The organism is Fictibacillus iocasae (genome assembly GCF_042665465.1).
Classification (GTDB): domain Bacteria; phylum Bacillota; class Bacilli; order Bacillales; family Fictibacillaceae; genus Fictibacillus; species Fictibacillus iocasae.
The window spans coordinates 1-56,395 of record NZ_JBHTCP010000011.1; the positions used below are offsets into that span (position 1 = coordinate 1).

Sequence of the window (56,395 nt, forward strand, 5' to 3'; positions counted from 1 at the left end):
CAACCTTAAATACAACAATAGAGGAAGCTATAAACGCTCCCTCTATTGAAGCTGGCCAAATTGACAGCTTCGTTCATATCAGTATAAGGGCAACTAAGGCTGACTAAAGGCGTCAGCCAAGTTTTCTTTACACTTTAAGAAAGGTAACTTTTTAACAGGGAAGGAATTCGACGCAGTCAAAAAGCTTAGGAATAAAGTATAAGGGCAACTAAGGCTGACTAAAGGCGTCAGCCAAGTTTTCTTTACGTTTTTCCGAAAATACACGCTTTTGCAGTGTGCAGCGGCTAACAGGATTGTTCAGCTTGCACCAGTCAGAGTCAGCGTTATATAGCATATATGCGATGTCTTGCTAAGAAAGCAAAGTGTATTTACAGAAGTGTTTTTTGGATATAGATGAAGTGGTACTATCATATAATAAATGAAAGCTCTTTTCGTAGAGAATGTTGCCCTAAATGAAAGAACGAGCAAAAGGAGTCCATGCACCATGGAAGGAATCAAACAAAAGAGAAGAGTCATCCTTCACGTTGATATGAATAGCTTTTATGCCTCGGTGGAAGCCGCACTGCATCCGGAGCTCAGAGGAAAGCCGCTTGCTATCGCCGGCAACGTGCAAGAGCGCAAAGGCATCATCGTGACTTGCAGCTATGAAGCAAGAGCGATGGGCATCAAAGCTACGATGCCGCTTTGGCAGGCGAAAAAGCTGTGTCCTTCTCTTATTGTGAGACCCCCATCGTTTGAACATTACCGCGACTATTCAGCACGGATGTTTGATGTGCTGCGAGAATTCAGCAGCCTCGTGGAGCCGGTTTCCATTGATGAAGGTTACGTGGATATTACCGAACATGATGATCATCCTGTCAACGTCGCGTCCAAAATACAAGAAAAGCTGATGATTGAACTGCAGCTTCCTTGCAGCATTGGCATTGCACCCAATAAATTTTTAGCAAAGACCGCTTCGGATATGAAAAAGCCGATGGGCATCACTATTTTAAGAAAGAGAGATGTACCGTCGCTTCTTTGGCCTCTTAAAACAGGCGAGATGCACGGAATCGGAAGAAAGACAGAAGAAAAGCTGAACCGGTATGGCATCGTAACAGTGGGAGACTTGGCTAAAGCCGATGTGTATGCGATGAAACAGCGGTTTGGCATTAACGGAATCAAGATGGTAGAGCGGGCAAACGGAGTGGACGGGCGTCTTGTTGATCCTGAAGCGGCAAGCGATCATCAGTCTGTCGGAAGTTCAACCACTCTTTCTCACGATTTTGAACAAGAACACGAACTGCTTCCCGTTTTGAAAACGTTATCTGAAAAATTGGCAGTCCGGCTGCACCGCAAAGAGCTTGTATGTCTTGCCATCACCATTACGATTCGATACGGAGACCGTAAAACGATTACAAGAAGCCGGAAGCTTTTAAATCCTGTTTCTTCCGCTCAGGAAATTGAGCATGAGGCTGTCCGACTTTTTAAAGAGCATTGGAATAGCGAGCCTGTCCGTCTGCTCGGGGTTTCGGCCTCACAAGTACAGACGATTTCAGATGCTGTTCATCAGCTTGATCTTTTTACACTTGAGAAGGAAGAAAGGAATATCCGCCTTCATGAAGTGATGGAAGAGATCAAGAGAAAGCACGGCGACCGCTCCATTTTCCGAAGAAAAGATCATAAGGGATGACGTTTTTACTCGCGGTCTCAATGGTAACTAACGAGCCATGTAAGCATTGTGTCTGTATTCCTTCGTTCACGAAACGGAAAGTGAGTTTGAGAGGACGTCACCTTAAGGAACAGGGGGATTTTCATGAGAAAAATGCCTAGTATTCGTTCTATGTTAGGGGCATGTGCACTCGTTTTTTTGTTTGCACTGCTCGCGTTATACTATGAGTCCGTTTTTTTACGAAAATATGACCTCCTGTTGATGAACGCTGTATCGCAATTGCAATCCCCAATGCTAGATCAAGTATTTATTCTCATATCTGACAGCGCCTCTCGTCCGGCTGAATTTTTCCTGCTGACTCTCTTTGCGATATGGTGTGCAACAGTCAAAAAAAGAGCAGCGGAACCCTTGCTTTTAACGGCTGCACTGGTTGGAGTCCGATATATGAACAGCTGGCTGAAGGATGTTTTCGAACGTGACCGGCCAGCGTTTCAGCCGATCATTGACGCGCCTGGCTATAGTTTTCCGAGCGGACATGCGATGATCTCGCTGGCTTTCTTTTTCCTTCTCATCATCGTGTTGACGAATATCATTTGTCTTACGGAATGGAAAGCAAAAACAGCGTTAGTGCTGACAGGAATTTTTGTATTCTTAGTGGGACTGAGCCGTGTTTATCTGGGTGTTCATTATCCTAGCGATGTCATCGCCGGTTTCATAGCCGGAACAGTGTGGCTGATGCTTTCATTATCTGTTTACAGGCGGCTGCCAAAACCGAATGATTAAAGCCAATGATGAAGGAAAAGTAAAGCACCGCGGATAATCAAAAAATCAGGATCCCACATCTTCACTGTGACCATTTGTTTGGTCTGCCTGGACTACTAGGCAGCCGTTCTTTTATGCAAGCTGAGGATGAAAGGGAGATTTACGGTCCAGAAGGAATCAAAGCGTATATTCATGCATAGGTGGAAAAAAGTGGATTTTATTTTCTGTATTTCTTCGTCCGTCCGTTTTCCGAATGGAAGAAAAGATCAGCTCTCCGAAACGGAAAGCATATCTTTTCAGGACGAGTGAAAAGAAGCAAGAACGCTGTTTCCGCGTAAGCCAAAAAGCTCATGTCAACTCATCTATCGGTGCGTTTTCTATTTCTCAATCCGTATCTTGCTCATCATTTTGCTGCGTATTCTGTTTTTGGCTGTGTATAAAGAAAAGACCGTCTCAGAGTCAAAAATCAAGACTGAGGCGGTCTTTTCCTGTTCACATTCAGCGGTGCTTACCACCCGCGTTCGTATTGTTTTGGAGGATCCAGTTCTGTGCGGAGCTCGATGGCTGCCTGCCGCGGCCAGTATGGGTTGCGAAGCAGCTCGCGGCCGATAAATACAAGGTCGGCTCGGCCGTTGCGCAAGATTTCTTCTGCCTGCAGTCCGCTCGTAATCAAGCCAACCGCTCCTGTTAAAATTTGTGCTTCTGTTTTGATTTTTTCTGCAAATGAAACTTGATATCCCGGAAATACCGGAATCTTGGCTGGCACGACGGCACCGGAACTGCAGTCGATCAGGTCGACGCCGTCTTCCTTCATCCATTGTGCTAAAACAGCATAATCCTCAATCGTGCTCCCATCTGGATGATAATCATGCGCTGATATGCGGACAAATAGCGGGCCGTCCCAAACGGTTCTTACCGCACCGATAATGTCCTGAAGAAAACGGTACCTTTTTTGCTGGCTGCCCCCATAGGAGTCGCTGCGCCTGTTAGTGAGCGGCGATAAAAATTCATTGATCAAATAGCCGTGCGCCGCATGAATTTCAATGACGTCAAATCCGGCCTCTTTAGCGCGCCTCGCCCCTTCTTTAAACGCTGCGACTGTCTCATTGATCTGCTGTAAGGTCATTTCTTCAGGCTGCTTCATACTTTCATCGAACGCAAGAGGAGAAGGGGCGATGATCGGACCGTCGATCATCGCTTTTCTGCCGGCGTGAGCAATCTGAATCGCTGATTTAGAGCCAGCACTGTGGATTGCATCACTAATCATCTTCAATCCTTCTATGTGGCTGTCATCCCAAATGCCAAGGTCATTGGCTGATATTCGTCCCTGCTCCGTTACAGCTGAAGCTTCGAGCATAATGAGCCCTGTTTGCCCCATTGCTCTCGATTGGTAATGGGTAACATGCCATCCTGTTGCTCGGCCGTCTTCATCGGCACAAGAATACATGCACATCGGGGACATGACGATGCGGTTTGGCAACGTGACATGTTTGATGGTAATCGGTTCAAATAATAAAGCTGACAACTGCTCCACTCCCTGTGTTTTTCTTTTACCGTATCATAAAGAGCGCCTGCTTCAAAAAAATATGCATGATTTTCACAGAACACGTGCGGCGTCTTTCATTCTTTGTCTCAACTCGATGGCCGTCTGCAGGTCGTCCGTGATCACTGCGTCTGTCTGCCATTTAAAGAAATAAGAAAGCCATTTTTTGCTATTGACGGTATAAGGGCGAACATTGATTCCTGCGATTTTATAGCCTTGCAGTATTTCAGGGAATAAGGTCTTATAATAAGGATGCGCGCTGCGAGCACCTAAAAACCGGGCATAATGCCAAGGCTCAAAAAGGCCTGACGAGTAGAGCGGTGCCAGATCGATATGCTCATCAAGAGTACGGAGTGTTTTTATGCTGTAATGGTTAAAGGAAGACAATGTGACTCGTTCAGAAAGTCCATAGTGGCGGACAAGATCAAGCACCTTCTGTTCCAATCCTTCATAAGGGATGATGTTGTTTTTCAGTTCAATGTTAATTTGCAGAGGAGTAGCCGCACACCACGATAAGAATTCTTCAAGTAGAGGAATGGTTTCACCCGCATAGTCAGGGTGAAACCAACTCCCTGCGTCTAGTTTCCTCAGCTCGTTCGCACGATAGTCACACACGGATCCTTTTGCACCAGTCGTCCGCTTTAACACTTCATCATGAATGATGACAGGAGTGCCGTCCTTTGAAAGCTGAACATCCATCTCAATTCCTTCTGCACCCCATTCCAGCGCCTTTTTAAAAGCCGACATCGTGTTTTCGGGAGCTTCCCTAGATGCTCCCCGATGGGAAAAGATGAGTGTCATCCCAATTCACTCCTGACGAGTTCATTTTTTTACAATGTACCCCAAATAGAAGAAAAAGACTCTTCATCCAGTCGGATAAAGAGTCTACGAGCGTTTTTTAAAAGTGGGCTGTTCAATAAGAGCCCCTTTTTCAGCCATCCAATGAATGAATCGAAGTTCCTTTTCCGTGAGAGACCGTTTCGTGAAACGTTCAAACTGTGTTTGCAGTTCAGAAATCCGGCTGGTCGCTGTTGTATGTGAAGACAATAGGCTAACCTCCCTGTTGGTCAACTTCTTGCTTTTAATGATAAAGCGCGTTCCAGTTAATGTCAATTCGAATCGTGGGACAAGAAGTTTGGATATCAGACAAATTGCGCACCCTATAAAAAAAGGGATGTGACAAGCAGATGAAAAAATGGATCTTATCCGCAATAGCCGCCGTCTTGTTCTTTTCTGTTCCTGTACCGCTGTCAGCCGAGGAAATTCCGGCAGCAAACCCGCCTGATTATGTGGAGCCGGCTTACGCAAAATGGGGCCGGTTAGCTGTTTTTGAAACAGGGAAACGATACCCAGCATGGAATATCGTCGATTATTTATACGTCGGTAAAACATCAGCCAACGCCGATTCCGATATTCAGACGTTTAAATTGTGGCTCAGAAAAGACGGCAGAGAAATGGGAGTCATTGTGACCATCACCATAACCAAAAGCGGTGTCCTTAAACGTATCGCGTTTCGTGAAACCTCTCAATAACAACTAAGAGAGCTCCTGTATCTGCAGGAGCTCTCTTTAACGTTTATCTGGGCTAAGAATGGTATACTTTTCTTTAGAATCATTAAAGCTTTTCAGGAATGCTGGTAAAGGAGTACATAAATCATGGATCGCATTATTAAAATAACGGTTCCCACCCCTTTTGCCGTAGGGGACGTAAACGCATATTTGATTGTGGATGGAAAAGAGCTAGTACTAGTCGATGGCGGGCCATTTACAAAAGATGCAAAAGAAGCACTCACTGCGGAAGTATGCCACGCCGGGTATCAGATGCAGGACATCAAGGCTGCCGTCATAACACATTATCACCCAGATCACGCGGGCCTCGCTCATTGGCTGCAAAGCGAATTTGGGACGAAAATTGTGGCTAGTTCGGGTAGTGTCCCTTTTTTCAGCGATGATTCCGCCTTTTACGAAAGCCGGCTATCGTTTTACAGCAAGCTGTACAAGACCCACGGAATGCCGCAAGACCTTGGGGAACATGAGCTGAAGAAGTTGAAGCATTACAGAAGCTTCTGCCCGTCATTTCTTCCTGACATGATTATTTTCGGCTCATCACTCTCGATCCTGCCAGAGTGGGAGGTTCTTTATGTTCCAGGACATTCACCTGATCATATAGCGCTTTATAACTCGGCTTCCAGCGAGCTGATCGGCGGCGATGTCCTGCTGCCGCACATATCATCCAATGCGCTCATAGAGCCTGACCTTGACGGTTCTACAAGGCTAAAGACATTGCTGCAATACAGAGAAACTCTTCAACATATTCGGACTCTCGAACCGCAGACAGTATATCCTGGACATGGCGACGTGTTCCATAATGCTGCCGCTCTTATTGAGCAAAGACTGAACGATCATGAACAAAGAGCTCAGCATATACTCAGAATCATAACAGAAGAGCCAAGTACAGCATTTTCGGCCGCGGCTCAACTGTTTGGCCGCTTGTATAAAAAAGAAGCGGGGCTTGTGCTGTCAGAGGTCCTTGGGCATCTGGACTTGCTTGAGGAAAGAAAGCTCGCAATGCATGAGCTTACGATAGAAAAAGTGAAGCACTATTCGGCAGGGGTGAAGCTATGAAAAAATCGTTAGACGGAAAACACGTTATCATTACGGGCGCTTCTGGCGGACTTGGCGCTCAGATCGCCATGGATTGTGCAAAAAGAGGGGCCATTCCTGTTCTGCTCGCGCGCAGAGCGGAACAATTAGATACAGTGGCACACCTAATACAAAATCATACCAACACCATTCCGATCACCATAAAACTGGACGTCACAGACCGCAGCGAAGTGAAACACGTGTTTCAGCAGCTTCTAAAGAATCTTCCGTCAGTAGATGTGTTGATCAACAATGCCGGCTTTGGGGTTTTTGAAGAGTTTCATGAAGCGAAATGGAACAGTGTGGAAGGGATGTTTCAGACAAATGTGCTCGGCTTGATGGCATGCACGCAAGAAGTGCTTCCGGTGATGCTCAGACAAGGCAGAGGACATATAATTAACATCGCCTCACAGGCGGGCAAAATATCGACGGCAAAATCCACCGTTTATGCCGCATCAAAGCACGCAGTGTTAGGTTTCACAAACGGATTGCGGATGGAAGTGGGTGATCGTGGCATCGCGGTTACCTCCGTCAATCCAGGACCGATCGCGACCGACTTTTTCACTATTGCAGACACATCTGGAAACTATGTTAAGAATGTGGCGAGATACATGCTCAAGCCAGAAACGGTTTCCCATGAGATCATGAAGGCAATCGAAAAGCCTGTTCGAGAGATTAACCTGCCGCGCTGGATGGGCATCGGCAGCCGCCTATATCAGCTTATGCCGTCAGTTGTCGAAAAAATAGGCGGAAAAGCATTCAAACAAAAGTGACTATAATTTTATTATGTTAACTGTAAGGGCGCATTTTTAAAGCAGCCGTGACTTATGCAATAAGTCACGGCTGCTTTTTTACACGCTAAAAAAGCATAATTTTTTACCAGAGAAGAAATTTGATGCAGTCAAAAAAATTAGGAAAGTAAAGTATACGTGTATCTTAGGCTGACGCGAAAGGCTTGGCGTCAGCCAAGTTTTCTTTAAAATTTTTTAGCGCCATTGGGATTTCCAAATAAACCTAGGTTTTCTTTGATGAGAGCAGGGTACGTACTGCTTATGGAGGTGGTCATGTGGGAGACGTGGTATGGCTTATTGCCATTTTTCTTTCTAGGGTATGCGACATGAGTCTCGCTACCTTCCGGACAATCCTGCTTGTACGAGGAAAGAAATTTCTAGCGGCGGTTATCGGCTTTTTTGAAGTGCTCATTTTTGTCGTCGTATTGAGCAAGGTGATGAACAGTTTGGATTCGCCTCTGCCTATCCTCGCTTATTGTCTAGGATTCGCGTTTGGCAATTATGTTGGAGGGTGGCTCGAAGGTAAGGCAGCACTCGGAAACGTGCTTGTTCAAGTGATCTCGAAAACAGAATCCGAAAGTTTGATTCAAATGGCACGCAATAGAGGGCTCGGAGTTACGGTCATTCCTGCGGAAGGTCTCTCAGGCCCTAAAAAAGTAATCAACGTTCACGCTAAAAGAAAATGGCTTGATGCCATGCTTAAAGAAATCGGGAAAATTGACCCTTCTGCCTATGTGTCTATTTACGATTCACGACAGACAGTCGGCGGCTTTTTTGCAGCGAGCAAAGGAAAAAAGTCCTAAACGCATAGGGCTATTATACTGTTTAACGTTTGTTATTTTGAAGAAAAGGGAATAAGTAGCTTATAACCGACAGAGAGAAAAGAGGAAAACACGATGAAAAAATATGTGCTTATGATATCCGATCACGGTGACCCTCTTGCAAAACTTGGAGGCAGCCAAGCCGGCGGGCAGAATAATTACGTTCGCCAGCTTGCTCTATCGCTTGAAAAAAGAGGCTGGACAGTTGACGTCGCGACTCATTGGTGCGACAAGAACGCACCTCAAGTGGAGGCGTTCGGTGAACGGTCCCGTGTTATCCGCATAATGGCTGGATATAAAGGCTTTGTATCCAAAAATGAACTATTTGAGATGATGCCCGCTTTTTTCAAAGAGATGGAAGAGATTCTTCCCCTCGATCAATATGACCTGATCCATTCGCATTATTGGATTTCTGGAATTCTTGCGCGGCAGCTGCGCAGAAAATACAATATACCTTTCATCCATACGTCGCATTCTCTCGGAATCGCACGCCAAAAGGCGACAGGTGAGGCAGACGAACGAAGGCTTTCCTATGAAAAAGGAATCCTTCGTTCGGCAAACCGTGTGATCGCGACAACGGATAATGAAAAAAAACTGATCTATGAATTCGTGAAACAGCCTGCTCCCGTTGATATTATCCCAATCGGGGTGTCTCCGGCATTCAAGCCCTATCCGCAAAAAAATGTCCGACAGGAGCTTGGTATCACTGGACAGAATATCGTTTACGCAGGGCGTCTAGAAGAGACGAAAGGGGTTAAGACGCTTCTTCACGCATTCCGCTATCTTGTAAAGGTCGGCGATCTGCCAGAGGGAACGAAGCTATACTTGATCGGCGGAGACCGCGATCAGATTGACTCGGACGGGATGCCGGTACATGAAGAATATCGCGCGCTCGTTAAAGGATTAGAACATAAGGTCACGTTTTTAGGACCGAAAAATCAAGAGGAGCTTGCTCTTTATTTCAGTGCGGCAACATGCAGTGTGGTTCCTTCGTATTATGAATCGTTCGGCATGGTGGCAGCTGAGGCTCAAGCATGCGGATGCCCCGTAATCGCTTCTCGTGTGGGCGGACTGCAGGATGTCGTCGCGGAAGGAGAGACCGGTCTGCTTGTCCGTCCGAATGATGTGGAAGATCTTGCTCTTACCCTCGAAATCCTACTTCAGAACGAACTGATCACGAGCCGGCTCGGCAAGCAGGCAGCAAGACGTGCTGACCATGTGTTCCGCTGGCCTGCAATCGCGCAGAAAATTGAGACAAGCTACAAGGAGGTTCTCTCCCATGCCGCAAAAAAGCGTTTCACATCTTCTAGCTACTGACCTTGACGGCACGTTTGTCGGAGAAGGAGAAGAGCTTCGCAAGCTTCTTCTTCACTTTGAAAGTCTAGAGGAGAATGTCACTCTTGTCTATGTAACGGGCCGCCATTTGCAATCTGCAAAACAGCTGATTGACGAGGAAGGACTGCCGTTTCCGGAAGTTCTTATCACAGACGTCGGGTCGGCACTTCATGATTTTTCTGATTCTGAAATCGGAAACGAGTGGAAAGCGAAGATCGAGGAAGGATGGGAGCCTGAACGGGTGCGCGCCGCTGCCCGACAGATAGAAGGACTTCGTGAACAGGAGCTTCCTGTTTCGTGCCGTGTCTCGTTTTTCGCAGAAGATCATACGTGTGCGGAGGAGTTAGAAAAAGCTCTTCGTTCTTCCCGCATCCCTCATCAGTTTGTCTACAGCTCGGGACGAGATGTCGATATTCTTCCCTTACAAGCTGGTAAAGGAAAAGCCTTGTCTTATTTGATACAAAAGAAAAAATGGCAGGACGCGAATGTCTTGATCGCTGGTGATTCTGGGAATGACCTTGATATGCTGTTGCTGCCCTATCCTGCTGTCATTGTCGGCAACTGCCAGGAGGAGCTGAAAAATGTGAGCGGCGATTTGATCTACCGTGCGAAAGGTCATTGTGCCGCTGGCATACTGGAAGGATGGAAGCATTATTTCAGCCGAACAGATACCCGGCTTGCAAAATGAAAGAAGCGTTCTTTTCTCATCAGAAAAGAACGCTTCTTTTTCTTTTGTTAGCAGCAGAATCTTCTCGGTTTCGCCGTGATTTTTTCCTCATCAAGCAGAAGAAAAAAAGGTGAAAAATTTTTCCATTGTGATAAGAACATATATTCGGTTAAAATGGGTATACATAATAATAAGAACGAGCGTTCCCCTTTCGACTGGCAACTTTGATGGCTGAAAGGGGAACAGCCATCAAAAGTCTATTAAGGCGGCAGAAAAGTGTTCTTTAGAAAGGAAGTGGCAAGGTGCTTGATTATAGTAAGCTTCCGAAGCGGTCAATTCTTTGTTTAGATATGAAAAGTTTTTATGCAAGCTGTGCGGCGGTACGCCTCGGGCTGAACCCTCTTACCTGTCATCTGGCGGTGGTCGGGGATACAGAGCGGCAGGGGAGTGTGGTGCTTGCTGCCTCTCCGATGATGAAGAAGGACTTTGGCATCCGCACGGGAAACCGGCTGTTCGAGCTGCCGAAAGACCCGCGCATCGTCGTCGTGAACGCTCAAATGGCCTTCTTTTTGGAGCGTTCCATGGAGATTACGAAGCTGTTGAACCGGTTCGTGCCAAAAGAATCCATTCATACGTATAGTGTGGACGAGAGCTTCATCCAAGCAGATGGGACAGAAAGGCTTTGGGGGAGTCCGCATATGCTCGCCGAACGCATCCGCCGGGATATTTGGCAGGAGTTTGGACTGCCGTGTGCCATTGGCATCGGACCAAATATGCTCATGTCAAAGCTCTGTCTCGATCTTGAGGCAAAAGCAGAAGGAATTGCTGAATGGACGTATGATGATGTGCCGAATAAAATTTGGAGCATCTCGCCTCTGAGCAAAATGTGGGGAATTGGCTCTCGGGTAGAGAAAACGCTGAACCGGATGGGAATCATGAACGTCAAGGATTTGGCTCATTACCCGCTGGATCTGCTCGAAAAGAAGTTCGGCATTATGGGAAGCCAGCTTTATTATCATGCATGGGGTGCTGATCTTTCTGAAATCGGAGCGCCGATTCTGCAAGGGCAGATCAGCTATGGGAAAAGCCAGATTCTGATGCGTGATTATCATGATCCACAAGAAGTAAAGCATGTCATTTTAGAGATGTGTGAAGAGGTGGCACGGCGCGCCCGCCGCGCAGGCCGTGCCGGGCGTACGGTCAGCCTCGGAATCGGATACAGCCGCGATGAAGGCGGAGGCGGTTTTTACCGGTCAAAAACGATGGAGCAGCCGACGAACATTACGATGGATCTGTACGGCGTGTGCCTCGATCTGTTCCATGCTTTTTATCGGAATGAGACGGTTCGAAAAATATCTATCTCTTTATCAAACGTTTGCCAAGACAGCGAAACACAGCTTAATCTCTTCGAACTTGATCAGCCGAAAAAGAGGAAGCTTGGATATGTGATGGATGAGATCCGGCAAAAGCATGGCTATTCGTCGCTTCTGCGAGCTGTTTCATACACGAAAGCGGGAACAGCGCGCCATAGAAGCACGCTTCTTGGCGGCCATAAGGCATGAAGGGGGCTTAAAACAGGATGATCCGCGACAGAGGGAATATAAAATGGACATCCATGATGCTTCCTGAGCATGTGAAGCTGCTGCGGACACATGAAGAGGAAGCGGACAGAATGGAACAGCCGCATATGGATGAGCAGAAGCAGGAAGAATGGGAGGAGCTGCTGTGCGAGGCGATGGCAGAAAACCGCATGCTTCGCATTGACTGTTATAAAGACGGGAGAATCGTTCAGGTAGAGGGTGCCGTCCATTTTCTGGATGAAATAAAAAAAGAGATCCGGATCATAACGGTTTCCGGGCAGCGCGCAGCGGTCAAGACCGCGTCTATAACAGAAATGAGGTTCAGCGAATAAGCGCTGAACCTCATTTTTTGAATGTAAAGCGTTGACAAGACAAACCTTTTACACTGCTTTCGCTTTTAGAATTCTAAGAAGCTGTTGATCTCCGTTACAGGTGCACGCCATCCGCTAGCCAAGCGCCTTTGGAAGGTCTCACCTGTCTCACTCCCACTAGCTGGATAAGGAAGGCGTCGCAGCAAGACATCAAACGCAAGAAAATGTGCCTTTCATTTCGAGGAGTCGGCACCTTTCACTCCGATCAACTTTTTAATGAGGTATTCAAAGCAGATAAAGTTAAGGCCATCTAAATGTCACTGTAAGATAACATTCAAACAATCCTTATAGATAAACTAGTGAAACAGGATGTACTACAAAGAGGAGATCCAGCCTAAAATTTGCACAATCGACTTTTCTGAAGCAACAATCTCTTCGAAAAGAGTCTTTCTAAAGAAAAGTAAAGCCTGCTGATCAGCCGAAGATTTCTGTTAAGTAAATCATCACAAGAAGTCCTGTGATAAAGGAAAGGGTAGCCGAGCGGGCATGGCCGTCCCCGTGGCTTTCTGGAATGAGTTCTTTGTAGACGATAAAAAGCATGGCGCCGGCAGCGAACGAAAGACCGTACGGTACAAGATTTTCCACGTAAGAAGTGAGCATATAGCCGCCGAGTGATGTGATGATTTCGACTGCCCCGGTCATCGTTGCGATAAGAAACGCTTTAACTCGGTTCATGTTTTGATTCACAAGAAACAGTGCGACGAGCAGGCCTTCCGGTGCGTTTTGAAGACCGATGGAGAAAGCGATTAATCCGCCTAGCGAGCTGTCTTCAGTCGCATAGCTGACACCGACAGCCAAGCCTTCAGGCAGGTTGTGGAGAGTGATGGCAGCGATGATCAAGATGGCCTTCGCATCGATTCCGTGAAACGTTTTTGAATGATCAAGATCCATGTGGGGCACGAAACGTTCTAATAAAAGAAGCGTCAGCGTGCCGGCTGCGATTCCGGCCGTCAAAACGAACAGATTAGACATATCAAGTGCCTGAGGAATCAGGCTAAAGGTTGAAGCGGCCACCATGATGCCGGCTGCAAAAGCAAGAAGGATATCCCGCCATTTGTGGGTAGCGTTTTTCAGCACAAGAACCGGCAAAGCTCCCGCACCGGTGGCGAGAGCAGAAAGAATGCTTCCGAGCAAAACGGATTCCAATATGTATGAACCTCCTTGAGGAGTAAAGATGCCCATTTACAGAAAAATGGGTGCTTGTCCCTTTTAGTATAGCGTGAATTGCTTTTTAATAGAAGTAAGCGTGGTAAACACGTTTGAAACATGGAAGTGAGGTGCGTGATGCACAAATGAAAAAGATAATGATTGATCCAGGCCATGGAGGAAGCGATCCGGGTGCAGTCAATAAAAGTGCGCAAGAGAAAACATTCAACTTGTCAATCGCTTTAAAAATAAGAAACTATTTAAATAATCATTTCGAAGTGGATGTGCAGATGACAAGGAGCACAGATGTTGGAATGGAGCTGAAAGAAAGAACAGATAAAGCGAATGAGGCCAATGCAGATGCGTTTCTCTCCATCCACCAGAACAGCGGCGGAGGAGAAGGATTCGAAAGCTATGTATATAATGGCGGGGTCTCTAAAGAGACATTAGCTTTCCAGCAAGCGGTGCACGCCGAGATCGCTCCCGTCCTGAAGAAGTATGGAGCGAGCGACAGAGGAAGAAAAAGTGCTAATTTCCATGTATTAAGAGAGACGCGCATGATGGCTGTGCTGCTAGAAGTCTTGTTTTTGGACAATGAAAAGAATCTGGCGCTTTTAAAAAATGAAACGTTTCAGCTAGAGGTGGCAAAAGCGGCAGCAGAAGGTACAGCGAAAGTGCTGAATTTGCCGCGCAAAGCAAATAAGGTCATCTATGCGGTCATCGCGGGCTCATTTGAAGATAAGAGCCTCGCTGAACAAAGGGTGCGTATGCTCGCGGCTAAAAAGATCAATTCTTACATCGACCAAGAGACAGCAGGCGGAAAAACGCTGTACCGTGTCCAGTCCGGTGCATTCGCTGAACGAAAATTTGCGGAGGACCACGTAAGGACGATAAAAGCCTCTGGGGTAAGCGATGCGTATATAATAAGCAAAGGAGAATCACAGCCGTCACCGCAGCCAGAGCCAAAGCCAAAGCCAGAACCGAAGCCAGAACCGAAGCCAGAACCGAAGCCAGTGAATCCTGACGGACTGACAATTGAAGGCGTAACGGCACTTTCGGCAGAGGAGATGGACGCGTTCGTCAGACGCACGAATCCAGATGCTCCAAAGCTCGCTCACCTGTATATACAGATTGGTGCAGTTTACGGCATAAAAGCAGATATCGCTTTTGCTCAAGCCATTCAAGAGACAGGCTATTTCAGGTTCGGGGGCAGTGTGAAGGCTGAGCAGCATAACTATGCAGGCCTTGGTGCGTATGAAAACGGAAAATCAGCTGTGTTCAAGAATCCTCAAGAAGGAGTTCTCGCTCATATTCAGCATTTGTTCGCTTATGCGACGGTGAAGCCGCTCCCTTCTGGTTATCCGCTCATCGATCCACGGTTTCGCTATGTGACAAGAGGAAGCGCGGTCTCATGGAAGCAGCTGAACGGGAAGTGGGCCGTTCCAGGGAACGGATATGCAGAGCAAATTCTGGCTATTCACCGCCAGATGGTTTCATCTGTTCTTCAGCCGTTGAAGAACCGTGTGCAAAATTTGGAAAAAAGACTGGACGAAACAAATTGATGAAATGTAAACTAGTCTAGCGGACACTGAAAAAGTTCAGATTCATCAACTCTTGATAAAACGAAGGATTATGCGGTTCACACATGATTTCCAGTTCACTGTCAGGATAGATGGATAGTGCGATAAGACCGAGCAAGCTCTTTCCATTGGCGGTATGTCCGCCTTTTTTTACATAGACATTTTCTTCATATTTCTCAAAGAAACGGACGACTTTCCCGGCATTGTCCGCAAAAAGCGGAGCGGTGCAGATCACTTTCATTTTAACAGCCTCCTAAGTAGCATATCTCAATGTATGGATATGTTTAAAAGAAGGGAAAATGACACGTATAACCTATTTTGCCATAAAACTTGGAGTTGAGCGGATGGAAAGAAAACATAAAAAACGAGTGCTGGCTGCCTGCCTGCTTGTCTGTGCAGGGCTGGCTCTGTATGTTGTTCATGATAAGTATTTTCACATATCGCCTAAAGATTTCAAGAATTGGATTCTTTCGTGGGGATGGGCGGCACCTGCTGTTTTTATCATTCTTTATGCCTTTCGGCCGTTCGTTTTGTTTCCTTCATCCGTTTTTGCAATGACCGCAGGACTAGCTTTCGGATTTGGCTGGGGAAGTTTGTATACATATTGCGGTTCGCTTGCAGGCGGGCTGCTTACCTATCTTGCGGTTTCTCGTTTTGGGACCTTTAAAAAAGCAGGGCAGTGGGAAGGGAAATACAGCAAGATCAGAGAAAACATTAAAAAAGAAGGCTTTATTTATGTGCTGCTCCTCCGCCTTTTGCCAGTTTTAAACTACGATCTAGTCAGTTACCTTACATCTGTTTCCAAAGTGAGGTTCAGAGATTATGCGCTGGCCACAGCGGTCGGTATCATACCGGGCACGCTCGCTTATACGTATTTTGGTACATCAGTAACAAGCGGGAATAAAGGAGCTGTTTGGGCAGGAGTCGGTGTACTGCTCGTTCTTGTCGGCATCCCTATTTTATTAAAAAAAAGAATGCAAAAGAAAATTGGTCTTTAAAACGCGCTGCTCCTTTGCGAAGCAGCGCGTTTATTTTTTATAACATTATTGCAGCTGATGCTGAAGTCTGTCCAAAAACGCATCCGCATCGCTGCCTTCTGCAATGACAAGAAAGGATTCCCCTTTTTTCAGCGTCAGAAAAAAAGAGACGAGGCTTGCGAGGTGCTGTGCGGGCAGTGTCATCCCTTCCTTTGAGATAAAGACTTTGCTTTTGTATTTATGGGCTGTTTTCATTAAGCTTACAGCTTTGGCGACAGTGATGCGGTCGTTGGCAGAGTAGGTTCGTGAAGAAATGTTTTTCATTGTGGATGTCCTCCTAAAAATATCGTCTTAATCACTTCTACCCTTCTCTAGTTCTGCATAAACCGGCAGCGGGAGTAAAATATGCTGTTAAAGGGCCTGCATAAGATTTCTGTAAAAAATTACGCCTTAAAAAACGGGGAAAGCGCCGGCTAACAGAAAAAAGGCAGCATCGCCTCGTCTTCGAACGAGTGGATACTGCCTTTTAACGGGGCCGTACGATAGTTTCCTGTAAAGTTTAAAGTGCTGTTCCTTTTTGCTTTAGTTCACGCTTTACTTGTCTGCGATAGAAGATCTCGTAAAGAACAGGAACGATGATCAATGTCAGCAATGTGGATGTTGTGAGTCCTCCAATTACGACGACGGCAAGCCCTTTAGAAATAAGGGTTCCAGAAGAAGTCGTAAACGCCAGCGGGATGAGTGCTGCGATTGTCGCGAAAGCTGTCATCAGGATCGGACGAAGGCGCGTCTTCCCAGCTTCAAGCAGTGATTCGCGTATCGGCATGCCTTTCAACTCGCGGTTTTGTCCGATACGGTCAACGAGTACGATCGCGTTAGTTGTCACAATCCCGATCAGCATCAGCACACCAATCATGGCACTGACAGAAAGCGGCTCGTTGATCAAGTACAATCCACCTATCGCGCCCACTGGCACGAAGAGAAGGGATGAAAGAATAATGAAAGGAATACGTGCTGCTCCGAATGTGATCAGCATCGTCAGATAGACGAGTCCGATCGCAACAAGCATCGCAAGACCAAGATCAAGGAACGTATCCATCGTTTCTTCACTTCCGCCACCGCCTTCGAGAGAGACAGATTCAGGAAGATCTATTTTCTTTTTTACATCATCGATGACTTCAGCCGTCACTTTTTGCACGTTATCGCCTTTTACTTGTGCAGAAACTTGGGCGTATACTTTTCCGTCGAGCTTTTGTACACTCGTCACGGCTTCTTTTTCTTCTACAGAAGCTACATCAGAGATCTTAACCGGGCCAGCACTGCCGAAGACGGTCATGTCTTTGATCTCATCGAGCGAAGTGACATCACGGTCGTAGGATAAACGCAGTTTCTTCTCCTCGCCGTTCATCTCCATTGTACCCGCGTCGACCGGCTTAGTCGCATCGCTCACGGCTCCGAGAATCGCGAACCCGGAGACGCCTTTTTCGGCAGCTTTCTCCGTGTTGATGGACACTGCCCACTGAGTTTGCTTATCTTCAAAGTTGTTGGAGACCGCTTTTAAATCTTCGTTAGATTTCATGTATTCTTCCACGTCACTAGCTGCTTTTTGCAGAGCATCCAAATCATTGGAGTACAAGTCGATCGTAACTTCATTATTGGATGGAGGACCTCCAGAAGAAAGCTCCTGAAGCGAGATGACCGCTTCTTTTTCTTCAGCTGTCACGATTGTCTTGATTTCATTTTCGAGCTCTTTCAGTTCTTTTTCTACACTTGCTTCTTTTTCTAAGTTAATGAAGTAGTTAGCCACGTTCTGGCGTTTCAATCCGGTCTGGAAGTCACGGCTTCCGATGCCGGCCGTTACGTCTTTGATCGTTTCGCGGGTAGCGAACATTTCTTCTACTTCAAGCGCAATTCTGTTTGTTTTATCGACATTCGTACTCGCTGGCAGCTCAATGTTAACGGTCAGAGTTTTCTGCTCCTCGTTCGGCAGGAACACCATGCCAAGACCGGATGCAAGGAAGAATGAACCGCCAAGCATCGCGAACGACACGATCAGCACAAGCACTTTATGATTAAGGGATGCAGAAATCGCTTTTTCATACCAGCGCTGCAACAGGCCATCGTTGTTTTCCGGCTTTACGGTCTTGAAAGCAAATTTGGCTAGGATCGGCACAATGGTTACAGCCACGAGCAGTGATGCTAGCAGCGCGAACACGATCGTCAAGGCGAACGGAAGGAAGAATTCTCCGGTGATGCCGCCAACGAGGCCGAGCGGAAGGAACACGACTACTGTTGTAAGAGTAGACGAGACAATCGCTTTTAGGATTTCTTGCGTCGAGTTAATGACAAGCTCATTTCGGTCATACACGCCGTCCGTTTTGCGGATTCGTCGGAATATGTTTTCGATGACAACGATCGAGTCATCCACGACACGGCCGACCGCTACAGCCATTCCGCCAAGCGTCATGATGTTTAGCGTAATATCAAGACGGGCAAGGAATATGGCCGCAATTAATAGAGAGAGCGGAATCGAGATGATGGCAATGATCGTCGCCCGCACGTTGCGCAAGAAGATCAGCACGGCGATAGAAGCAAAGAGTGCACCGAACAAGCCTTCTTTTACAAGAGTGTTGACGGAATCTTTGATGCCTTCTGCCTGGCCGAAGCCAATCGCATAATCCAATTTGTCATCATATTTATCTTTTTTCAGTACAGAGATAACTTTCTCAGCCACTTCAACTGTGTTGGCATCCTGTTTTTTCGTTACAGCCATAGAAAGCGACTGTTTTTCGTTGTAGCGCGTGATCTCATTGACATCATCTGCTTCTTTTACCACAGCGATGTCACTTAGTGAAATGCTCTTTGGTGCAGCATTTTGCTGCGGTGCACTTGCTGGAGGACCTCCTGGTGCTGCACCTGTCGGAGGACCGCCGGGACTTTGCCCTTGAGCAGGCGGGCCTTGCTGTGATGCTGACGAGAGAGTAATGGATTTCAGTTCTTCAATTGTTTCAACCTTTTCTTCAACCCTTACAGGCACGGTGATGGAGTCTTTCGTTACCGTGCCGGCAGGGAACGAAAGGCCGCGTCCTTCAATCGCCTCTTTAATGGCGTTTAGTGTGATGCCGTTCTGTGCCGCTTTTTCTTTATCGACCGAGACAGAAAGGAAGGTTTCTTTTATACCGCCGACAGAGACGTTGTTGATGCCTTGTATTTTCTTAAGTTCAGGAACAAGTTCATCCTCAACAAACGGCTGGATGTTTTCATCGCCGCTTGCAGGGAAAAGAGAGATATTATAGATCGGAACAGAACCGAATGAAAAACGGTTCACTTCAACTTCAGCATTCTCCGGAAGTTTCGCTTCCTTCACGAGTGCGTTTACTTCGTCTTCCACATCATCCATGTTGGCAGTGAACGGGAACTCCATTGAAATGATGGAGACGCTCTCTAGTGAGGAGCTTTTAACCGTTTTTACATCTTCTAAACTCTTAAACTGTTTTTCAAGCTCTTCTGTTACTTGTTTGTTCACGTCCTGCGGTGAGGCGCCCGGATAGACGGTCTGCACCGTAAGCTGCGGAAACTCAACATTCGGCAAAAGATCTACCTTAAGCGACCGGAATGAGAAGAGGCCGCCAATAATAAGCAGAAAAGAAATGATAAAAACTGCAAACGGATTTTTTAAACTGAATTTCGTTAGCCAGATCATGATTTCCTCCTAAAATAGTTTATATGTGTATTTTCACATATGTATAAGTTTAATATAATAAATATGACAACTATATTTCAAGTATTTTACTCGTTTGATTTGTGAAAAATATGTTACAATGCAAAACAGACACTTTGAAGAAAGAAGGGGCGTTATGGCCTTACGTTATGCATTGCTGGGGCTTTTAGCCAAAAATGAGGCGACAGGATATGAACTGAACCATCAGTTTAAAGAAACGATGATTTATTTCTGGAGTGCTCATCACACGCAAATTTACAGGGAACTGCTGAAGCTCGAAGAAAACGGCCTCGCGCAGTCGAAACACGTCCACCAAACTGATGCACCCGACAAAAAGATCTACAGCATCACAGAAAAAGGGCGTGAAGTGCTTCAAGCATGGCTGTTAGAGCAGCCTTCTGTCACTCCGAAGCTGAAAGATGAATTCTTGCTGAGGGTATCCCTGTTCCAAAATCTGCCTACAGCAAAAGCAGTCGAGTACCTGCAGACGAGCAAGGAGCAGCACAAGCAGGGAATACAGATGATGAAGGAATGGCGCGGGATGAACTATCCTGATGGTTTGTATAAGAAAAGCGACCTCGGAGAATATTTGACGAGCGGCTTTGGTCTGAAATATATGGAGAGCTGGGTAGAGTGGTGCGATTGGGCTATTACAGAACTGGAAAAACGAAATGGAGATGAATAGAATTGAAAATAGAATGGAGCAATGAAGCGAAACAAAAAGCAGTATCTTGGCTTGAGGGAAAGAAAGGCGTGCTGAAGCTGCAGTACGACACAGAAGGCTGCGGCTGCCTCGTGAGCGGGATCGCCGCACTTTGGCTCGTGGATGGACCAGGTGAGAACGACGTCCTTGCCGAAAGTGCTGACCCTGCTATTTATTATGACAAAACAACGTCTGTGTTTTTTGATGAAGCCTTGCTGATCGGCTTGAATTCGAGCGGAACATTCATGCTTAAAAGCAAAAGCCAAATATTGAACCCGCGCATGAAAATGATGGCCGTTTCGCAATAAATAAAAAGCCCCTCTGTCGAGCATGCTGAAAAGCAGCCGAAACAAACGGAGAGCGCTGAAAAACTAAAAGTCAGAGGCTCGCATGTGGTTTCCGATGCGGAGTTCTGACTTTTTTTAAACTTTAAGAAAGGCTCTTTTCGCAGAGATTGTTGCTAATGACTGAACGACTATGAGAAGCATTGAACTGTTGCTCAATACGCTATCTATGAGGATTGCTTGTATATTATCATAAAATAACTTCCTCTAAATCGTTACCTTAATCGACATTGAATACTTCATTGACAAGTTGATCGCAGTGAAAGGTGCCGACTCCTGCGGGATGAGTGAGAAGGTGAGACCCTTCAATGGCGCGTGCGACGAAGGGGCTCACCGCTCACCCCGCGGAAAGCGTGCACCTGTAACGGAGATCAACCTCTTCTCGAATTCTAAAAGCAACAATGTTTACGAAAACAGCCTTAAGAAAAAAACTTTTTAACAGAGGAGAAATTCCACGGTGTCTAAAAGTTAGGAATGAATTAGACGTGCAACTAAGGCTGACATTAAAGGCTTGGCGTCTGCCATTCACCTTTTGTTTTGGTGTGTGGTGATGAAAAAGATAAATACATGCGCTTCAGTCTAACTAAAAATGCCGGCATTGCGGGCGAGCCTGTACTGTCTGCTTTCGATCGGCTTCGCTACATGTCTAGAAATATAGTCGACTGCCTCTAGCAGAGGCTCCATCTGAATGCCTGTCTGGATTCCCATGCTGCTGAGCATATGTAACACATCTTCTGTCGCGACATTCCCTGATGCTCCGGGAGCAAACGGGCATCCGCCAAGCCCACCGGCAGATGCGTCGAACCGGTTCACGCCGGCCTGAAGAGCAGAGAAGATGTTAGCAAGGCCAAGACCTCTTGTATCATGAAAATGTGCGGTTAAAAGTGTGGCAGAGCGTAAACGATGTTTTAAGAGACTGAACAATTCGAACACTTCTTTAGGAGTAGCCATGCCGATCGTATCGGCTACACTGAGCTCATCCACCCCGAACTCTTCAAATTTTTCACATACCGCAAGAACGTCCTGCTCGTCCACTTTTCCTTCATAAGGACAATAAAAGGCTGTTGAGATACATGCTCTCACAAAATAGCCTTTATTCTTTAAGTCACGAATTAGAGGTTTTAATTCGTCCAGACTTTCCGCAGTCGTTTTGTTGATATTCTTCTGATTGAACGTGTCGCTGACTCCGACAAAGACAGCTGTGTTCCGGCAGGAAGTTTCCAAGAGCCGCTGAATGCCGCGTTCGTTCGGTGTGAGGACAAAATTTCGCGTGGCATCCAGGCAAGAGGCCAAGATTTCTTCTGAGTCCTTCATTTGCGGCACCCATTTCGGAGAAACGAAAGACGTGAGCTCCATCTCTTGAAAACCAGCTTTTTTTAGTTTTTTAATAAACTCGATTTTGGCAGCTGTTTCAACAAAATTCCTCTCATTTTGCAGGCCGTCTCTAGGACCGACTTCGATGATGGATGCTCGTTCTGGAAGTTCCATGTGTACCCTCCTTAAAGTGTAAGCGCTTTAAAATTATTTTACATACAGTGCAACCTACCTTGCAATATATTTTAATCACTTATGTTATGATAATGGGGAATATTCAGACTATCTATAGAGAGGGAGGAACCAGATGTATAAAAAAACGGAAGCAGTAATTGTAAGCGCTGTCAGGACACCTATCGGAAATTTTATGGGTGCTCTGCAGAGTGTGTCAGCCGTAAAACTTGGTGCGCTCGTTATCTCAGAAGCACTAAAAAAAGCGAATGTTAATCCAGGAGATGTTGATGAAGTGATCATGGGCAATGTCCTGCAAGCGGGGCTAGGCCAGAATCCGGCAAGACAGGCTGCTATCACTGCAGGAATTCCGGTTGAAGTGCCGAGCATGACGATCAACAAAGTGTGCGGATCCGGACTGAAGGCGCTTCATCTTGCGTGCCAGTCCATCTGGCTTGGTGAAAGTCATATCGCTGTGTGCGGAGGAATGGAGAACATGAGCCAGTCGCCATACATCATGAAAGATGCCCGAAGCGGACTGCGTATGGGAGACAGCAAGGTGGTGGACACGATGGTTCATGACGGACTATGGTGTGCGTTCAACGATTTTCATATGGGCATGACGGCTGAAAACTTATGTGAAACACATGGCCTCACAAGAGAAGAATTAGACACTTTCGCGGCGGAAAGCCAGCGCAAAGCGGCGGCTGCTATGGAATCGGGGCGCTTTTCAGACGAGATTGTTCCGGTTGAAATCCCCGTGCGAAAAGGCGATCCGGTCATCATGAAAGAAGATGAATATCCGAAAAAAGGAACAACAGCTGAAAAACTCAGCAAGCTGCGTCCTGCTTTTAAGAAAGATGGAATGGTAACCGCAGGCAACGCATCAGGCATCAACGACGGAGCGGCAGCGCTTGTCGTGATGAGCCGCGAGAAAGCAGAGAAGCTTGGCCTCGTGCCGCTCGCTGTTATAAAGGCGAACGCGAGTGCCGGTGTTGAGCCTCACGTGATGGGGATAGGTCCGGTTTCTGCGACAAATAAAGCGCTGGAAAAAGCAGGGCTCAATCTGTCTGATATGGATTTAATTGAAGCGAATGAGGCGTTCGCGAGCCAGTCACTCGCTGTAGGAAGAGACCTCGGAATCGATCCTGCCAAGCTGAACGTTAACGGCGGCGCGATCGCGCTCGGTCATCCGATCGGAGCGAGCGGAGCACGCGTGCTCGTGACGCTCGTACATGAAATGCAAAAAAGGGAAGCACGCTATGGGCTTGCCACATTATGCATCGGCGGCGGCCAAGGTGTAGCAACAATTATTGAGCGTCCTTAAATAGAGAGGAGAGTCTAAAGTGAAACCAATACTAGACAGTGCACGTGAAGCGGTAAAAGATATTCAAGACGGTGCGACTTTGCTAGTCGGAGGATTCGGACTTGTCGGCATTCCAGAAAACCTAATTCTTGCACTCGAGGAGAAAGGGGTAAAAGATCTGACCGTAATCTCGAACAATTGCGGTGTGGATGACTGGGGGCTTGGCCTATTGCTTAAAAATAAGCAGATTAAAAAGATGATAGGGTCATATGTAGGAGAGAACAAGGAATTTGAACGCCAAGTGCTCGCAGGAGAATTGGAAGTCGAATTGATTCCTCAAGGAACACTTGCCGAGCGCATCCGTGCCGGCGGTGCTGGCATTCCTGCATTCTTCACCCCTGCAGGCGTAGGAACGCCTGTGGCAGAAGGAAAAGAAACGAGAACGTTTGATGGAAAAGAATACTTGATGGAATACGGTCTTACTGCTGACTTTAGCTTAGTGCGTGCAGCAAAAGGCGACAAGGCAGGCAACTTGATTTATAACAAAACGGCAAGAAACTTTAATCCGATGATTGCGGCAGCGGGAAAAACAACGATTGCAGAAGTTGAAGAACTTGTGGAGATCGGCCAACTTGACCCAGACAGCATCCATACTCCGGGTGTTTATGTGCAGAAGATGATTGTCGGACGCCAGGAAAAGCGAATCGAGCGTCTGACTGTTAAACAAGGATAGAGAGGAGATACATATATGAACACGCGCGAAAAGATTGCAAGACGAGCGGAAAAAGAAATTCAATCAGGTTTTTATGTGAACCTCGGCATTGGCATCCCGACGATGGTCGCTAACTATATTTCTGATAACAAACAAGTCGTACTGCAATCGGAAAACGGCCTTCTTGGAATCGGTCCGTTTCCTGAAGAAAACGCAGTCGATCCTGATCTGATCAATGCAGGGAAAGAAACGGTAACCGCTATTCCCGGCGCCTCTTACTTTGACAGCGCCGAGTCTTTTGGCATGATCCGCGGCGGGCATATCGACATCGCCATTCTTGGCGGGATGGAAGTCTCGGAAACTGGCGATCTCGCTAACTGGATGATTCCAGGCAAGATGATCAAAGGCATGGGCGGTGCGATGGATCTTGTTCATGGTGCGAAAAAGATTATTGTGATAATGGATCATGTGAATAAAGCAGGAGAAAGCAAGATATTGAAAGAATGCAAGCTGCCGCTTACAGGAAAAGGCGTCGTGCAGCGCATTATTACTGATCGTGCAGTGATGGATGTGACGGACAACGGTCTCGTTTTAGTAGAAACAGCAGAAGGATTCAGCGCAGAAGACATCCAAAATTGTACAGAAGCAGCACTTACTATTTCTGATAAGCTGCAATTGCATGCTTACTAAGTAAAAAAGGGTATAGGATAACAGCTGCGTTAAATCATGGCAGATGCATGTGGTAAACTCGTGTATCTGCTAATGATCTCGGGCTTACTATTAGTTAAGGAGATGGAAAGGTATGCAGTCAGTTTTCCTGATGGAAGGGGCACGTACAGCGTTCGGTGCCTTCGGAAAGCAATTTAAGGATATATCTCCAGTGACGCTCGGATCTGTAACGGCGGTCGAGGCGATGGGGCGCGCGGGGGTGGAGCCTGGCGAAATCGAGGATGTAGTATACGGAAACGTGATCCATTCTTCGACGAACGCTGCTTATTTGGCGCGGCACATCGCGCTTCGTTCAGGAGTCCCGCAGGAAGTTCCGGCGATGATTGTTAACCGTTTATGCGGATCTGGACTTCAGGCTGCTGTTACATCAGCGAGCACAATCATGACAGGTGATGCAGACATTACACTATGCGGCGGCTCGGAAAATATGTCGATGAGCCCCCATGCGTCGTTTTCTCACCGGTTTGGCGGGCAAAAATACGGTGCCTTGCAGTTTGAAGACATGCTGCTTCATACACTTACTGATCAGCATATTGGAATCGGAATGGGCATAACAGCGGAAAACTTAGCGAGCACATACGATATTTCCAGACAGGAGCAGGATGAATATGCAGCACTCTCTCAGCAGCGCGCTCAAAAGGCGACGATGGAAGGAAAATTCGCTCAAGAAATCGTCGGGGTACCGGTGAAATCTGGTGATGCGATGAAAGATGAATCGATCCGCGGTGAGACTACGTCAGATCAGCTTTCGTTATTGCGTCCGTCATTTGATAAAGCAGGCACAGTTACAGCCGGCAACTCTAGTACGATAAATGACGGTGCGGTTTCGCTTATCCTTGCAGGAGAAAAAGCCGTTTTCCGAAGAAATATGAAGCCGCTCTCGAGAATCGTGTCATGGTCTGTTTGCGGTGTTGATCCATCGATCATGGGAATCGGCCCCGTTCCAGCAATTCATTCGGCGCTTGCAAAGGCTGGCTTGAGCATCGAAGACATCGATCTTGTTGAAGTGAACGAAGCGTTCAGTGCGCAATATCTAGCTGTTGAGAAAGAACTTGGTCTCGACAGAGCACGCACAAACGTGAACGGAGGGGCGATCGCGCTCGGTCATCCGGTCGGAGCGAGCGGTGCAAGGCTGCTTCTGTCGCTGGCATATGAACTGAGAAGACAGCATAAGCGTTATGGTGTGGCGAGTCTTTGCATCGGCGGTGGGCAAGGGATCGCGATGGTCATTGAAAACGTGGCACACTAATAATTGATTTGAAAAAGACGATCATTGCAGTGATCGTCTTTTTAGCAATAAGTTTTCGTTGCTGTTTCACTGCTTGAGCAACATCGGTTTAACGATGCTCGTCATATTTTTGTGCAGGAAACAAAGCGGTGAGAACAGCGAGAGTTTCTTCTTTCAAAAGCTGCATAGAGCCGGCTGAAGCATTTTGTTCCAGCTGTTCAATCGAGCTGGCACCAGCTGCGGCACACGCGACCGTTTTCTCGTTTAAAACAAATCGTAAGGCAAGCTCGTTTAGTTTGGCAGGACCAATTTCTTTCAGAGCACCTTTCATGCACTCCTTCACATATCCTGCCCGATATCCGAGAAAAGTTTTCTCATCGTCCATGTCCCAAAGCTTTTCGGAGAGCATTCCTTTCGCCACACTTCCCCTCGAAATAACACTGATCTTTTTTGCACTGAGAAGCGGGAATAGTTCTTCTGGACGACGGTCAAGCAAGCTGTATTGCATCATCACACACACGATGCCGGAATGCTCTGCATAGTAGCGGATAACGTTCGGCCGAATGGAGGAAATGCCATAATAACGGATCACGCCTTCCTGGACAAGCTCATTGAAAGCTTGAATCGTCTCGTCCATCTGATCCTCTGCCGTGCCGCCATGAAGCTGGTAAAGATCGATATAATCGGTACCAAGACGCATCAAGCTTGCTTTGACAGCTTCTTTTATATACACCTTCGAAGGATCCCAGCGCCATGTGCTTTTATCATCGTTCCATCGGTTTCCGCCTTTCGTGGCGAGAATAATATCGCCGCGCCTTCTTTTCAAAGCTCGTCCGACAACCTCCTCGTTCGCACCGAAGTCATAAAGATCAGCCGTATCAAAATAATTGACGCCAAGCTCAATCGCTTTTTCAATGATCGCCTCATTCTTTTTTTCATTTTCCGGTTTAAGTGACATGCACCCAAGTCCAATCACGCTTGCTTGAAGTGTTGAGCTGCCAATCTGCCTTTTTTCCACTTTACTCACCCTCTCTGTTATAAAACTGTACCATATTGAACACATGTATAAAAAAAATCCCTCCAACATTATGGAAGGAGTTTTAAATGGGGTTTGTTTTTTACCTGAGTGGACTGGATCCACTCTTCAACTGTTTCAAACTGAGAGGCATAGGTCTTGAGCATGTGCTTGATCTGCCATCCTTTTCCAACTAGCGTCACTCGGCTAGACTGAACATATACTTTCAAAGAAACAGCTCCTTCTCAACGTTTTTCTTCAGTATTCCAAAGTATGATAGACTTTATGTAGGTAAAATAAGAAATAGAACAGGAGCGGTAAAGTGGACCATTTAATAGAGAAGACAACACAAGTTAAGAGTGTTTATAAAGGAAAAATCATTGATTTGCAGATTGAAGAGGTCGAGCTGCCAAATGGCGGGACAAGCAGCAGGGAGATTGTAAAGCATCCGGGAGCTGTTGCCGTGATTGCGGTGACCGATGACAAGAAAGCGCTTATGGTCAGGCAATACCGAAAAGCGCTTGAAAAAACGATTGTCGAAATCCCTGCCGGAAAGCTGGAAAAAGGGGAAGATCCGCTCGCATGTGCAAAACGGGAGCTGCTGGAGGAAACAGGGTATAGCTGCCGCCAGATTGAAAAGGTAGGATCATTCTATACATCGCCTGGCTTCGCAGACGAAATCATACACCTCTATTTTTCTGATTCTCTCACTTATGAGGGAGAGCAGCAAACAGATGAGGATGAATTTCTTGATGTGCTGAAACTGACGATGGAGGATATACGGGAGCTGACTGCAAGCGAGCAGATCCATGATGCTAAGACGATGTATGCGGTCATGTACCTGCAGCTGAAGTATGGCAGATAACGGCGGGATTACAAGCTGTTACGCCGATCTTCACATTCATATCGGAAGGACGATGTCCGGGCGACCGGTGAAAATAACAGGGTCAAGATCATTGACTCTACCAAACATCTTGACGTTCTCTAAACATGCCAAGGGATTGTCGATGGTTGGTGTGATTGACTGCCACTCACCGGAAGTGATCACCGAGATAGAAGACATGATAAAGGATGGTGTCCTTCTAGAAGCAGAAGGCGGCGGATTCCTTTATGGGAGTGATCTATGTCTCATACCTGGATCTGAAATAGAGATAAACGACACATCGTGTTCAGGACCGATCCATGTACTCGTCTATTTGCCCGATTTGTCGGCATTGAAGGAATGGAGCGGCTGGCTTGCACAAAGGATGTCGAATATCACCCTAAGCTCACAGCGAATTTATGCAGAGGCGACGGAAGTGCAGCAGAAGACGGCTGACTTAGGCGGCCTGTTTGTTCCGGCACATGTGTTTACTCCTTTCAAGAGTATGTATGGTAAAGGGGTGAAGAACTCCCTCACCGAGGTGTTTGACCCATGCAGAATTGATGGGATTGAACTTGGCTTAAGCTCTGATACGATGATGGCTGACGGCATTATGGAGTTAAGCTGCTATCCGTTTTTAACGAGTTCGGATGCCCACTCGCTCGAAAAGATCGGAAGGGAGCATATGGAGCTGCTCGTTTCACAGCTTTCTTTTCAAGAACTGAAGATGGCCATCCAACGAAAAGATGGGCGTATGATTTCCGCGAATTTTGGGTTGAATCCGCTGCTCGGAAAATATTATGAAAATGTATGCGCGGACTGCCTGAATGTTTTGGCGGATCAACGCGCATGCACCGTATGCGGGTCAGTCAAGAAAATCAAAGGCGTGAGTAAAAGAATAGAGGAGCTTAAAGCGGTGAACAAAGAGAAAAGCCAAAGGCCGCCGTATCATCATCAAGTTCCTCTAGAGTTCATACCGGGTATTGGAGCTAGAACGCTAGAGAAGCTAAGGGTTCATTTTGGAAATGATATGTACGTCCTTCACCATGCAAGGGAAGAGGAACTGCGCCGTATCCTGCCACATGCAGCAACGCAGAACGTCATAAAAGCAAGAAATGGACAGCTCCTCATACGAGCGGGCGGCGGCGGATCGTACGGTACAATCGAATGATTCTATAAATATTGCATACCTCCTGAAAGACATTCATAGAATGAATTAAGAGATTTCAGGGAGGGCATAGCATGCATTCTTTTAAACGAGCAGTCCATAAGCACATTCAAGACAATAGTTCGCTCTATGCTTTTGTCACGGTTCTTTTTTTAATGGGAGTGATTTTCGGAGCGGTAGTGGTGAACAGCCTTTCTTTCGCCCAAAAAGAAGACTTGTATACGTATTTGTCCAGGTTCTTCATGCAGGCGCTGGATGGGAGCTTTGCTGAGCGGTCAGAAATCTTTCAGCAAGGATTCAGCCATTATATTAAATACATCATGCTCATCTGGCTGCTGGGACTTTCCGTTATCGGTCTGCCAATTATTTTGGTCCTATTGTTTCTAAAAGGAGTGGTTGTCGGTTTCACTGTCGGTTTTTTGATCAACCAGATGAGCTGGCATGGATTTCTTTTATCTTTTGTAGCCGTCCTTCCGCAAAATATCCTGCTCATTCCTGCGTTCGTTTTCATCACCGCTGCTTCTGTCTCGTTTTCAATCCGGATTATTATGCAGCTTGCGGGAAAAAGGACAAGCGTTCCCTTCCTGCATCAGCTGTTTTCCTATACTTTCGTTGTTACGGCTGCGGGAATTATCGTATTGGCAGGTGTCAGCCTTGAAGCGCTGCTGTCACCGCCGCTCATCAAGCAGGTAATCCAGTGGTCCACTTCTTGATAATTATTTTCTCTTAATAATAATTATCACGTCTTATTTGTAATTATTTTAAATTGACACTGTTATTCTCGCTGTTTATAATATGAGTGTATATTATAAGGAGGAGAACGTATGGAAAGCAGACTTGACCGCATCAAAAAACAGTTGCATTCTCAGAGCTACAAGCTGACTCCACAGCGTGAAGCAACCGTCAGAGTCCTCCTTGAACATGAAGAAGATCATTTAAGCGCGGAAGATGTTTTCCTGTTAGTGAAAGAAAAATCGCCTGAAATTGGACTGGCTACCGTATACCGTACGCTCGAACTTCTTACCGAACTGAAAGTAGTCGATAAAATTAATTTCGGCGACGGTGTTTCTAGATACGATCTGCGTACAGAAGGTGCTGACCATTTTCATCATCACCTCGTGTGCATCGAGTGCGGTGCCGTTGATGAAATACAGGAAGACCTTTTAGGAGATGTTGAAAAAGTAGTGGAAGAAGGCTGGAACTTTAAAATTAAAGATCACCGTTTAACGTTTCATGGAATCTGCCACCGCTGCCATAATAATGAAGTTGATGAAGAAAACCAGGAATAGACGGTTTTCTTTTTTCGTTTTTTTGCTGATGATTACATAGATGATAATAACCTGACAGGAGAACGCGCTCATGGTCCTTTGTTTTTGCTGACAAAAGAGGATAAACGCTGTTTACAAAAAAGGCTTCATGCGGTAACGTAAAATTTATAAGAATATCAATGAATTTGGTAGTATAAAGCACGTCCACTCAGGCATAACCTGTAAAAAGAGATTGACAGGGAGGCTTGTATCATGCTGGACTGGCTGAAACTGATGTGGCAAACGTCTAAGGTGTTTCTTGCCTTTTCCGTATGCACCCTCATGTTCTATTTCGGATTGCAATGGCTGAATCGTGAATACGAAAACTATCACAGATATGATGAGCCAAATGGCCGCGCTGTCAAAGTGTTCAATCAGACAAGCGAGACGGAAGGCCATCTGTTGGAACGGCTTAAATTCTTTTATCAATCAGGCGAATGAGGAATTGATATGAAAGATCAAATTCGGGATTTTCTTCAATACTTAGTAGTAGAGCGGGGGCTTTCCCGCAATACGATAGATTCATACAGAAGAGACTTGTCGCAATATGCCCTGTACCTTACAAAAGTCGATCAAATAACAGAACCAGATCAGATAACCCGCAGCAGCATCCTGTCTTATCTTCATCATTTAAAAGACACAGGGAAAGCGTCCGCCACACTGGCACGGAATATTGCGTCGATCCGTTCGTTTCATCAGTTCTTGTTAAGAGAAAAAATGTGCACTCAGGATCCTTCTGTACATATTGAAACGCCTAAAGCAGACCGCAAGCTGCCAAAAGTTCTGTCAACAGATGAAGTGGAGGCGCTGCTTGAGGCGCCATCAGGCAGTGATGCCTTCGCGCAGCGCGACAAGGCGATGATGGAGCTCTTGTATGCAACAGGAATGCGTGTCACGGAGCTTGTTGATCTGAACCTTGCTGATGCTCATCTGGAAATGGGGTTTATCCAGTGCCGAGGGAAAGGCAATAAAGAAAGAATTATTCCTCTCGGTAAGATCGCGCAAACCTCCGTTGAACGGTATCTTTCTTCGGGAAGGAATGAACTCAGGCGGGGGAAAAAAACGGAGGCTCTTTTTTTGAACCACCATGGAAACAGGCTCTCAAGGCAAGGGTTCTGGAAACTATTAAAGCAGCTCGCGCAAAAGGCAAACATCCAAAAAGAACTGACTCCCCACACGCTGCGGCACTCGTTTGCTACCCATCTTTTAGAAAACGGCGCTGACTTGAGAGCTGTTCAGGAGATGCTCGGACATGCCGACATTTCGACTACACAGATTTATACACATGTCACCAAAAAGAGGCTGAAAGATGTTTATTCTGCCTTTCACCCAAGAGCATAGAAAAGCCTGTCGGCTGCTTTTCTATGCTTAAAGAGGTCAGACTTCTGACCACTTTGGCAGTCTGTTTGAACCGACTCTGTCGAGGCAATAGTAATTGAATGGCACTTTTATAGGAGGAACGGAAGAATGGATTATCGATTTAAACGTACGTTTTTGATTGTAATGGATTCGGTTGGTATAGGTGAAGCGCCCGATGCGGAGCGTTTCAATGATAAAGGAGCGCACACACTCGGTCACATCGCCGAGAAAATGGATGGCTTGCATATGCCGGCTATGGAAAGCCTTGGTCTTGGACTTATCGGAGATATAAAGGGGATCAAACCTGTAACAACTCCCAAAGCCCATTATACAAAGCTTCAGGAAGCATCCAACGGGAAAGATACGATGACTGGACACTGGGAGATCATGGGACTTCGTATTGACGAACCGTTCCAGACATTCCCTGACGGTTTCCCTGAAGAACTGATCACACAGCTTGAAGAAGCTTGGGGTCGCGGTATCATCGGCAATAAAGCAGCATCTGGCACGGAAATATTGGATGAGCTTGGTGAAGAGCATGTTAAAACAGGCAAGCTGATCGTCTACACATCTGCTGACAGCGTCCTCCAAATAGCTGCGCATGAAGATATCGTGCCGCTTGAAGAATTGTATGATATTTGTGAAAAGGCGAGAGAGATGACACGAGAGGGCAAGTATATGCTTGGCCGTATTATCGCCCGTCCGTTCAAAGGGCAAGCAGGGGATTTTAAACGGACGTCCAACCGCCACGACTATGCACTGAAGCCTTTCGGTCGCACCGTGATGAATGAACTGCAGGATGCGGGATTAGACAGCATCGCACTTGGGAAAATATCGGATATATTTGATGGAGAAGGCGTGACAGAGGCCATCCGTACTGTGTCAAACATGGATGGTATGGACAAGCTTATACAATCAATGGATAACGAATTTACAGGACTCAATTTCTTGAACCTTGTGGATTTTGATGCGCTTTACGGGCACCGCAGAGACCCGATTGGTTACGGCAAAGCCCTTGAAGAATTTGATGCGAGGCTTCCGGAGGTGCTTTCTAAGCTGAGAGATGATGATTTATTGATCATCACAGCCGACCATGGCAACGATCCTGTACATCACGGTACTGACCACACGCGTGAGTATGTGCCGCTTATCGTTTTCCATAAAAACATTAAAGCAGGAAAAGAACTTCATGTATCACCGACGTTCGCGGACATCGGTGCCACGGTCGCGGATATTTATGGGGTGAAGACACCAAAACACGGTGTAAGCTTCCTTCAGCAAATATAACCTATCGTGCAAGAGAGAAGAATTTATAATTAGAGGAGTGCTATAAATGGAACACTATCAGCAAGCAGCAGCGTATATCAAAGAAAAAATCAATAAAGCGCCAGAGATAGGGCTTATTCTCGGTTCGGGACTTGGCGTGCTGGCAGACGAAATACAGTCACCTGTCGTTCTCCCATACAGCGATATCCCAGGGTTTCCGGTTTCTACAGTAGAAGGCCATGCCGGCCAGCTTGTAATCGGAGAATTAGAAGGGAAAATGGTTATCGCGATGCAAGGTCGTTTTCATTATTATGAAGGCTATTCCATGGAAAAAGTAACCTTCCCTGTGCGCATCATGAAGCTGATCGGCGTAAATAGTGTGATCGTAACGAATGCTGCAGGCGGTGTAAACACGTCGTTTAAAGCAGGTGATTTAATGCTGATTACCGACCATATTAATAATATTGGAGATAATCCTCTCATCGGAACTAACACTGCTGAGTTTGGTGTCCGTTTTCCTGATATGTCAGAAGCGTACACTAAAGAATTGATGGATACAGCTCGCGGCGTTTCAAAAGCCCTTAACATTCCGATGCAGGAAGGTGTTTATGTGGCCAATTCCGGCCCAAGCTATGAAACACCGGCTGAGGTAAGGATGCTGCGTGTTCTTGGAGCAGACGCAGTCGGCATGTCCACGGTTCCTGAAGTCATTATCGCCAGGCATTCTGGCATGAAAGTCCTTGGAATCTCATGCATATCCAACCTGGCTGCGGGCATTCTTGACCAGCCGCTCACACATGATGAAGTCATGGAAACAACTGAAATGGTCAAAGCGAACTTCCTTGCTCTTGTAAAAGGAATCGTTAAGGAAATGAACTAATCCGGCAGTAAGCTGAAAAAAATGATACAAGAAGAAAGTGGTGCGTTTACATGAGAATGGTGGATCTAATTGAAAAAAAGCGTGATGGCAAGGAGCTCTCCAAAGAAGAGATCGATTTTATCATAAAAAATTACACGAACGGTGATATTCCCGACTATCAGATGTCAGCTTTTGCTATGGCTGTATTCTTCCAAGATATGACGACAGTAGAACGTGCTAACTTTACAATGGCAATGGTTGAATCTGGTGATCAGATCGACCTTTCAGCGATCGAAGGCATTAAAGTGGACAAACATTCTACAGGCGGTGTCGGCGATACGACGACACTTGTTCTCGCTCCGCTTGTTGCAGCACTAGATGTGCCTGTTGCCAAGATGTCAGGACGCGGACTTGGCCACACTGGCGGCACGATCGACAAGCTTGAAGCGGTAGAGGGATTCCACGTAGAGATAACGAACGAAGAGTTCATCAGCCTTGTTAACAAAAATAAAGTAGCTGTTATTGGACAGAGCGGAAACTTAACACCTGCTGATAAAAAGCTTTACGGATTGAGAGACGTTACGGCAACGGTTAACTCGATCCCGCTGATCGCCAGCTCGATCATGAGCAAAAAGATTGCCGCAGGAGCAGATGCGATTGTTTTGGACGTGAAAACAGGTGCTGGCGCTTTCATGAAAACAGTAGAAGAAGCAGAAGAACTGGCAAAGGCGATGGTAGGAATCGGTAACGCAGTAGGACGGAATACGATGGCCGTTATCTCTGACATGAGCCAGCCGCTTGGGTTTGCGATTGGGAACGCTCTGGAGATCAAAGAAGCGATCGATACATTAAAAGGTCAAGGTCCTAAAGATCTTGAAGAGCTTTGTTATGTTCTTGGCAGCCACATGGTCGTCCTTGCTGGAAAAGCATCGACGCATGAAGAAGCACGCCAGATGCTTCAAGAGGTGATCCAAAACGGTAAAGCACTTGAAGTGTTTAAGACATTCCTTTCAGCACAGGGCGGAGATGGAAGTGTGGTTGATTCACCAGAGAAGCTGCCGCAAGCAAAATTTGTGAAAGATATTCCGGCTAAGGAAGATGGCTATGTTTCCGAAATCGTTGCGAACGAGATCGGTACGGCAGCCATGATTCTCGGTGCTGGACGCGCGACGAAAGAATCTGAAATCGACCTTGCTGTAGGTCTCATGCTCCGCAAAAAAGTGGGTGAGCAAGTGAGTGCAGGAGAAGCGCTTGTGACGATGTACAGCAATAATGAAGATACACAGGCCGTTGTAGAGAAAATTTATGCAGCATACAGTATCAGAAAAGAACCTGTAACTGCACCTCCGCTCGTTTATAAAGAAATCAAAGAATAATGGATGAATGCCAGCCCGACCGCACCTTGCGCGTTCGAAGCTGGCTTTTTTTCGCTTAAAGGAAGAATAACTTTTTAAAAGGGTAGAAATTTGACGCAGTCAAAACGTTTAGGAATAAAGGATACGTACAACTAAGGCTCACTCACTTAAAGGCTTGGTGTCTGCGGAGTTTGTTTATTTTCGGATGAGCTGCAGAAACATCAACTCATTCCCTCACCGTATAAACAGAAAAATTATGGAAAAAATAATAGCATATGAATGGAGGGAATTGAGATGAAAAAAATAGTAGCGGTCATCATAAGCTTTTGCCTGTGTGCAGTCTTTTTCGTGCCTAACGTGAAGGCGGCTGAAAGGCTGACATTAGCAGAAAAAGCATCTTCCGCTGTATTGATGGAAAGAGATACAGGCAGTGTCCTTTTTGAGAAAAAAAGTCATAGCAAGCTTCCGCCTGCCAGTATGACGAAGATCATGACGATGCTTCTGATCATGGAAGCGATCGATGAAGGCAAAATCAAATGGAACGATAAAATCAGAGTAAGTGAACACGCGGCCAGTTTAGGCGGCTCTCAAATTTTCTTAGAGCCTAACGAAGAGATGACTGTTCACGATATGGTCAAAGGCATCGCGATCGGCAGCGCCAACGATGCGTCTACTGCAATGGCTGAACACATTGCAGGTTCGGAGGGTAATTTCGTTGATATGATGAACAAAAAAGCGGCCCAGCTCGGATGTAAAGATACGTTCTTCAAAAACCCGACTGGACTCCCGGCAAAAGGTCATTATACATCTGCTCATGATATGGCACTCATGGCCCGTGAACTCCTGAAGCATGAAGAAATCACGAAATTCACAGGATTGTATGAGGATTATCTTCGGGAAGACACAGACAATAAATTCTGGCTTGTGAACACGAACCGTCTTGTCAAGTTCTATAAAGGTGTTGACGGACTGAAAACAGGATTCACGAATGAAGCGAAATACTGCCTGACAGCAACAGCCCAAAAGAATGGAATGCGAGTCATTGCAGTGGTCATGGGAGCGCCGACTCCAAAAGAAAGAAACGCACAAATAACGTCGCTTCTCGACTATGCGTACGCACAATATTCGACGAAAAAACTTTACGATCGCCATGAGATCGTAAAATCAGTGAAGGTGCAAAAAGGAAGCAAGCCGAAGCTTTCTGTTGTCACGAGTGAAAGCATCTCGCTTCTCATGAAAAAAGGAGAAAAAGGCGGGAATGTCAAAACAATCGTGAAAATGGACGATAAGCTGGCTATGCCAGTTAAAAAGGGTGAGAAGGTCGGGACGATCACGATCTCTAATGGAAAGAAAATGGCAGTGAAGTCGCCTCTCTTAGCTTCTGAAGATATAGGCACAGCTTCTTGGTGGAGCTTGATGAAACGAACGGTAGGCAGCATGGTGAAAAGCTCGCACTAATTTTGGCAAATACGGACGAATCCTCACTAGTTTTGTCATGGTGAAGGATTTCGTTCTTTTTTTATCGAAACTGTCACGTATCCAAATTAGAGGAGGAGAGGGTACGTGAGTCTTGCAATAGATATGGAAGTAAAACGGAATGTTCTATGCATCCGCCTTGAAGGGGAGCTGGACCATCATACTGCAGCCGAACTGCGTACAAAGGCAGAAGATGCATTAAAGAAACACCCTATTGCCCATATTGTACTCAATCTTGAACATTTATCGTTTATGGACAGCTCTGGATTAGGTGTGATTTTAGGCCGCTACAAGCAGATCAAGAGCCATCAAGGCGAGATGGTCATCTGTGCGATTTCTCCGGCTGTGAAAAGACTGTTTGATATGTCTGGGCTGTTTAAGATCATGCGGCTTGAAGAAGACGAGCGGTTGGCATTGCAAGCATTGGGGGTAGCGTAAAATGAGAAATGAGATGAAGCTGCAGTTTTCGGCACTGAGCCAGAATGAATCGTTCGCAAGGGTGACGGTCGCTTCGTTTATCGCGCAGATCGACCCTACCATCGACGAACTGACAGAAATTAAAACGGTTGTGTCAGAAGCGGTCACAAATGCTATCATTCATGGCTATGAAGGACGTCCGGACGGTGTGGTGCACATTCATGCCGTACTTGATGAAGACATGATCAAGCTTACGATCCGCGACAATGGAATCGGCATCCCCGACCTCGATGAAGCGAGGCAGCCTTTGTTCACATCAAAGCCAGAACTCGAGCGGTCAGGCATGGGATTCACGATCATGGAAAACTTTATGGATGAGGTTGAGATTGTATCAGAACCGTCATACGGCACCACGATCCACCTGACGAAATACTTGACTAAAAATAAAGCGTTGTGCAATTAAGGAGCATGCCTAATGGATGTCGAGGTGAAAGGCAGCAGAGGTGAACCGTTCTTAAAGGATGAGGAAATTAAAGCACTGATAAAACAAAGTCAAGAAGGAGACCAGGATGCCCGCAACTTGATCGTCGAAAAGAACATGAGGCTCGTCTGGTCCGTCGTGCAGCGCTTTTTAAACAGAGGATATGAAGCAGATGACCTGTTCCAGATAGGAAGCATCGGCCTGCTTAAATCCGTTGACAAGTTTGATCTTTCGTATGACGTAAGATTTTCCACTTATGCCGTCCCTATGATCATCGGAGAAATCCAGCGCTTCATAAGAGATGACGGCACAGTAAAGGTAAGCCGTTCGCTCAAAGAGACCGGAAATAAAGTGCGCAAAGCAAAAGATGAATTGTCAAAATCGCTTGGCCGGACTCCGACTATTTCTGAAGTGGCCGCATTTTTGGAAATCTCTCCAGAGGATGTGGTCATGGCACAGGATGCGGTCAGGGCACCGGCGTCAATACACGAAACGGTCTACGAGAACGACGGAGACCCGATCACCTTGTTAGATCAAATATCCGACCCAGGAGAAACGAAATGGTTCGACAAAATCGCGATCAAAGATGTGATGGACAGCCTCGATGAGAGGGAAAGATTAATTGTGATGCTGCGCTATTACAAGGATCAGACTCAATCAGAAGTAGCAGCGAGGCTAGGCATCTCACAAGTCCAAGTTTCTCGCTTAGAAAAGAAAATATTGCAGTTCATGAAAAACCAGATGGAGTCGTAAACACGGCTGCTTCTGGTTTTTTATTTTGGCTGTTTTCATATAGGATTCGATGAAACGATTGGTGGGAAATGAAGGAAGTTGCTTGGAATGGAATGACAGTAAAACAAGCGCCGCATACTAAACACAAATGTTGGATGAGGTGGTGGATGTGGAGAACACGGTTTACTTGCGGATGAGGCAAAAAGTACAGGTGAAGCTTGGGCAGCATGTCACACTGCATGAAGCGGCGCAAGTGATCGTTCCACCCAAATGGGAAAGGATCGTTTCTGAACTCGTGATCCATGAAGTGACGCCAGAAGACAAACATCTCGTCGTGGTTGATGTCATGCGGGTGATCGCTCAGCTCTCAGCAGCATTGCCAGAAGCGGATGTTCAAACGATCGGACCGGCACAAGCTATTTTAGAGATTCAGTTCTCTAAAAAGAAAACACCGCTCGTCTATTTTATCCTTGTCTGGCTGCTTCTTTTTATCGGCTCGGCACTTGCGATCATGAACTTTCATGAAGACGTCAGTATGCAGACCGTTCACCAAAAAATTTATTACATGATTACCGGGCATGATAAAAAACAGCCGCTCTTGCTTCAAATACCGTATTCTTTCGGCCTCGGGCTCGGTATGATACTCTTTTTTAACCATTTGTTCCGTAAGCGGCTGAACGAAGAACCGAGTCCTCTGGAAGTGGAGATGTTCAACTACCAGCAGGATCTTGATCAATACGTGATCGTTCATGAAAACAAAGAAAGTGAAAAAAAAATCAATGGGGATTAAAGTGCTGCTTATCATGTTTATTGGACTCGGCGGAGGGATAGCGGTCGGTTCCGGACTTGTTGCCTTCCTGACCGTGCTAGGAATCGTGCCAAGGCTGATGCAGCTTTCCAAAACGTACGATGCTACCAGAAGCTACGAATGGAGCATCATACTTGGCAGTGTGGCAGGAGGATGGATGATTCTGTCCGGTTCGACCCTCTCCATTCCATGGGCATCATTCCTGCTCGTTCCGATCGGCCTCTTTTGCGGTGTGTTTGTGGGCATGCTGGCTGCAGCGCTGACTGAAGTGCTCAACGTGCTGCCGATCCTTGCGAAACGGATCGGATTTGGACAGAAGATTCTTCTCATCTTAATGGCAATCGTGCTTGGAAAGATCACCGGTTCCTTATTTCATTGGATGTATTATGTTAATCACTAATCAGGAGGTGCTCTATGGCTTCATCTAAAGAAGAACAGCAGCTGTTTGCACAAAAAATCAAGCCGCTTCAGCCTAAGCCGCCGCTTTTAAAGAACTGTTTGAAGGCGTTTCTGACAGGAGGGCTGATCTGCATAATCGGACAGGCGCTGATGGAATTTTACATGTATTTTTTTGATTTTACCGAGCAGACAGCAGGGAACCCGACTGTTGCCACTCTCATTTTGATCGCCTCACTCCTTACGGGTCTAGGCGTCTACGATAAGATCGGCCAGTTTGCGGGAGCAGGATCCGTTGTGCCGGTAACCGGGTTCGCCAACGCGGTCACGAGTGCAGCGCTTGAGCATCGAAGCGAAGGGCTGGTGCTTGGGGTGGCAACCAATCTGTTCAAATTAGCGGGAGCGGTCATCGTTTTCGGGGCAGTAGCTGCTTATATACTTGGTATGCTGCGTTATGCATTCGCAACATTATTTTAAGGGGGCAGCGAAATGAAACTGTTAGGAAGACAAACATGGAAGTTTGCGGATGTATACTTGAACACCGCAGGCACAGCTGTCGGCCCGCTGGAAAGTGAAGGGCCGCTTGGGGCGTTATACGACAAGGCATATAACAACCTGCATTGCAACGAAAAAAATTGGGAGCTGGCGGAAAGAAGATTGATGGAAGACGCGGTGTCGGTCTGTCTATCTAAAGCCCGGCTGACTGAAAACGATATCAACTTCTTTTTAGCAGGAGATCTATTGAATCAAATTGTTTCATCGAACTATACAGCGAGAGCGAATGAGATCCCTTTTCTGGGGATTTTCGGAGCTTGTTCCACATCTATGGAATCTCTTGCACTCGGAGCTGCTCTCGTTGACGGCGGCTACGCCGACCGCATCATTGCAGCTGTCAGCAGCCATAATGCAACGGCTGAGAGACAATTCCGTTATCCGACGGAATATGGCGGCCAGAAACCGGATACGGCAACGTTTACGGTGACCGGAGCGGGAGCAGCACTAGTAAGCCGCGAAAAGTCACGTATTAAGTTAACCGGAGCAACAATAGGTAAAGTGAAAGATCTAGGCATAAAGGACCCGTTTGACATGGGATCGGCGATGGCGCCAGCTGCGGCTGATACGATTGCCGCTCATCTGAAAGAGATGAACGCCAGTGCCAGTGATTACGATCTGATCGTGACAGGCGATTTGTCGGCGGTTGGAAGCCCTATTTTAAAAATGCTGTTAAACGAACAAGAAATTGATATATCAAACAACCACCGCGACTGCGGTCTGATGGTATACCGGCCGGACCAGCCTGTTTTTGCAGGCGGAAGCGGCTGTGCCTGCTCGGCTGTCGTCACATATGGACACCTTGTAAAAGAACTTGAAAAAGGCAGCTTGAAGAAAATACTGGTGGTGGCAACAGGCGCGCTGCTGAACCCGACGATGATTCAGCAAAAAGAGTCCATCCCGACGGTAGCGCATGCGGTAGTCATGGAACATGTGAAGGAGGCGTAAGCGAGAATGGAATATTTATGGGCCTTTGTAGTCGGAGGAGCAATATGTGTAGCAGGCCAGATATTGATGGATGTATTCAAGCTGACACCTGCACATGTGACCACGTCGTTTGTCGTGCTCGGAGCAGTTCTTGATGCATTTGGCATTTATGACAAGCTCATTGATTTTGCCGGAGCAGGAGCCAGCGTGCCGATAACGAGCTTCGGACATTCGCTGCTGCACGGAGCGATGGAATCAGCGAATGATCATGGATTTATTGGAATCGCCATGGGGATCTTTGAATTAACATCAGCAGGCATTTCATCGGCCATTCTTTTCGGTTTCTTGACAGCTGTCATCTTTAAGCCGAAAGGGTGATGGCGATGACAGGTCGCAAGAAAGTCATTTTTGTAACGGATGGAGATTTATATGCTCTTCATGCCGTGGAAGCAGTCGCTAAAGAAATAGGCGGAAGGTGCATTTCTAATTCCTATGGAAACCCATCTAAGCGGCCGGCAGATGATTTGATCAAGATGATTCTTTCTGCTCCGTCCGAGCCTGTACTCGTTATGTTTGATGACTGCGGCTATAAAGGAGAAGGTCCCGGCGAGAAGGCGATGAGAACGATCGCCGCAAACCCCCTGATCGATGTGCTCGGAGCCATAGCCGTTGCAGCGAAAACGAAGCATGCCGAATGGGCGCGTGTGAATGTATCGATCGACAGGAACGGCAACCTGACCGAGTACGGCATAGATAAAAGCGGTCTTCCCGACCTAGAGATCGGAAGGATTAATGGCGACACCGTGTATATCCTTGATGAGCTGAACTTGCCGATCGTGATTGGAATCGGTGATATTGGAAAAATGGCGGGCTTCGATTCAGCAGATAAAGGATCTCCCATCACGAAGATGGCCGTTGAGCTTATACTTGAAAGGAGTGAACAGCATGACCACAAAAAAAGAAAATAAAACACCTATCAGTTCTGACATTAAACAGAATGAAGCGTTCTTAAAAGACCGGCTCGGGATCGGGGTAAGTTTTGACGTGGGTGTCCGGAAGATTTTCGTGCTGAAAAAAGAGCTTCAGATGTATTATTGCACCGGTCTTTGCGACAGCATGTATATTATTCAAATATACCGCGAGATCATGGATATGGATCACGGCCATCGAGCTCCTGGAAAGGTGAGAGACATCATACATAACCACTTGGCTCATCAGCAGGTGGAGCTGACGGATAGCTTAGATGAGGCAGTAGACAGGATGCTGTCTGGATTAATCGTCATTTTTTTAGAAGGCGAATCAGAGGCTTTCGTCATCGATGTAAGAAGCTATCCGGGACGGCAGCCGCAGGAGCCCGACATCGAAAAGGTCGTCCGAGGATCGCGCGATGGTTATACAGAAAATATTATCGTCAATACTGCTTTAACACGCAGAAGGATTCGGGATGAAAGGCTGCGCCACGAAATACTTCAAGTAGGAGAACGCTCCAAAACGGATATTTGCATCTCGTACATACAAGACGTTGCCGATCCGGGCCTTGTGAAACTAATAAAAGACGAACTAAGCAGCATTGATATAGACGGCATCCCGATGGCCGATAAAACAATCGAAGAGTTTCTCGTCAAGCAAGGATGGAATCCGTTTCCCCTTGTCAGATACACAGAGCGGCCCGATGTAGCTGCGCAGCATTTAATGGAGGGTCATGTTATTATCATCACCGACACATCACCGAGTGTCATCATCACACCGACAACGTTCTTCCATCATGTCCAGCATGCGGAAGAATACAGACAGACACCGTTTATCGGGGCATTTTTAAGATGGACAAGGTTCGCAGGAATGCTCGCCTCGCTGCTCCTTGTTCCGCTTTGGCTTTTGATCGCGGTCGAGCCGTCTCTTTTAAACGATACGATCGACTTTATAGGGCCAAACAAAAAAACGAACATCCCGCTTTTCGTACAAATTTATTTGGCTGAGATGGGGATCGATGTGCTCAGGATGGCAGCCATCCACACCCCGAGCGCCCTTTCTACCGCGATGGGGCTGATCGCAGCGGTACTTATCGGGCAGATTGCCATCGATGTAGGATTGTTCGTTCCAGAGGTCATCCTTTACGTTTCGATTGCTGCGATCGGCTCTTTCGCCACACCGAGCTATGAGCTGAGCATCGCCAATAAAATGATTCGACTCTTGCTTATCACGCTCGTTATGCTGTTTAAGGTGCCGGGCTTTGTGATCGGAATCACGGTTATTTTGATCTACATGGCAAGTGTGCAGAACTTGAACACGCCTTATTTATGGCCGTTTCTCCCGTTTAATGCGAAAGCGTTCATGCAAGTCGTCGTCAGGATCGCCGTGCCGCGCTCGAATGTCAGACCAAGCATCGTACACCCGCAAAACAGGCACAAACAGCCTACTTCTGGAAAATAGCTTGCACGGAAAATCAGATTGTGTTAAAGTCTTAACTAATTAAAAAATGCCTCATGATGAGGTAGAGGCGCAAAGCGAAAGAGTATGATTCCAGAGTGCATGGGCATGAAGAAGGTTTCTGAAAGGTCAATTTGCCGAAGTTCGGACGGCACCCATAGCTGTCCGTGCTGGGCCGATGCTGAAGCAAGCATCGGACTGTCACTACACATGTAGTGGAGAGCTATTCCGGCGATTGAGGGCGGTTTAAAGGACAGCACTGCCTTATTATGTGCTGTCTTTTTTCTTTTTGTAGCAGCCGGTGTACTCTCTTATCCAAAAAGGAGAGAGACAGAATGCATCTATACGGAACAATGAAGATAGAAGAGAACGGCCATTTAACGATTGGCGGAGTGAATACGTCGGACCTAGCCAAAGAATATGGCACACCGCTGTATGTGTACGATACAGCGCTGATCAGAGAGCGGGCACGAGGCTTTCAGAATGTATTTAAAAAAGAAAATGTACCCTATCAAGTCGCTTATGCGAGCAAAGCATTTTCCTGCATGGCCATCATGCAGCTGGCAGAAGAGGAGGGCCTAAGTCTGGACGTTGTTTCTGGAGGAGAGCTGTATACGGCTCTAGCGTCGGGCTTTCCCCCAGAACGCATACATTTTCATGGGAACAACAAAAGCGAAGAAGAAATACGCTTTGCACTGCGTTCAAAAATCGGCTGTTTTGTCGTCGATAATGAAGATGAACTGACACTCTTAGAGGACATTTGCCAGGAAACTCAGCAAGAAACGGCCATTCTCCTTCGAGTGACGCCCGGGATTGAGGCTCATACACACGATTACATCTTAACAGGGCAGGAAGATTCGAAGTTCGGTCTTGATGTGCAGAATGGCCAAGCTGCCCGTGCATTGAAGAAAGCGCTGAATTCGGAAGTTCTCGAAGTCCTTGGCATCCACTGCCATATCGGGTCACAGATTTTTGAAACGGCAGGTTTTACAATGGCGATCCAAACATTGTTCCGTTTTATCGGAGAATGGGACGAAAAAATTGGCTATTTTCCTGCTGTCCTGAACCTTGGAGGCGGTTTTGGCATTCGTTACACCGAAGAAGATACACCGCTCTCACCCGAGACTTATGTGAAGGCGATGATCGATGAAGTGAAGGAACAGATGGCGAATTTCTCCGGCCGTCAGATGCCAGAGATCTGGATAGAGCCTGGACGTTCTCTTGTCGGGGATGCTGGGACAACACTATACACGATTGGAACCCAAAAAGACATTCCTGGTGTCCGCCGATACATTGCGGTTGATGGAGGTATGAGCGATAATATTCGTCCAGCCTTATATCAGGCAAAATATGATGCCATTTTGGCGAATCGTGCGAATGAAGAAGCCAGCCAACTAATGTCCGTTGCCGGAAAGTGCTGTGAAAGCGGAGATATGCTCATCTGGGACATACTCCTGCCCTCGCCTCAAAAAGGGGACCTGCTTGCAGTCTTTTGCACAGGAGCATACGGCTACAGCATGGCAAGCAATTATAACCGCATGACAAAGCCTGCTGTGGTGTTTGTGGAGAACGGTGAGGCTCAGCTCGTGGTCCGACGTGAATCCTATGAAGATCTGTCACTTCATGACGTGCCGCTGCGCAAACATAGCATGACAAGATAATTTATTAGCTAACAGGCCGCGCCGTGCGGTCTTTTCTAATTTTTTAATTTGGCTGACTTAAACAGGCATGAAGTCAGCCAGGTTTTCTTTAGAGAATACAAAAAGAGGATTCCGGATTGATTGATGAGTTGACGCGAGTCGTGCGAATGGCACCCTTCTGCTTGTATTACGTACAAGTTTTGCTTACAATGAAACAGTAGTTTGATGAATAAAAGGAGGTTGCCTCTTGAAAAAAGGTAGCATTGAATTTGAAAACGGCGAAAAAATTATGATTGAGTTCTTTCCAGAAGAAGCTCCAGGAACAGTTGCAAACTTTGAGAAACTTGCGAACGAAGGGTTCTACAACGGATTGACATTCCACCGTGTTATCCCTGGATTTGTTGCGCAAGGCGGATGCCCAAGCGGAACAGGCACAGGCGGGCCAGGCTATTCTATTAAATGTGAAACGTCAGGCAACCCGCATAAGCACGTGGCGGGATCTCTTTCTATGGCACATGCAGGCCGTGACACAGGCGGAAGCCAGTTCTTTATCGTCCATGAGCCGCAGCCGCATTTAGACGGAGTTCACACTGTGTTCGGACAAGTAACAGAAGGCATGGACAGCGTGCTTCGCATCAAGCAGAACGACGTGATGAAAGAAGTTAAAGTTTGGGAAGAGTAGAACATATTGCAGCCGCGATCATCCAGCGATGATCGCGGCTTTTTTTCGCTATAAGAGAAAATAACCTTTTAACAGAGGAGAAATTCAACGCAGTCAAAAAAGGCTTGGCGCCCGTCAAGGTTTCATTAATACGAAAGAAATATGGCAAAAAGGACGCTGAAGCAAAAAATGTCAGCATTCTTGATCGTTCGTTTTTCTGATCAGCAGCTGGCGCTTTCTTTCAGCGATAACGTCCGATCTGTCACGCATCTTATGGCGGTGCAGAAGGTTTTCATCGTTCATAGCGCTAGGAGATTCCCACGTGAGACCCCTTTTACGGCACACTTGCTGGCAACAAGCTAATGCTTCTTGGTTGAGGGGGATGGACATATCGATATAGTTTTGTTTTTCCATTATCTGGTCGAGCCTGTTTTTCATGGAAGTGAGCAGCTGTTCACTGTTCACACCTAGCGTTGTGGCATGTTCCCGTTCCTCAGCCAGTTTTTTATGCGCGCTTGCCATCATTTTTTCAGCACCGCTACGGTTACCCCTGCGCTCATGGTAAAGGGCGACAGCAAGCTGAATAAAGCCTACCCAAACCTCCTCATTCATCCCTCGTTCTTTCCAATATTCTTCAAGGATTTCATGGCATTCAAAATAATCACGGGTCGTGTGAAAATGCACTAAATAATTGATCCAGTCTTCAGGCAGCATGGCTCAACCTCCTGTTTTGCATAAAGTGTTTTTTTGTTTGGCTATTTTTTAAAAAAGTGGGTTGCTTGATTTTGTTTGATTTTGCAAACCTTTAACTCTTGAATCAGGATTACGGTTTGCCATCATAAGCGTTTAGTAAATAAAAGTATACCATGCTAAGATGGCTTTCAAGCGGAAACTGACTCTCTTTAAGGCATGCGATATATGATATAATAGATTATCTAAAACGAGCGGGGACTGGGATGGACATGATATACAATGTGAAGCTGGACAGCTTTGAAGGGCCTCTTGACCTTCTTCTTCATTTAATCCAAACATACGAGATTGACATTTATGATATTCCTGTAGCCATCATCACAGGACAATATATGAATTATATACATACGATGAAGGAACTGAAGCTTGATGTGGCCAGTGAATACCTTGTGATGGCTGCAACACTGCTGGCAATAAAAAGCAAGATGCTGCTGCCGAGGCATGAAAGTGAAGAGTTTGACCAGCAAATGGAACTCGAAGTGGAAGAAGATCCGCGTGAAGAACTCGTGCGAAGGCTCGTGGAGTATAAAAAATACAAACAAGCTGCACTTGACTTAAAAGATAGAGAAGCGGAAAGGAGCCAGGTCTATGCCAGGCAGCCGGTTGACCTGGCAGTATTTGAAAAAGAAGAAGAAGCAGGTTTAATCTCAAACGTCACTCTTTATGATATGCTGTCGGCGTTTCAGAAATTGGCGGTCAAGAAAAAAGAGAAAAAAACAGTATCTGCCAAAATTGAGAGGCAGGAGATACCGATAGAAAGAAGAATGCTTCAGATTAAAGAAAAGTTATGGGAGACAGGAGGCAGCCGCCGTTTCACCGAGCTCTTTTCTGCAGGAAGCAAAGATCACCTTGTAGTTACATTTCTGGCTGTTCTTGAACTGATGAAAGTGAAAGCGATCATTTGTGTGCAGGATGGAAATTTTGAAGATATTCTAATTAAAGCAGTCGAAGAGGAGAAAGCAGTTTGAACGAAGCAGCGATAAAAGGTGCGGTAGAAGGCTTGATATTTGTCAGCGGAGAAGATGGCATCGACCGCAAGCAGATTGCTCAAGTACTGGAGATCAGCCTTCAGGAAACCGGCCACTACATAGAAAGCTTAAAAGAAGAATACGAGAAGGCTGATAGAGGCATGAGGATTGCAGAATACGCGGGATCGCTTCAGTTCGTGACGAAAGCAGAGCATGCAGTCTATTATGAACGGCTTATCAAAAGTCCGCAGCATAGCGGACTGTCACAGGCAGCGCTGGAAACGTTGGCCATCATCGCTTATAAACAGCCGATCACACGTTCAGAAATTGAAGAAATTCGCGGCGTGAAGACCGAGAAGCCGCTTCAGACACTGCAGGCAAAAAGCCTCGTAAAAGAAACGGGGCGTGCAGAAGGGACGGGGCGTGCGATTCTGTATGGTACAACCAAAACGTTTCTTGACCATTTCGGCCTAAAAACCATCGATGATCTTCCTCCATTGCCTGACAGTGTAAAGACAGAAGAAGAAGAGGAAGCAGCAGATTTGTTCTTTTCACGTTTTCAAGCATCATTCGATCCGGAAAACGAGGGGGAAAGCTAATGAAAGTCCTGCAAATAACAGGCGTCGAACTTGTAAAAGAAAAGCCAAACACATCAGAAGATTTCTTTAACCGTTCAACTGTGATATACACGGAGGGTGGAAGGGAAATTGCCTTTGAGCTGCTGTATGTCCGTTTTTTCGAAGAACAGTTTGCGCAGCAAGCCGGCTGGAATAAAGACGCTGTACTTACTGTAGAAAATCAGGCGTATTCAATGAAAGAAATCGCTGCCCTTGCCGCCATTTTATCTGATGAAAGCTTAAGAAAAAAGAGAAAAGCATATATTAATGATTTCGTCATGTTTTCTTCTTTTTTTCAAGATGAAAACGTCATCGAAGTGAAGAATAGGCTAGCTTCAGCAGAAAAACTGGTTAAAAATCATTAAAACGGGTTGACGGTTTGCGTAAATTTTGATAATCTCCTACCTGTTGGCTAAAAAAATAGTTAAATCCTCATTTTAATCTCGATGAGGTAGAGGTTGCATTATTCATGAGTATAGCATCAGAGGCTCCCGGGGCCGTTGAGGATGCTAGAAAGGGGACAATGCCGAAGTCTGCAGGCGCCGGAGCGCTCTATAGGCTGGGACTGTATCGAACAGGTGCAGGACTGTCACGAATATTATCGTGGAGCGCTATCAGAGATTTTTATGCGGGTTTATTTTGTAAATAAACGCGCTCCTGCCTATTGGCGAGGGCGTTTTTTTGTTGCCAAAAACAGAGAATTTGGAGGAGATTATTATGTCATCAAATAAATGGGGTATGTGGCTGCTCACAGCTTTTGTAGTAGGCAACATGGTCGGATCGGGCATATTCATGCTGCCGAGTACACTCGCACAAACTGCGAGTCCGCTCGGTGTTACCATCGCTTGGATCGTAACTGGTGTCGGGGTGTTAATGATCGCTCTCGTGTTTGGAAAGCTGTCATTGAGAAAGCCTGAACTGACGGCAGGACCGCAAAGCTACGCTAAAGCGATGTTCAAAAATGAAAATTACGGGAAGCTTGCAGGCTTCAGCATGGTATGGGGCTATTGGGTCGCCAACTGGATCTCGAACGTAGCGATCATTACGAGCTTCGCTGGATATTTATCCGCATTTTTCCCTGTTATGAATTCAAGTGAACCATTGTTCCAGGTTGGCGGACAAAATGTGACTGTGGGCAAAGCTGTCACGTTTGCCGTATGCACGCTCCTGCTTTGGGGAACTCACACACTTCTTGTTCGAAGCATGAACAGTGCAGGGAAACTCAACTTTGCTGCTACAGCAGCAAAAGTGGCAGGATTTGCATTGTTTATAGTAGCAGCACTGTTTGCCTTTCAAGCTTCTAACATCGGGGAGCTGTACTCGGCTGTGCCTGGTGAAGGAACGGAATCCAACGGTTTGTTCAAGCAAGTTGAGCTAGCGGCGATCTCAACGCTTTGGGCATTTGTCGGGATCGAGTCTGCGGTCATCTTATCAGGGCGTGCGAGATCTCAAAAAGATGTGGGCCGCGCCACGATGCTCGGTCTATTCATCGCTTTAGCCATCTACATGGGTGTTACACTTCTGACGATGGGCATTTTGCCACAGGACGTCCTGCAATCATCTGATAAGCCATTTGTTGACGCACTTTCTGTCATGGTTGGCAGCACAGGTGCTACCATTATGGCATTACTTGCTGCAATATCTCTTTTCGGGGCCACGATTGGCTGGATCCTGATCAGCTCGGAAGTACCATTTCAAGCAGCTAAGTCTGGAATATTTCCAGCTTATTTTGCGAAACTGAACAAAAACGGGAGTCCAGCTCGCGCGCTCACGGTCACAAACGTCATGAGCCAAATCTTTATCTTTTCTGTCATTTCAGGAACGATCAGCCAGGCGTATACGTTTTTGATTACATCTGCGACACTCGCTTATTTAATTCCATACCTCGTTTCGGCACTTTATTTTTTAAAGCTGGCGTTAAGTGGAGAAACATACGGCATCAATGGAATAAAAGGGTCACGCACAATAGATGCCGTTATAGCGCTATTTGCTCTTCTTTATTCGTTATGGGTGATCAAATCGGGTACCGCTGACATGAAAACGTTCGGTCTAGGCATCGGTTTATTCCTCGCTGGTTTTATCGTTTATCCTTTTACGTTGAAAAGAAAATAGAAGCAATCGTTCAATGCTCCTTTCTAATAGTATGAAAGGAGCTTTTATCTTACTTAAAGAAAGAATGGATAACTTTTTAACAGTGAAGGAACTCGGCGCAGTCAATAAGTTCAGGAATAGAGTATTCGTGCGACTAAGGCTGAATTAAGGGCTCGGCGTCAGACAAGTTTTCATTATGAAGCGTAATCCTTTCGAGTTAAGGGTAAACTTACCAAAAGCAGAAAAGGATGCTGATAATATGCCCTATATACTTGCCGCCGCTGTAGAGAACCCTCCTCACTGCATACCTCAAACAAAGACGGCCGAGTTTGCCAAAATGCTGTTTTCGGACTCGTACTCCGATATTGACCGGCTGATGAAGGTATTCGTGAATGGAGAAATTGAAAACCGATACTTTGCCGCTCCGCTCGACTGGTTCAAGCAGCCTAAATCATTGCAGGAAAAGAATGATCTTTACATAAAGACGGCGATACAGCTTGGAAAAAGCTGCATTGAAAATTTAATGGCTGAATCGGGACTGAATGACCTTGAGGCGATCGATGCTATCTTTTTTATCTCGAGCTCAGGCCTTGCCACACCAAGCATAGAAGCAAGGCTCATGAACGAATTGCCCTTTTCTCCGCACACAAAACGCATTCCGGTTTGGGGTCTTGGATGTGCAGGTGGAGCATCAGGCCTGGCTAGAGCACATGATTATTGCAAAGCATACCCAAAAGCCAACGTCATTGTGCTTGCTGTTGAACTATGCAGCCTAACGTTTGTGCATAATGACCGCAGCAAGAGCAACCTTGTCGGGACCTCTCTTTTCGCGGATGGCTGTGCCGCTGCACTGATCAGCGGGAATGAATCCCGTCTAGCCGCGGATGCTTCTGGGATTCCTGAGATCCTTGATACGCTGTCCACCTTGATGCCGCACTCCGAAGATGTGATGGGCTGGGAGATTAAAGATGAAGGTCTTCATGTTGTGTTTTCTAGAGACATCCCGAACATCATATCCACTTGGCTGCAGCCGAACGTGGAAAAATTCCTCATCCCGCATCAGCTTACTGGACGGGACATCAAGCATTTTATCGCCCATCCAGGTGGAAAGAAAGTTTTGCAGGCATACGAAGAAGCCCTGGGATTTGAATCAAACCGTACAGAAATTTCAAGGAATGTGCTGAGAGACCATGGCAATATGTCTTCTGCGACTGTTTTATATGTCTACCGTGAATTTGCGAAGCAAAAGCCAAAAAGCGGCGAGTATGGTTTAATCGCTGCATTAGGTCCAGGCTTCAGCTCCGAGCAGCTGCTCGTCAGGTGGTAGAAGATGACGGTATTTTATCTTTTCTTCGGCTTTCTCGTATTTCAGCGTATCGGGGAATTGATCATCGCCAAACGAAATGAGAAACTCCTTAAAAGAGAAGGGGCTGTTGAATTTGGTGCCTCTCATTATCCTTTTATTGTCGGGCTCCATATCATGTTTTTTGTTTCTTTGCTTATTGAGGTCGCCATTTTAGGAGGCGGGATCCATCCTTTTTGGCCGGTTATTCTCGGTCTTTTTCTTTTCGTCCAAGGTCTTAGAGTATGGGCATTGCTATCACTAGGGAAATATTGGAACACTAAAATTCTGCTTGTTCCAGGTGCGAACGTCATCGCAAAAGGGCCTTACCGGTTCTTGCGGCACCCAAATTATTTGGTGGTCATTCTCGAGCTGCTGCTTGTCCCGCTCCTTTTTAACGCATACGTCACAGCGCTTCTTTTTTCTGCATTAAACGTCTGGATGCTTTCAATACGCATTCCAGCGGAAGAGTATGCTCTGAAGGAATTTACGGATTATGATAGCCGCCATGGCAGCAACAGCCGATTTATGCCTGGTGCTGGCAGGAAATAATTCCAACTCATAACTTGTCTTTTATTGCATAAACTTGTACAAACGCAGTAAAGGACGGGATGATGGATGTCTCGATATAAAACGATTGTAAAGATGACGATAGCGGTAATTTTATTGTTTTCTGCCATCCCATTGAAAGCTGCCGCCGATGGACCAGGTGTTTCTGCACACGGCGCGGTGCTCATGGAGCAGGAATCAGGGCGGGTGCTTTTCGGCCGGGACGAGCATTCACCCATGAGAATCGCGAGCATCACGAAAATCATGACGGCAATCATCGCTGTGGAATCAGGCAAGCTGGAGCAAAGAGTGAAGATCTCAAACAGCGCTGCCGGAACAGAAGGATCTTCTCTTTATTTAAAGCCGGGAGAAACGGTGTTGTTAAAAGATCTTGTGTACGGCCTGATGCTACGTTCTGGAAATGACAGTGCGGTGGCCATTGCCGAATACGTCGGCGGAAGCCTCGACGGTTTTGTGTACATGATGAATGAAAAGGCCAGGGAAATCGGGATGAAGGATACGCTGTTCCAAAACCCGCATGGATTGGATGATCATGAAGATCATTATTCGAGCGCGTTTGATATGGCGCTGTTAACACGATATGCCATGGAGAACGACCGTTTTAAAGAAATTTCAGCGACTGAGGTTTACCGCTCTCCACAGGAAGGAGAAAAGTGGGACCGTGTTTGGCGAAATAAGAACAAGATGCTTAAATACTACAAGTATTCTACAGGCGGCAAAACGGGCTATACGAAGCGGGCAAAGCGGACGCTTGTTTCAACCGCCGAGAAAAACGGTATGGAGCTTATCGCCGTCACACTCAATGATCCAAACGACTGGGATGACCATGAACGCATGTTCGAATGGGGATTTCATCAGTTTGACCTTGTCCCTATCGTAAAAAAGGGGCCAGTGTCTGGCGTTCAAAAGGCATATAAAAATAAGGTAGAGGCAAACCGCACATTTTATTATCCGTTAAAGGAATCTGAGAAACAGGATATATCCTCTACCATAAATGTGTACCGTTATCCAAAAGACGGTAAATGGAAAAATGGAGAAGCTCCAAAGCCAATAGGCCGGCTGTTCATTGAACTAGCCGGCGTTGAGATTGGCAATCTACCACTCTATTATGAAGGAGAAGCACTGATCAAAGAGGATATCGGGGTATGGAAGTCGCTGAGACAGATGTTCTCACAGTTTTTCTTTGTGAAAGCAGAGGACAGCACCGATGGTTAATTACATCTGGGTCGGTCTTATGGTTACAGGGTTTATAACTGCCGCTCTGAACGGAACGATGGATAAAGTGAACGAAGCTCTTTTTACGAGTGCCAAGGAAGCGGTTACTTTGAGCATCGGGATGGTCAGTGTTCTAGTTTTCTGGCTCGGTCTTATGAAAATAGCAGAAAAAGGCGGCCTGCTCGAGATGCTTGCTGTTGTGTTCCGGCCTATTGTTCGACTGCTTTTTCCTGATGTTCCGAAGAACCATCCGGCTCAAGGGTATATCCTTTCTAATATGGTTGCAAATTTGTTTGGACTTGGCAACGCGGCTACACCGATGGGAATTAAAGCGATGGAACAGCTGAAACTGTTAAACGGCGGAAAAGACGAAGCGAGCCGCTCGATGATTACCTTGCTGGCGATCAATACGTCAAGCATCACGCTGATTCCGACTACCATCATTGCAATCAGGATGAGCTACCATTCCGCGACACCTACGGACATTGTCGGGCCGACCTTGATGGCAACGGCTTGTTCGACCGTCGGTGCGATTCTTATTGACCGTTACTATTATTACCGTTCGGTAAGGAAGGAGACACGTTGATGGCTGCCGTTCAATCCTTTTCCGTTTGGTTTATTCCTATACTAATAGGTTTCATTCTATTATATGGCACCATGAAGAAGGTGCCTACTTATGAAACGTTTGTTGAGGGCGGAAAAGAGGGTTTCTCGATGGCTATTTCCGTTATCCCGTACCTTGTTGGCATGCTCGTAGCGATTTCCGTCTTTCGGGCTTCTGGAGCGTTAGACATCGTTTTGGATGCATTCCGTCCGTTATTTTCATTGCTCCATGTGCCTGCAGAGATTGTTCCGCTTGGCCTATTGCGCACCATTTCAGGTACAGGAGCGCTCGGCATGACGTCCGATCTGATGGCGACGTATGGACCGGATTCGTTTATTGGCAGGCTGGCATCCACCATACAAGGAAGCACAGATACGACCTTTTACGTACTGACGGTTTATTTTGGAGCAGTAGGCATCCGGAAGATGGGCTATGCCTTAAAAGTAGGTCTCCTAGCAGACTTGATTGGATTTGCAGCATCAATCGTCGTAGTAAGTTTAGTATTTTGATAGCGTGTTCACAGGCAGCTGCCGCTTTGGCCAGCTGTCTTTTGCATGAGGGGATGTTGGATAAAGGCGGATTTTGATGTATGATGTATGATGAGGTGAAGGAATGGAACGTTTACAAAAAGTGATCGCCCACAGCGGTGTGACTTCTAGAAGAAAAGCTGAAGAAATGATAGCAGAGGGCCGTGTGAAGGTGAACGGCACGACGGTAAGAGAACTTGGTACGAAGGTCTCTCCAAAAGACAGAATTGAGGTTGACGGCGTTCAAGTGCAGCGTGAACAGCCTGTGTATTTCTTAATGTACAAACCATCCGGAGTCATTACCGCTGTCACGGATGATAAAGGAAGAAAAACAGTCGCTGACTATTTCAAGGATATTGTGGAAGAGAGGCTGTTTCCAGTTGGCCGTCTCGACTATGATACAACGGGTGTGCTGATCATGACTAATGACGGCGAGTTCGCTAATGTGCTCATGCATCCTAAATATAAAGTAGAAAAAACCTATATCGCCAAAGTGAAGGGCATCCCGGAAAGAGAACAGCTGAAAAAGCTCGAGCGCGGTGTCATCTTAGAAGATGGAAAGACAGCTCCTGCCCGGGCTAAGCTGCTGTCGATGGATAAAAAGAAGCAGACGGCCATCATTGAACTGTCTATATCAGAAGGAAAGAACCGTCAAGTAAGAAGAATGTTTGAGCATATCGGACACCCTGTACAAAAATTAAAGCGTGAAAAGTACGCGTTTTTGGATGTGAAAGGCTTGAACCCGGGAGAGTTCCGCGAACTGACTCCGCATGAGGTGAAGCTTCTTCGCAACGCGGCTGTCACACAAACGTCAAAAAAAGGCCGATAACAGCCTTTTTTTAGCGTTATCATTAAAATGGGCAGCAAGGAAAAAGGAGCGGATACGCATTGAAAGGGAACGGACGATTTTGGTTTCGATCCATATTGCTGGCATGCATCGCGGCGGCTGTTGGCTACACGGTCTACAGCAGTTTTTTTGAAGATGAGCGGACGCTCGTCAACACAGGCGACAAGGCACCTGATTTTGTCCTGACCGATGTCAGCGGCAAGGAAATAAAGTTAAGCGATTACAGAGGCCAGGGGGTGTTCTTGAATTTCTGGGGAACCTGGTGCAAGCCGTGCGAACGCGAAATGCCGTATATGGAAAGACAATATAAAGAATTCAGTCAGCAAGGTGTCGTCATTTTAGCGGTGAATGTCGGAGAATCAAACATAGCCGTTGAAGATTTTCAGGATAAATACCGTCTTACGTTTCCTATCCCGATGGATAAGAACAGGGATGTAACGAGGGCATACGGCATCGGTCCGATTCCGACAACGCTTCTGATTGACAAAAACGGAAAGGTGATTGAAAAGACAAGCCGTTCTTTGTCAAACGATGACATCCTTAGCATGATGAATAAAATCAAGCCTTAAAAGTTTGCCGAAGGGGGGCTCATAACATGGATACTATGATTTGCGAATGCAGTCATCATAACCCTGCCGGAACGCTGATCTGCCAGTCTTGCGGCAAGCCATTTGCCGAAGCGAAGGAAAATATGGAAGCAAGCATGCGTTATGAAGGAACAGCGAGAAGATCACAAACCTATAATCAAACGGTGATCGATAAGGTCTGGAATTTCTTTTCATCCGTTAAAGTCGGCATCTGGATTATTATTATCATTCTTGTAGCTGCGGCAATAGGAACCATATTTCCACAGCAGATGTACATACCGCAGACCGTAGATCCCGCATCGCACTATGAATCAGAATACGGAAATTTAGGGAAAATCTATTACTTGCTTGGGTTTCATCAGCTTTATGGCTCATGGTGGTTTATCGTATTGTTGGGCATGCTCGCTCTTTCCATCATTGTAGCAAGCATCGACAGGGGCGTTCCGCTGTACAAATCACTTAAACGTCAGAAGGTCGT

Annotated in this window: 63 protein-coding genes, 1 pseudogene and 2 riboswitches (1 of these 66 cut by a window edge); of the genes and pseudogenes, 53 read left to right on the top strand and 11 right to left on the bottom strand. The window is 46.4% G+C overall.

The window, feature by feature from the left end; translation table 11 throughout:
• The first annotated feature begins 484 nt into the window (after positions 1-484).
• The 3 genes and pseudogenes from ACFQPF_RS05570 to ACFQPF_RS05580 all read left to right on the top strand — a co-directional run.
• Positions 485-1,669: a DNA polymerase IV gene (locus ACFQPF_RS05570; protein WP_379747419.1), complete on the top strand. Its 1,185-nt coding sequence runs from the start codon at positions 485-487 to the stop codon at positions 1,667-1,669.
• Between the two features lie 123 nt (positions 1,670-1,792).
• Positions 1,793-2,431 (top strand): phosphatase PAP2 family protein, encoded by a 639-nt coding sequence (locus ACFQPF_RS05575; protein ID WP_379747421.1) that lies wholly within the window; start codon positions 1,793-1,795, stop codon positions 2,429-2,431.
• Positions 2,432-2,469: 38 nt separating this feature from the next.
• Positions 2,470-2,601, top strand: a pseudogene (locus ACFQPF_RS05580) (ribonuclease Z); the annotation flags it as partial.
• A 317-nt stretch (positions 2,602-2,918) separates the two neighbouring features.
• Here the strand turns inward: ACFQPF_RS05580 and namA are convergent.
• The 3 genes from namA to ACFQPF_RS05595 form a co-directional block, all read right to left on the bottom strand.
• Positions 2,919-3,935, bottom strand: coding sequence for an NADPH dehydrogenase NamA (gene namA / locus ACFQPF_RS05585; RefSeq protein ID WP_379747423.1), 1,017 nt, complete (start codon positions 3,933-3,935; stop codon positions 2,919-2,921).
• A 72-nt stretch (positions 3,936-4,007) separates the two neighbouring features.
• Complete coding sequence (locus ACFQPF_RS05590; protein WP_379747425.1) at positions 4,008-4,754, bottom strand: glycerophosphodiester phosphodiesterase; 747 nt, start codon at positions 4,752-4,754, stop codon at positions 4,008-4,010.
• Between the two features lie 84 nt (positions 4,755-4,838).
• On the bottom strand, positions 4,839-5,000 hold the full coding sequence (locus tag ACFQPF_RS05595) for a hypothetical protein (protein WP_379747427.1): 162 nt from the start codon (positions 4,998-5,000) through the stop codon (positions 4,839-4,841).
• Positions 5,001-5,140: 140 nt separating this feature from the next.
• On the opposite strand from ACFQPF_RS05595, the gene ACFQPF_RS05600 reads away from it, so the two are divergent.
• From ACFQPF_RS05600 to ACFQPF_RS05635, 8 genes are all read left to right on the top strand, one after another.
• On the top strand, positions 5,141-5,485 hold the full coding sequence (locus ACFQPF_RS05600) for a DUF3889 domain-containing protein (protein WP_379747428.1): 345 nt from the start codon (positions 5,141-5,143) through the stop codon (positions 5,483-5,485).
• Between the two features lie 123 nt (positions 5,486-5,608).
• On the top strand, positions 5,609-6,577 hold the full coding sequence (locus ACFQPF_RS05605) for an MBL fold metallo-hydrolase (RefSeq protein WP_379747430.1): 969 nt from the start codon (positions 5,609-5,611) through the stop codon (positions 6,575-6,577).
• Complete coding sequence (locus ACFQPF_RS05610) at positions 6,574-7,368, top strand: SDR family NAD(P)-dependent oxidoreductase (RefSeq protein WP_379747431.1); 795 nt, start codon at positions 6,574-6,576, stop codon at positions 7,366-7,368. Before ACFQPF_RS05605 ends, ACFQPF_RS05610 begins: the two co-directional genes overlap by 4 nt.
• 293 nt (positions 7,369-7,661) lie before the next feature.
• Positions 7,662-8,189 (top strand): DUF2179 domain-containing protein, encoded by a 528-nt coding sequence (locus tag ACFQPF_RS05615; protein ID WP_379747432.1) that lies wholly within the window; start codon positions 7,662-7,664, stop codon positions 8,187-8,189.
• 93 nt (positions 8,190-8,282) lie between these two features.
• Positions 8,283-9,524, top strand: coding sequence for a glycosyltransferase (locus tag ACFQPF_RS05620; RefSeq protein ID WP_379747434.1), 1,242 nt, complete (start codon positions 8,283-8,285; stop codon positions 9,522-9,524).
• The gene (locus ACFQPF_RS05625; protein WP_379747436.1) at positions 9,487-10,230 is read left to right on the top strand and encodes an HAD-IIB family hydrolase; all 744 of its coding nucleotides are present in this window, start codon (positions 9,487-9,489) and stop codon (positions 10,228-10,230) included. Before ACFQPF_RS05620 ends, ACFQPF_RS05625 begins: the two co-directional genes overlap by 38 nt.
• 281 nt (positions 10,231-10,511) lie before the next feature.
• Positions 10,512-11,771, top strand: coding sequence for a Y-family DNA polymerase (locus ACFQPF_RS05630; RefSeq protein WP_379747438.1), 1,260 nt, complete (start codon positions 10,512-10,514; stop codon positions 11,769-11,771).
• A 17-nt stretch (positions 11,772-11,788) separates the two neighbouring features.
• Positions 11,789-12,121: a YolD-like family protein gene (locus ACFQPF_RS05635; RefSeq protein ID WP_379747440.1), complete on the top strand. Its 333-nt coding sequence runs from the start codon at positions 11,789-11,791 to the stop codon at positions 12,119-12,121.
• Between the two features lie 453 nt (positions 12,122-12,574).
• Here the strand turns inward: ACFQPF_RS05635 and ACFQPF_RS05640 are convergent, their stop codons facing one another.
• Complete coding sequence (locus ACFQPF_RS05640; RefSeq protein ID WP_379747442.1) at positions 12,575-13,306, bottom strand: ZIP family metal transporter; 732 nt, start codon at positions 13,304-13,306, stop codon at positions 12,575-12,577.
• Between the two features lie 146 nt (positions 13,307-13,452).
• On the opposite strand from ACFQPF_RS05640, the gene ACFQPF_RS05645 reads away from it, so the two are divergent.
• A complete protein-coding gene (locus tag ACFQPF_RS05645) occupies positions 13,453-14,868 on the top strand; it encodes an N-acetylmuramoyl-L-alanine amidase (RefSeq protein ID WP_379747445.1) in 1,416 nt (471 codons plus the stop codon).
• 16 nt (positions 14,869-14,884) lie between these two features.
• Here the strand turns inward: ACFQPF_RS05645 and ACFQPF_RS05650 are convergent, their stop codons facing one another.
• Positions 14,885-15,127, bottom strand: coding sequence for an HPr family phosphocarrier protein (locus ACFQPF_RS05650; RefSeq protein WP_379747447.1), 243 nt, complete (start codon positions 15,125-15,127; stop codon positions 14,885-14,887).
• Between the two features lie 103 nt (positions 15,128-15,230).
• On the opposite strand from ACFQPF_RS05650, the gene ACFQPF_RS05655 reads away from it, so the two are divergent.
• Positions 15,231-15,884, top strand: a complete 654-nt coding sequence (locus ACFQPF_RS05655; protein WP_379747449.1) for a TVP38/TMEM64 family protein — start codon at positions 15,231-15,233, stop codon at positions 15,882-15,884.
• A gap of 45 nt (positions 15,885-15,929) precedes the next feature.
• On the opposite strand, the gene ACFQPF_RS05660 is transcribed toward ACFQPF_RS05655, so the two are convergent.
• Both ACFQPF_RS05660 and ACFQPF_RS05665 read right to left on the bottom strand, forming a co-directional pair.
• Complete coding sequence (locus tag ACFQPF_RS05660) at positions 15,930-16,187, bottom strand: HPr family phosphocarrier protein (RefSeq protein ID WP_379747451.1); 258 nt, start codon at positions 16,185-16,187, stop codon at positions 15,930-15,932.
• Positions 16,188-16,422: 235 nt separating this feature from the next.
• Positions 16,423-19,566, bottom strand: a complete 3,144-nt coding sequence (locus ACFQPF_RS05665) for an efflux RND transporter permease subunit (RefSeq protein WP_379747453.1) — start codon at positions 19,564-19,566, stop codon at positions 16,423-16,425.
• Positions 19,567-19,720: 154 nt separating this feature from the next.
• Here ACFQPF_RS05665 and ACFQPF_RS05670 point away from each other — a divergent pair, with 154 nt between their 5' ends.
• Together ACFQPF_RS05670 and ACFQPF_RS05675 are read left to right on the top strand one after the other, a co-directional pair.
• The gene (locus tag ACFQPF_RS05670) at positions 19,721-20,269 is read left to right on the top strand and encodes a PadR family transcriptional regulator (RefSeq protein ID WP_379747455.1); all 549 of its coding nucleotides are present in this window, start codon (positions 19,721-19,723) and stop codon (positions 20,267-20,269) included.
• A gap of 2 nt (positions 20,270-20,271) precedes the next feature.
• Positions 20,272-20,595 carry an iron-sulfur cluster biosynthesis family protein gene (locus tag ACFQPF_RS05675; protein WP_379747457.1) on the top strand — a complete coding sequence of 108 codons (324 nt, stop codon included), beginning with the start codon at positions 20,272-20,274 and terminating at the stop codon, positions 20,593-20,595.
• A 615-nt stretch (positions 20,596-21,210) separates the two neighbouring features.
• On the opposite strand, the gene ACFQPF_RS05680 is transcribed toward ACFQPF_RS05675, so the two are convergent.
• Entirely contained in the window at positions 21,211-22,119 is a 909-nt protein-coding gene (locus ACFQPF_RS05680) for a hydroxymethylglutaryl-CoA lyase (RefSeq protein ID WP_379747459.1), read from the bottom strand.
• A gap of 133 nt (positions 22,120-22,252) precedes the next feature.
• Between ACFQPF_RS05680 and ACFQPF_RS05685 the strand changes: the two genes are divergently transcribed.
• From ACFQPF_RS05685 to ACFQPF_RS05700, 4 genes are all read left to right on the top strand, one after another.
• Positions 22,253-23,443, top strand: coding sequence for an acetyl-CoA C-acetyltransferase (locus ACFQPF_RS05685; protein WP_379747461.1), 1,191 nt, complete (start codon positions 22,253-22,255; stop codon positions 23,441-23,443).
• Positions 23,444-23,462: 19 nt separating this feature from the next.
• Positions 23,463-24,155, top strand: a complete 693-nt coding sequence (locus ACFQPF_RS05690; RefSeq protein WP_379747463.1) for a CoA transferase subunit A — start codon at positions 23,463-23,465, stop codon at positions 24,153-24,155.
• 15 nt (positions 24,156-24,170) lie between these two features.
• Positions 24,171-24,824, top strand: a complete 654-nt coding sequence (locus ACFQPF_RS05695; protein ID WP_379747465.1) for a CoA transferase subunit B — start codon at positions 24,171-24,173, stop codon at positions 24,822-24,824.
• Between the two features lie 112 nt (positions 24,825-24,936).
• Positions 24,937-26,112: an acetyl-CoA C-acetyltransferase gene (locus tag ACFQPF_RS05700; protein WP_379747467.1), complete on the top strand. Its 1,176-nt coding sequence runs from the start codon at positions 24,937-24,939 to the stop codon at positions 26,110-26,112.
• 88 nt (positions 26,113-26,200) lie between these two features.
• Here the strand turns inward: ACFQPF_RS05700 and ACFQPF_RS05705 are convergent, their stop codons facing one another.
• Both ACFQPF_RS05705 and mciZ read right to left on the bottom strand, forming a co-directional pair.
• Positions 26,201-27,109, bottom strand: a complete 909-nt coding sequence (locus ACFQPF_RS05705; RefSeq protein WP_379747469.1) for an aldo/keto reductase — start codon at positions 27,107-27,109, stop codon at positions 26,201-26,203.
• Positions 27,110-27,177: 68 nt separating this feature from the next.
• On the bottom strand, positions 27,178-27,336 hold the full coding sequence (mciZ, locus tag ACFQPF_RS05710; RefSeq protein WP_379747471.1) for a Z-ring formation inhibitor MciZ: 159 nt from the start codon (positions 27,334-27,336) through the stop codon (positions 27,178-27,180).
• A 92-nt stretch (positions 27,337-27,428) separates the two neighbouring features.
• Between mciZ and ACFQPF_RS05715 the strand changes: the two genes are divergently transcribed.
• The 22 genes from ACFQPF_RS05715 (at position 27,429) to ACFQPF_RS05820 (ending at position 45,820) form a co-directional block, all read left to right on the top strand.
• Positions 27,429-27,971 carry an NUDIX hydrolase gene (locus tag ACFQPF_RS05715; protein ID WP_379747473.1) on the top strand — a complete coding sequence of 181 codons (543 nt, stop codon included), beginning with the start codon at positions 27,429-27,431 and terminating at the stop codon, positions 27,969-27,971.
• Between the two features lie 7 nt (positions 27,972-27,978).
• A complete protein-coding gene (locus ACFQPF_RS05720; RefSeq protein ID WP_379747556.1) occupies positions 27,979-29,139 on the top strand; it encodes an endonuclease Q family protein in 1,161 nt (386 codons plus the stop codon).
• A 71-nt stretch (positions 29,140-29,210) separates the two neighbouring features.
• Entirely contained in the window at positions 29,211-29,849 is a 639-nt protein-coding gene (spoIIM, locus tag ACFQPF_RS05725; RefSeq protein ID WP_379747475.1) for a stage II sporulation protein M, read from the top strand.
• Between the two features lie 111 nt (positions 29,850-29,960).
• Complete coding sequence (gene fur, locus ACFQPF_RS05730; RefSeq protein WP_379747477.1) at positions 29,961-30,425, top strand: ferric iron uptake transcriptional regulator; 465 nt, start codon at positions 29,961-29,963, stop codon at positions 30,423-30,425.
• A 231-nt stretch (positions 30,426-30,656) separates the two neighbouring features.
• Complete coding sequence (locus tag ACFQPF_RS05735; RefSeq protein ID WP_379747479.1) at positions 30,657-30,884, top strand: YqzK family protein; 228 nt, start codon at positions 30,657-30,659, stop codon at positions 30,882-30,884.
• A gap of 9 nt (positions 30,885-30,893) precedes the next feature.
• Complete coding sequence (gene xerD / locus ACFQPF_RS05740; RefSeq protein WP_379747481.1) at positions 30,894-31,784, top strand: site-specific tyrosine recombinase XerD; 891 nt, start codon at positions 30,894-30,896, stop codon at positions 31,782-31,784.
• A gap of 126 nt (positions 31,785-31,910) precedes the next feature.
• The gene (deoB, locus tag ACFQPF_RS05745; protein WP_379747483.1) at positions 31,911-33,089 is read left to right on the top strand and encodes a phosphopentomutase; all 1,179 of its coding nucleotides are present in this window, start codon (positions 31,911-31,913) and stop codon (positions 33,087-33,089) included.
• 46 nt (positions 33,090-33,135) lie between these two features.
• Positions 33,136-33,948, top strand: a complete 813-nt coding sequence (locus ACFQPF_RS05750; RefSeq protein WP_379747485.1) for a purine-nucleoside phosphorylase — start codon at positions 33,136-33,138, stop codon at positions 33,946-33,948.
• Positions 33,949-33,998: 50 nt separating this feature from the next.
• Complete coding sequence (locus tag ACFQPF_RS05755; protein WP_379747488.1) at positions 33,999-35,303, top strand: pyrimidine-nucleoside phosphorylase; 1,305 nt, start codon at positions 33,999-34,001, stop codon at positions 35,301-35,303.
• A gap of 273 nt (positions 35,304-35,576) precedes the next feature.
• Positions 35,577-36,740, top strand: a complete 1,164-nt coding sequence (locus ACFQPF_RS05760; RefSeq protein WP_379747490.1) for a D-alanyl-D-alanine carboxypeptidase family protein — start codon at positions 35,577-35,579, stop codon at positions 36,738-36,740.
• Between the two features lie 105 nt (positions 36,741-36,845).
• A complete protein-coding gene (spoIIAA, locus tag ACFQPF_RS05765; RefSeq protein WP_379747492.1) occupies positions 36,846-37,196 on the top strand; it encodes an anti-sigma F factor antagonist in 351 nt (116 codons plus the stop codon).
• A 1-nt stretch (position 37,197) separates the two neighbouring features.
• Entirely contained in the window at positions 37,198-37,638 is a 441-nt protein-coding gene (spoIIAB, locus tag ACFQPF_RS05770; RefSeq protein WP_379747494.1) for an anti-sigma F factor, read from the top strand.
• Positions 37,639-37,650: 12 nt separating this feature from the next.
• Positions 37,651-38,409 (top strand): RNA polymerase sporulation sigma factor SigF, encoded by a 759-nt coding sequence (gene sigF / locus ACFQPF_RS05775; RefSeq protein ID WP_379747496.1) that lies wholly within the window; start codon positions 37,651-37,653, stop codon positions 38,407-38,409.
• 148 nt (positions 38,410-38,557) lie between these two features.
• Positions 38,558-39,178, top strand: coding sequence for a stage V sporulation protein AA (locus ACFQPF_RS05780; RefSeq protein ID WP_379747498.1), 621 nt, complete (start codon positions 38,558-38,560; stop codon positions 39,176-39,178).
• Positions 39,168-39,596 carry a stage V sporulation protein AB gene (locus ACFQPF_RS05785; RefSeq protein ID WP_379747558.1) on the top strand — a complete coding sequence of 143 codons (429 nt, stop codon included), beginning with the start codon at positions 39,168-39,170 and terminating at the stop codon, positions 39,594-39,596. Before ACFQPF_RS05780 ends, ACFQPF_RS05785 begins: the two co-directional genes overlap by 11 nt.
• 14 nt (positions 39,597-39,610) lie before the next feature.
• A complete protein-coding gene (spoVAC, locus tag ACFQPF_RS05790) occupies positions 39,611-40,069 on the top strand; it encodes a stage V sporulation protein AC (protein ID WP_379747500.1) in 459 nt (152 codons plus the stop codon).
• Between the two features lie 12 nt (positions 40,070-40,081).
• On the top strand, positions 40,082-41,092 hold the full coding sequence (gene spoVAD / locus ACFQPF_RS05795; protein ID WP_379747502.1) for a stage V sporulation protein AD: 1,011 nt from the start codon (positions 40,082-40,084) through the stop codon (positions 41,090-41,092).
• A 6-nt stretch (positions 41,093-41,098) separates the two neighbouring features.
• On the top strand, positions 41,099-41,449 hold the full coding sequence (gene spoVAE, locus ACFQPF_RS05800; protein ID WP_379747504.1) for a stage V sporulation protein AE: 351 nt from the start codon (positions 41,099-41,101) through the stop codon (positions 41,447-41,449).
• 5 nt (positions 41,450-41,454) lie between these two features.
• Entirely contained in the window at positions 41,455-42,039 is a 585-nt protein-coding gene (gene spoVAEA, locus ACFQPF_RS05805) for a stage V sporulation protein SpoVABEA (RefSeq protein ID WP_379747506.1), read from the top strand.
• Positions 42,017-43,501 carry a spore germination protein gene (locus ACFQPF_RS05810; protein ID WP_379747508.1) on the top strand — a complete coding sequence of 495 codons (1,485 nt, stop codon included), beginning with the start codon at positions 42,017-42,019 and terminating at the stop codon, positions 43,499-43,501. Before spoVAEA ends, ACFQPF_RS05810 begins: the two co-directional genes overlap by 23 nt.
• A 54-nt stretch (positions 43,502-43,555) precedes the next feature.
• A riboswitch (Lysine riboswitch) is annotated at positions 43,556-43,732 on the top strand.
• 101 nt (positions 43,733-43,833) lie between these two features.
• Positions 43,834-45,159, top strand: a complete 1,326-nt coding sequence (gene lysA / locus ACFQPF_RS05815) for a diaminopimelate decarboxylase (RefSeq protein WP_379747510.1) — start codon at positions 43,834-43,836, stop codon at positions 45,157-45,159.
• A 226-nt stretch (positions 45,160-45,385) separates the two neighbouring features.
• Positions 45,386-45,820, top strand: coding sequence for a peptidylprolyl isomerase (locus ACFQPF_RS05820; RefSeq protein ID WP_379747512.1), 435 nt, complete (start codon positions 45,386-45,388; stop codon positions 45,818-45,820).
• A 171-nt stretch (positions 45,821-45,991) separates the two neighbouring features.
• Here the strand turns inward: ACFQPF_RS05820 and ACFQPF_RS05825 are convergent, their stop codons facing one another.
• The gene (locus tag ACFQPF_RS05825) at positions 45,992-46,513 is read right to left on the bottom strand and encodes a DUF309 domain-containing protein (protein WP_379747514.1); all 522 of its coding nucleotides are present in this window, start codon (positions 46,511-46,513) and stop codon (positions 45,992-45,994) included.
• A gap of 248 nt (positions 46,514-46,761) precedes the next feature.
• On the opposite strand from ACFQPF_RS05825, the gene ACFQPF_RS05830 reads away from it, so the two are divergent.
• From ACFQPF_RS05830 to resB, 12 genes are all read left to right on the top strand, one after another.
• Positions 46,762-47,517: a segregation/condensation protein A gene (locus ACFQPF_RS05830; protein ID WP_379747560.1), complete on the top strand. Its 756-nt coding sequence runs from the start codon at positions 46,762-46,764 to the stop codon at positions 47,515-47,517.
• Positions 47,514-48,116 carry an SMC-Scp complex subunit ScpB gene (scpB, locus tag ACFQPF_RS05835; protein ID WP_379747516.1) on the top strand — a complete coding sequence of 201 codons (603 nt, stop codon included), beginning with the start codon at positions 47,514-47,516 and terminating at the stop codon, positions 48,114-48,116. The genes ACFQPF_RS05830 and scpB overlap by 4 nt, the downstream gene beginning before the upstream one ends.
• Positions 48,116-48,499 carry a hypothetical protein gene (locus ACFQPF_RS05840; protein ID WP_379747518.1) on the top strand — a complete coding sequence of 128 codons (384 nt, stop codon included), beginning with the start codon at positions 48,116-48,118 and terminating at the stop codon, positions 48,497-48,499. The genes scpB and ACFQPF_RS05840 overlap by 1 nt, the downstream gene beginning before the upstream one ends.
• A gap of 79 nt (positions 48,500-48,578) precedes the next feature.
• Positions 48,579-48,756: riboswitch (Lysine riboswitch) on the top strand.
• A gap of 92 nt (positions 48,757-48,848) precedes the next feature.
• Complete coding sequence (locus tag ACFQPF_RS05845) at positions 48,849-50,246, top strand: amino acid permease (RefSeq protein ID WP_379747562.1); 1,398 nt, start codon at positions 48,849-48,851, stop codon at positions 50,244-50,246.
• A 238-nt stretch (positions 50,247-50,484) separates the two neighbouring features.
• Positions 50,485-51,552 carry a type III polyketide synthase gene (locus ACFQPF_RS05850; protein WP_379747520.1) on the top strand — a complete coding sequence of 356 codons (1,068 nt, stop codon included), beginning with the start codon at positions 50,485-50,487 and terminating at the stop codon, positions 51,550-51,552.
• Positions 51,553-51,555: 3 nt separating this feature from the next.
• Positions 51,556-52,119: an isoprenylcysteine carboxyl methyltransferase family protein gene (locus tag ACFQPF_RS05855; protein ID WP_379747522.1), complete on the top strand. Its 564-nt coding sequence runs from the start codon at positions 51,556-51,558 to the stop codon at positions 52,117-52,119.
• A 66-nt stretch (positions 52,120-52,185) separates the two neighbouring features.
• Complete coding sequence (locus tag ACFQPF_RS05860; protein ID WP_379747524.1) at positions 52,186-53,352, top strand: serine hydrolase; 1,167 nt, start codon at positions 52,186-52,188, stop codon at positions 53,350-53,352.
• Complete coding sequence (locus ACFQPF_RS05865; RefSeq protein WP_379747526.1) at positions 53,345-53,938, top strand: nucleoside recognition domain-containing protein; 594 nt, start codon at positions 53,345-53,347, stop codon at positions 53,936-53,938. The genes ACFQPF_RS05860 and ACFQPF_RS05865 overlap by 8 nt, the downstream gene beginning before the upstream one ends.
• Entirely contained in the window at positions 53,938-54,465 is a 528-nt protein-coding gene (locus ACFQPF_RS05870) for a spore maturation protein (RefSeq protein WP_379747528.1), read from the top strand. The genes ACFQPF_RS05865 and ACFQPF_RS05870 overlap by 1 nt, the downstream gene beginning before the upstream one ends.
• A gap of 103 nt (positions 54,466-54,568) precedes the next feature.
• Positions 54,569-55,312 carry a pseudouridine synthase gene (locus tag ACFQPF_RS05875; protein ID WP_379747530.1) on the top strand — a complete coding sequence of 248 codons (744 nt, stop codon included), beginning with the start codon at positions 54,569-54,571 and terminating at the stop codon, positions 55,310-55,312.
• Between the two features lie 59 nt (positions 55,313-55,371).
• Positions 55,372-55,899: a thiol-disulfide oxidoreductase ResA gene (gene resA, locus ACFQPF_RS05880; protein WP_379747532.1), complete on the top strand. Its 528-nt coding sequence runs from the start codon at positions 55,372-55,374 to the stop codon at positions 55,897-55,899.
• 26 nt (positions 55,900-55,925) lie between these two features.
• On the top strand, positions 55,926-56,395 hold the 5' portion of the coding sequence (resB, locus tag ACFQPF_RS05885) for a cytochrome c biogenesis protein ResB (protein WP_379747534.1). The gene runs 1,138 nt beyond the window's last position; the window shows 470 of its 1,608 coding nt (coding positions 1-470); its start codon is at positions 55,926-55,928; the stop codon falls past the right edge of the window.

Coding starts and splice junctions, on each gene's coding strand:
- ACFQPF_RS05570 (WP_379747419.1), top strand. CDS start 485: ATGGAAGGAATCAAACAAAAGAGAAGAGTCATCCTTCACGTTGATATG.
- ACFQPF_RS05575 (WP_379747421.1), top strand. CDS start 1,793: ATGAGAAAAATGCCTAGTATTCGTTCTATGTTAGGGGCATGTGCACTC.
- ACFQPF_RS05590 (WP_379747425.1), bottom strand. CDS start 4,754: ATGACACTCATCTTTTCCCATCGGGGAGCATCTAGGGAAGCTCCCGAA.
- ACFQPF_RS05600 (WP_379747428.1), top strand. CDS start 5,141: ATGAAAAAATGGATCTTATCCGCAATAGCCGCCGTCTTGTTCTTTTCT.
- ACFQPF_RS05605 (WP_379747430.1), top strand. CDS start 5,609: ATGGATCGCATTATTAAAATAACGGTTCCCACCCCTTTTGCCGTAGGG.
- ACFQPF_RS05610 (WP_379747431.1), top strand. CDS start 6,574: ATGAAAAAATCGTTAGACGGAAAACACGTTATCATTACGGGCGCTTCT.
- ACFQPF_RS05620 (WP_379747434.1), top strand. CDS start 8,283: ATGAAAAAATATGTGCTTATGATATCCGATCACGGTGACCCTCTTGCA.
- ACFQPF_RS05625 (WP_379747436.1), top strand. CDS start 9,487: ATGCCGCAAAAAAGCGTTTCACATCTTCTAGCTACTGACCTTGACGGC.
- ACFQPF_RS05635 (WP_379747440.1), top strand. CDS start 11,789: ATGATCCGCGACAGAGGGAATATAAAATGGACATCCATGATGCTTCCT.
- ACFQPF_RS05645 (WP_379747445.1), top strand. CDS start 13,453: ATGAAAAAGATAATGATTGATCCAGGCCATGGAGGAAGCGATCCGGGT.
- ACFQPF_RS05650 (WP_379747447.1), bottom strand. CDS start 15,127: ATGAAAGTGATCTGCACCGCTCCGCTTTTTGCGGACAATGCCGGGAAA.
- ACFQPF_RS05655 (WP_379747449.1), top strand. CDS start 15,231: ATGGAAAGAAAACATAAAAAACGAGTGCTGGCTGCCTGCCTGCTTGTC.
- ACFQPF_RS05660 (WP_379747451.1), bottom strand. CDS start 16,187: ATGAAAAACATTTCTTCACGAACCTACTCTGCCAACGACCGCATCACT.
- ACFQPF_RS05665 (WP_379747453.1), bottom strand. CDS start 19,566: ATGATCTGGCTAACGAAATTCAGTTTAAAAAATCCGTTTGCAGTTTTT.
- ACFQPF_RS05670 (WP_379747455.1), top strand. CDS start 19,721: ATGGCCTTACGTTATGCATTGCTGGGGCTTTTAGCCAAAAATGAGGCG.
- ACFQPF_RS05680 (WP_379747459.1), bottom strand. CDS start 22,119: ATGGAACTTCCAGAACGAGCATCCATCATCGAAGTCGGTCCTAGAGAC.
- ACFQPF_RS05685 (WP_379747461.1), top strand. CDS start 22,253: ATGTATAAAAAAACGGAAGCAGTAATTGTAAGCGCTGTCAGGACACCT.
- ACFQPF_RS05695 (WP_379747465.1), top strand. CDS start 24,171: ATGAACACGCGCGAAAAGATTGCAAGACGAGCGGAAAAAGAAATTCAA.
- ACFQPF_RS05700 (WP_379747467.1), top strand. CDS start 24,937: ATGCAGTCAGTTTTCCTGATGGAAGGGGCACGTACAGCGTTCGGTGCC.
- spoIIM (WP_379747475.1), top strand. CDS start 29,211: ATGCATTCTTTTAAACGAGCAGTCCATAAGCACATTCAAGACAATAGT.
- fur (WP_379747477.1), top strand. CDS start 29,961: ATGGAAAGCAGACTTGACCGCATCAAAAAACAGTTGCATTCTCAGAGC.
- ACFQPF_RS05735 (WP_379747479.1), top strand. CDS start 30,657: ATGCTGGACTGGCTGAAACTGATGTGGCAAACGTCTAAGGTGTTTCTT.
- xerD (WP_379747481.1), top strand. CDS start 30,894: ATGAAAGATCAAATTCGGGATTTTCTTCAATACTTAGTAGTAGAGCGG.
- deoB (WP_379747483.1), top strand. CDS start 31,911: ATGGATTATCGATTTAAACGTACGTTTTTGATTGTAATGGATTCGGTT.
- ACFQPF_RS05750 (WP_379747485.1), top strand. CDS start 33,136: ATGGAACACTATCAGCAAGCAGCAGCGTATATCAAAGAAAAAATCAAT.
- ACFQPF_RS05755 (WP_379747488.1), top strand. CDS start 33,999: ATGAGAATGGTGGATCTAATTGAAAAAAAGCGTGATGGCAAGGAGCTC.
- ACFQPF_RS05760 (WP_379747490.1), top strand. CDS start 35,577: ATGAAAAAAATAGTAGCGGTCATCATAAGCTTTTGCCTGTGTGCAGTC.
- spoIIAB (WP_379747494.1), top strand. CDS start 37,198: ATGAGAAATGAGATGAAGCTGCAGTTTTCGGCACTGAGCCAGAATGAA.
- sigF (WP_379747496.1), top strand. CDS start 37,651: ATGGATGTCGAGGTGAAAGGCAGCAGAGGTGAACCGTTCTTAAAGGAT.
- ACFQPF_RS05785 (WP_379747558.1), top strand. CDS start 39,168: ATGGGGATTAAAGTGCTGCTTATCATGTTTATTGGACTCGGCGGAGGG.
- spoVAC (WP_379747500.1), top strand. CDS start 39,611: ATGGCTTCATCTAAAGAAGAACAGCAGCTGTTTGCACAAAAAATCAAG.
- spoVAD (WP_379747502.1), top strand. CDS start 40,082: ATGAAACTGTTAGGAAGACAAACATGGAAGTTTGCGGATGTATACTTG.
- spoVAE (WP_379747504.1), top strand. CDS start 41,099: ATGGAATATTTATGGGCCTTTGTAGTCGGAGGAGCAATATGTGTAGCA.
- spoVAEA (WP_379747506.1), top strand. CDS start 41,455: ATGACAGGTCGCAAGAAAGTCATTTTTGTAACGGATGGAGATTTATAT.
- ACFQPF_RS05810 (WP_379747508.1), top strand. CDS start 42,017: ATGACCACAAAAAAAGAAAATAAAACACCTATCAGTTCTGACATTAAA.
- lysA (WP_379747510.1), top strand. CDS start 43,834: ATGCATCTATACGGAACAATGAAGATAGAAGAGAACGGCCATTTAACG.
- ACFQPF_RS05825 (WP_379747514.1), bottom strand. CDS start 46,513: ATGCTGCCTGAAGACTGGATCAATTATTTAGTGCATTTTCACACGACC.
- ACFQPF_RS05830 (WP_379747560.1), top strand. CDS start 46,762: ATGATATACAATGTGAAGCTGGACAGCTTTGAAGGGCCTCTTGACCTT.
- ACFQPF_RS05840 (WP_379747518.1), top strand. CDS start 48,116: ATGAAAGTCCTGCAAATAACAGGCGTCGAACTTGTAAAAGAAAAGCCA.
- ACFQPF_RS05850 (WP_379747520.1), top strand. CDS start 50,485: ATGCCCTATATACTTGCCGCCGCTGTAGAGAACCCTCCTCACTGCATA.
- ACFQPF_RS05855 (WP_379747522.1), top strand. CDS start 51,556: ATGACGGTATTTTATCTTTTCTTCGGCTTTCTCGTATTTCAGCGTATC.
- ACFQPF_RS05860 (WP_379747524.1), top strand. CDS start 52,186: ATGTCTCGATATAAAACGATTGTAAAGATGACGATAGCGGTAATTTTA.
- ACFQPF_RS05865 (WP_379747526.1), top strand. CDS start 53,345: ATGGTTAATTACATCTGGGTCGGTCTTATGGTTACAGGGTTTATAACT.
- ACFQPF_RS05870 (WP_379747528.1), top strand. CDS start 53,938: ATGGCTGCCGTTCAATCCTTTTCCGTTTGGTTTATTCCTATACTAATA.
- ACFQPF_RS05875 (WP_379747530.1), top strand. CDS start 54,569: ATGGAACGTTTACAAAAAGTGATCGCCCACAGCGGTGTGACTTCTAGA.